This is a genomic window from Curtobacterium sp. MCBA15_009 (assembly GCF_001864895.1).
GTDB lineage: Bacteria > Actinomycetota > Actinomycetes > Actinomycetales > Microbacteriaceae > Curtobacterium.
This window is the reverse complement of the sequence record NZ_MJGO01000037.1, coordinates 283405-338801: the sequence shown is the minus strand read 5'-3', so window position 1 is coordinate 338801 and position 55397 is coordinate 283405. Positions and strand designations below refer to the sequence as shown.

General features: G+C 73.3%; 57 protein-coding genes and 1 pseudogene (1 of these 58 running past the window's edge). 31 read left to right on the top strand and 27 right to left on the bottom strand.

Features of this window, described 5'->3' with window-relative positions; translation table 11 throughout:
- Nucleotides 1-28 precede the first annotated feature (28 nt).
- Nucleotides 29-1366, top strand: coding sequence for a sensor histidine kinase (locus tag BIU97_RS09935; protein ID WP_071297543.1), 1338 nt, complete (start codon nucleotides 29-31; stop codon nucleotides 1364-1366).
- Nucleotides 1363-2010, top strand: a complete 648-nt coding sequence (locus BIU97_RS09930; RefSeq protein ID WP_071258921.1) for a response regulator transcription factor — start codon at nucleotides 1363-1365, stop codon at nucleotides 2008-2010. Before BIU97_RS09935 ends, BIU97_RS09930 begins: the two co-directional genes overlap by 4 nt.
- A 19-nt stretch (nucleotides 2011-2029) precedes the next feature.
- Here the strand turns inward: BIU97_RS09930 and BIU97_RS09925 are convergent, their stop codons facing one another.
- Nucleotides 2030-2623, bottom strand: coding sequence for a CGNR zinc finger domain-containing protein (locus tag BIU97_RS09925; protein ID WP_071258925.1), 594 nt, complete (start codon nucleotides 2621-2623; stop codon nucleotides 2030-2032).
- A gap of 64 nt (nucleotides 2624-2687) precedes the next feature.
- On the opposite strand from BIU97_RS09925, the gene BIU97_RS09920 reads away from it, so the two are divergent.
- Nucleotides 2688-3986, top strand: a complete 1299-nt coding sequence (locus tag BIU97_RS09920) for an MFS transporter (RefSeq protein ID WP_071258929.1) — start codon at nucleotides 2688-2690, stop codon at nucleotides 3984-3986.
- A 60-nt stretch (nucleotides 3987-4046) separates the two neighbouring features.
- On the opposite strand, the gene BIU97_RS09915 is transcribed toward BIU97_RS09920, so the two are convergent.
- The 3 genes from BIU97_RS09915 to BIU97_RS09905 form a co-directional block, all read right to left on the bottom strand.
- The gene (locus BIU97_RS09915) at nucleotides 4047-5030 is read right to left on the bottom strand and encodes a GNAT family N-acetyltransferase (RefSeq protein WP_071258932.1); all 984 of its coding nucleotides are present in this window, start codon (nucleotides 5028-5030) and stop codon (nucleotides 4047-4049) included.
- Between the two features lie 176 nt (nucleotides 5031-5206).
- Nucleotides 5207-5800: a TetR/AcrR family transcriptional regulator gene (locus tag BIU97_RS09910; RefSeq protein WP_071258942.1), complete on the bottom strand. Its 594-nt coding sequence runs from the start codon at nucleotides 5798-5800 to the stop codon at nucleotides 5207-5209.
- A gap of 4 nt (nucleotides 5801-5804) precedes the next feature.
- Complete coding sequence (locus BIU97_RS09905; RefSeq protein WP_071258945.1) at nucleotides 5805-6359, bottom strand: hypothetical protein; 555 nt, start codon at nucleotides 6357-6359, stop codon at nucleotides 5805-5807.
- 102 nt (nucleotides 6360-6461) lie between these two features.
- On the opposite strand from BIU97_RS09905, the gene BIU97_RS09900 reads away from it, so the two are divergent.
- Nucleotides 6462-7010 (top strand): MOSC domain-containing protein, encoded by a 549-nt coding sequence (locus BIU97_RS09900; RefSeq protein WP_071258953.1) that lies wholly within the window; start codon nucleotides 6462-6464, stop codon nucleotides 7008-7010.
- An 18-nt stretch (nucleotides 7011-7028) separates the two neighbouring features.
- On the opposite strand, the gene BIU97_RS09895 is transcribed toward BIU97_RS09900, so the two are convergent.
- Nucleotides 7029-7601 (bottom strand): TetR/AcrR family transcriptional regulator, encoded by a 573-nt coding sequence (locus tag BIU97_RS09895; protein WP_071258959.1) that lies wholly within the window; start codon nucleotides 7599-7601, stop codon nucleotides 7029-7031.
- 62 nt (nucleotides 7602-7663) lie between these two features.
- Here BIU97_RS09895 and BIU97_RS09890 point away from each other — a divergent pair, with 62 nt between their 5' ends.
- Nucleotides 7664-8395 (top strand): NADH(P)-binding protein, encoded by a 732-nt coding sequence (locus BIU97_RS09890; RefSeq protein ID WP_071258962.1) that lies wholly within the window; start codon nucleotides 7664-7666, stop codon nucleotides 8393-8395.
- A gap of 4 nt (nucleotides 8396-8399) precedes the next feature.
- Nucleotides 8400-8804 (top strand): annotated as a pseudogene (locus tag BIU97_RS09885) (RidA family protein); the annotation flags it as partial.
- A 39-nt stretch (nucleotides 8805-8843) separates the two neighbouring features.
- Here the strand turns inward: BIU97_RS09885 and BIU97_RS09880 are convergent.
- Together BIU97_RS09880 and tkt are read right to left on the bottom strand one after the other, a co-directional pair.
- Nucleotides 8844-9167: a hypothetical protein gene (locus BIU97_RS09880; protein ID WP_071258965.1), complete on the bottom strand. Its 324-nt coding sequence runs from the start codon at nucleotides 9165-9167 to the stop codon at nucleotides 8844-8846.
- A gap of 192 nt (nucleotides 9168-9359) precedes the next feature.
- Nucleotides 9360-11366, bottom strand: a complete 2007-nt coding sequence (tkt, locus tag BIU97_RS09875; RefSeq protein WP_071297542.1) for a transketolase — start codon at nucleotides 11364-11366, stop codon at nucleotides 9360-9362.
- Between the two features lie 202 nt (nucleotides 11367-11568).
- On the opposite strand from tkt, the gene BIU97_RS09870 reads away from it, so the two are divergent.
- The 9 genes from BIU97_RS09870 (at nucleotide 11569) to BIU97_RS09830 (ending at nucleotide 19185) form a co-directional block, all read left to right on the top strand.
- Nucleotides 11569-12300: a GntR family transcriptional regulator gene (locus BIU97_RS09870; protein WP_139195986.1), complete on the top strand. Its 732-nt coding sequence runs from the start codon at nucleotides 11569-11571 to the stop codon at nucleotides 12298-12300.
- A 15-nt stretch (nucleotides 12301-12315) separates the two neighbouring features.
- The gene (locus BIU97_RS09865; protein ID WP_071258971.1) at nucleotides 12316-12774 is read left to right on the top strand and encodes a PTS sugar transporter subunit IIA; all 459 of its coding nucleotides are present in this window, start codon (nucleotides 12316-12318) and stop codon (nucleotides 12772-12774) included.
- Entirely contained in the window at nucleotides 12771-13067 is a 297-nt protein-coding gene (locus BIU97_RS09860; protein WP_071258974.1) for a PTS sugar transporter subunit IIB, read from the top strand. Before BIU97_RS09865 ends, BIU97_RS09860 begins: the two co-directional genes overlap by 4 nt.
- Nucleotides 13068-13069: 2 nt before the next feature.
- On the top strand, nucleotides 13070-14482 hold the full coding sequence (locus tag BIU97_RS09855) for a PTS ascorbate transporter subunit IIC (protein ID WP_071258978.1): 1413 nt from the start codon (nucleotides 13070-13072) through the stop codon (nucleotides 14480-14482).
- Between the two features lie 288 nt (nucleotides 14483-14770).
- A complete protein-coding gene (locus BIU97_RS09850; RefSeq protein ID WP_071258984.1) occupies nucleotides 14771-15229 on the top strand; it encodes a hypothetical protein in 459 nt (152 codons plus the stop codon).
- 108 nt (nucleotides 15230-15337) lie between these two features.
- Nucleotides 15338-16036 (top strand): GAF and ANTAR domain-containing protein, encoded by a 699-nt coding sequence (locus tag BIU97_RS09845; RefSeq protein WP_071258988.1) that lies wholly within the window; start codon nucleotides 15338-15340, stop codon nucleotides 16034-16036.
- A gap of 12 nt (nucleotides 16037-16048) precedes the next feature.
- The gene (locus BIU97_RS09840; protein ID WP_071258992.1) at nucleotides 16049-16765 is read left to right on the top strand and encodes a GAF and ANTAR domain-containing protein; all 717 of its coding nucleotides are present in this window, start codon (nucleotides 16049-16051) and stop codon (nucleotides 16763-16765) included.
- Nucleotides 16766-16952: 187 nt separating this feature from the next.
- Entirely contained in the window at nucleotides 16953-18044 is a 1092-nt protein-coding gene (locus BIU97_RS09835) for a fatty acid desaturase family protein (protein ID WP_071297541.1), read from the top strand.
- Between the two features lie 151 nt (nucleotides 18045-18195).
- Complete coding sequence (locus BIU97_RS09830) at nucleotides 18196-19185, top strand: matrixin family metalloprotease (protein ID WP_071258999.1); 990 nt, start codon at nucleotides 18196-18198, stop codon at nucleotides 19183-19185.
- An 85-nt stretch (nucleotides 19186-19270) separates the two neighbouring features.
- Here the strand turns inward: BIU97_RS09830 and BIU97_RS09825 are convergent, their stop codons facing one another.
- The gene (locus tag BIU97_RS09825; protein WP_071297540.1) at nucleotides 19271-19921 is read right to left on the bottom strand and encodes an SDR family oxidoreductase; all 651 of its coding nucleotides are present in this window, start codon (nucleotides 19919-19921) and stop codon (nucleotides 19271-19273) included.
- A 111-nt stretch (nucleotides 19922-20032) separates the two neighbouring features.
- On the opposite strand from BIU97_RS09825, the gene BIU97_RS09820 reads away from it, so the two are divergent.
- Nucleotides 20033-20521, top strand: a complete 489-nt coding sequence (locus BIU97_RS09820) for a DUF4126 family protein (protein ID WP_071259012.1) — start codon at nucleotides 20033-20035, stop codon at nucleotides 20519-20521.
- 144 nt (nucleotides 20522-20665) lie between these two features.
- Here BIU97_RS09820 and BIU97_RS09815 read toward each other — a convergent pair whose 3' ends face one another.
- The gene (locus BIU97_RS09815) at nucleotides 20666-21217 is read right to left on the bottom strand and encodes a TetR/AcrR family transcriptional regulator (protein WP_254782957.1); all 552 of its coding nucleotides are present in this window, start codon (nucleotides 21215-21217) and stop codon (nucleotides 20666-20668) included.
- Nucleotides 21218-21310: 93 nt separating this feature from the next.
- Here BIU97_RS09815 and BIU97_RS09810 point away from each other — a divergent pair, with 93 nt between their 5' ends.
- Nucleotides 21311-22042, top strand: coding sequence for an SDR family oxidoreductase (locus tag BIU97_RS09810; protein WP_071297538.1), 732 nt, complete (start codon nucleotides 21311-21313; stop codon nucleotides 22040-22042).
- A gap of 127 nt (nucleotides 22043-22169) precedes the next feature.
- Entirely contained in the window at nucleotides 22170-23141 is a 972-nt protein-coding gene (locus tag BIU97_RS09805; RefSeq protein ID WP_071297720.1) for an NAD-dependent epimerase/dehydratase family protein, read from the top strand.
- Between the two features lie 92 nt (nucleotides 23142-23233).
- Here the strand turns inward: BIU97_RS09805 and BIU97_RS09800 are convergent, their stop codons facing one another.
- The gene (locus BIU97_RS09800; protein WP_071297719.1) at nucleotides 23234-24391 is read right to left on the bottom strand and encodes a PQQ-dependent sugar dehydrogenase; all 1158 of its coding nucleotides are present in this window, start codon (nucleotides 24389-24391) and stop codon (nucleotides 23234-23236) included.
- A 126-nt stretch (nucleotides 24392-24517) separates the two neighbouring features.
- Between BIU97_RS09800 and BIU97_RS09795 the strand changes: the two genes are divergently transcribed.
- Both BIU97_RS09795 and BIU97_RS09790 read left to right on the top strand, forming a co-directional pair.
- Complete coding sequence (locus tag BIU97_RS09795; protein ID WP_071297718.1) at nucleotides 24518-25189, top strand: SDR family NAD(P)-dependent oxidoreductase; 672 nt, start codon at nucleotides 24518-24520, stop codon at nucleotides 25187-25189.
- A 157-nt stretch (nucleotides 25190-25346) separates the two neighbouring features.
- Entirely contained in the window at nucleotides 25347-26447 is a 1101-nt protein-coding gene (locus BIU97_RS09790) for a hypothetical protein (RefSeq protein ID WP_071297537.1), read from the top strand.
- A 155-nt stretch (nucleotides 26448-26602) separates the two neighbouring features.
- On the opposite strand, the gene BIU97_RS09785 is transcribed toward BIU97_RS09790, so the two are convergent.
- The 8 genes from BIU97_RS09785 to BIU97_RS09750 all read right to left on the bottom strand — a co-directional run bounded on the left by BIU97_RS09785 (nucleotide 26603) and on the right by BIU97_RS09750 (nucleotide 34854).
- Nucleotides 26603-29437, bottom strand: a complete 2835-nt coding sequence (locus BIU97_RS09785) for an ABC transporter permease (RefSeq protein ID WP_071297536.1) — start codon at nucleotides 29435-29437, stop codon at nucleotides 26603-26605.
- Nucleotides 29434-30162, bottom strand: coding sequence for an ABC transporter ATP-binding protein (locus BIU97_RS09780; protein WP_071259064.1), 729 nt, complete (start codon nucleotides 30160-30162; stop codon nucleotides 29434-29436). Before BIU97_RS09780 ends, BIU97_RS09785 begins: the two co-directional genes overlap by 4 nt.
- Nucleotides 30159-30740: a PadR family transcriptional regulator gene (locus tag BIU97_RS09775; protein WP_071259072.1), complete on the bottom strand. Its 582-nt coding sequence runs from the start codon at nucleotides 30738-30740 to the stop codon at nucleotides 30159-30161. Before BIU97_RS09775 ends, BIU97_RS09780 begins: the two co-directional genes overlap by 4 nt.
- A 164-nt stretch (nucleotides 30741-30904) precedes the next feature.
- The gene (locus BIU97_RS09770; RefSeq protein WP_071259076.1) at nucleotides 30905-31786 is read right to left on the bottom strand and encodes an aldo/keto reductase; all 882 of its coding nucleotides are present in this window, start codon (nucleotides 31784-31786) and stop codon (nucleotides 30905-30907) included.
- The gene (locus BIU97_RS09765) at nucleotides 31776-32417 is read right to left on the bottom strand and encodes a YdeI/OmpD-associated family protein (RefSeq protein ID WP_083420877.1); all 642 of its coding nucleotides are present in this window, start codon (nucleotides 32415-32417) and stop codon (nucleotides 31776-31778) included. The genes BIU97_RS09770 and BIU97_RS09765 overlap by 11 nt, the downstream gene beginning before the upstream one ends.
- Before the next feature lie 21 nt (nucleotides 32418-32438).
- Complete coding sequence (locus BIU97_RS09760) at nucleotides 32439-33977, bottom strand: FAD-binding oxidoreductase (protein WP_071297535.1); 1539 nt, start codon at nucleotides 33975-33977, stop codon at nucleotides 32439-32441.
- Complete coding sequence (locus BIU97_RS17695; protein WP_071259085.1) at nucleotides 33974-34210, bottom strand: hypothetical protein; 237 nt, start codon at nucleotides 34208-34210, stop codon at nucleotides 33974-33976. The genes BIU97_RS09760 and BIU97_RS17695 overlap by 4 nt, the downstream gene beginning before the upstream one ends.
- Nucleotides 34211-34314: 104 nt before the next feature.
- A complete protein-coding gene (locus tag BIU97_RS09750) occupies nucleotides 34315-34854 on the bottom strand; it encodes an acyl-CoA thioesterase (RefSeq protein ID WP_071259088.1) in 540 nt (179 codons plus the stop codon).
- A 128-nt stretch (nucleotides 34855-34982) separates the two neighbouring features.
- On the opposite strand from BIU97_RS09750, the gene BIU97_RS09745 reads away from it, so the two are divergent.
- Nucleotides 34983-35969, top strand: coding sequence for an aldo/keto reductase (locus tag BIU97_RS09745; RefSeq protein WP_071297534.1), 987 nt, complete (start codon nucleotides 34983-34985; stop codon nucleotides 35967-35969).
- A gap of 162 nt (nucleotides 35970-36131) precedes the next feature.
- On the opposite strand, the gene BIU97_RS09740 is transcribed toward BIU97_RS09745, so the two are convergent.
- The 5 genes from BIU97_RS09740 to BIU97_RS09720 all read right to left on the bottom strand — a co-directional run bounded on the left by BIU97_RS09740 (nucleotide 36132) and on the right by BIU97_RS09720 (nucleotide 40997).
- Complete coding sequence (locus BIU97_RS09740; RefSeq protein WP_071297533.1) at nucleotides 36132-36614, bottom strand: FBP domain-containing protein; 483 nt, start codon at nucleotides 36612-36614, stop codon at nucleotides 36132-36134.
- A 180-nt stretch (nucleotides 36615-36794) separates the two neighbouring features.
- On the bottom strand, nucleotides 36795-37511 hold the full coding sequence (locus BIU97_RS09735; RefSeq protein WP_071297532.1) for an SAM-dependent methyltransferase: 717 nt from the start codon (nucleotides 37509-37511) through the stop codon (nucleotides 36795-36797).
- Between the two features lie 19 nt (nucleotides 37512-37530).
- Nucleotides 37531-38436, bottom strand: coding sequence for a helix-turn-helix transcriptional regulator (locus BIU97_RS09730; RefSeq protein WP_071297531.1), 906 nt, complete (start codon nucleotides 38434-38436; stop codon nucleotides 37531-37533).
- A gap of 83 nt (nucleotides 38437-38519) precedes the next feature.
- Nucleotides 38520-39794, bottom strand: a complete 1275-nt coding sequence (locus BIU97_RS09725) for a hemolysin family protein (RefSeq protein WP_071297530.1) — start codon at nucleotides 39792-39794, stop codon at nucleotides 38520-38522.
- Nucleotides 39795-39965: 171 nt separating this feature from the next.
- On the bottom strand, nucleotides 39966-40997 hold the full coding sequence (locus BIU97_RS09720; RefSeq protein ID WP_071297529.1) for a M23 family metallopeptidase: 1032 nt from the start codon (nucleotides 40995-40997) through the stop codon (nucleotides 39966-39968).
- Between the two features lie 183 nt (nucleotides 40998-41180).
- On the opposite strand from BIU97_RS09720, the gene BIU97_RS09715 reads away from it, so the two are divergent.
- The gene (locus BIU97_RS09715) at nucleotides 41181-41675 is read left to right on the top strand and encodes a hypothetical protein (RefSeq protein WP_071297528.1); all 495 of its coding nucleotides are present in this window, start codon (nucleotides 41181-41183) and stop codon (nucleotides 41673-41675) included.
- 42 nt (nucleotides 41676-41717) lie between these two features.
- Here the strand turns inward: BIU97_RS09715 and BIU97_RS09710 are convergent, their stop codons facing one another.
- A complete protein-coding gene (locus tag BIU97_RS09710) occupies nucleotides 41718-43409 on the bottom strand; it encodes a cation:proton antiporter (RefSeq protein ID WP_071297527.1) in 1692 nt (563 codons plus the stop codon).
- A 149-nt stretch (nucleotides 43410-43558) separates the two neighbouring features.
- Between BIU97_RS09710 and BIU97_RS09705 the strand changes: the two genes are divergently transcribed.
- Entirely contained in the window at nucleotides 43559-45769 is a 2211-nt protein-coding gene (locus tag BIU97_RS09705) for an NADP-dependent isocitrate dehydrogenase (protein ID WP_071297526.1), read from the top strand.
- 158 nt (nucleotides 45770-45927) lie between these two features.
- On the opposite strand, the gene BIU97_RS09700 is transcribed toward BIU97_RS09705, so the two are convergent.
- Nucleotides 45928-46380, bottom strand: a complete 453-nt coding sequence (locus BIU97_RS09700) for a DUF3817 domain-containing protein (RefSeq protein ID WP_071259128.1) — start codon at nucleotides 46378-46380, stop codon at nucleotides 45928-45930.
- 38 nt (nucleotides 46381-46418) lie between these two features.
- The gene (locus BIU97_RS09695; RefSeq protein ID WP_071297525.1) at nucleotides 46419-47843 is read right to left on the bottom strand and encodes a DUF4832 domain-containing protein; all 1425 of its coding nucleotides are present in this window, start codon (nucleotides 47841-47843) and stop codon (nucleotides 46419-46421) included.
- A gap of 152 nt (nucleotides 47844-47995) precedes the next feature.
- Here BIU97_RS09695 and BIU97_RS09690 point away from each other — a divergent pair, with 152 nt between their 5' ends.
- Both BIU97_RS09690 and BIU97_RS09685 read left to right on the top strand, forming a co-directional pair.
- Entirely contained in the window at nucleotides 47996-48772 is a 777-nt protein-coding gene (locus tag BIU97_RS09690) for a ThuA domain-containing protein (protein ID WP_175472431.1), read from the top strand.
- Nucleotides 48769-49926 (top strand): GAF domain-containing protein, encoded by a 1158-nt coding sequence (locus BIU97_RS09685; RefSeq protein WP_071297524.1) that lies wholly within the window; start codon nucleotides 48769-48771, stop codon nucleotides 49924-49926. The genes BIU97_RS09690 and BIU97_RS09685 overlap by 4 nt, the downstream gene beginning before the upstream one ends.
- Nucleotides 49927-49986: 60 nt before the next feature.
- Here the strand turns inward: BIU97_RS09685 and BIU97_RS09680 are convergent, their stop codons facing one another.
- Entirely contained in the window at nucleotides 49987-50430 is a 444-nt protein-coding gene (locus tag BIU97_RS09680) for a hypothetical protein (protein WP_071297523.1), read from the bottom strand.
- 225 nt (nucleotides 50431-50655) lie between these two features.
- On the opposite strand from BIU97_RS09680, the gene BIU97_RS09675 reads away from it, so the two are divergent.
- The 6 genes from BIU97_RS09675 to BIU97_RS09650 all read left to right on the top strand — a co-directional run.
- Nucleotides 50656-51267 (top strand): DUF6197 family protein, encoded by a 612-nt coding sequence (locus BIU97_RS09675; RefSeq protein ID WP_071297522.1) that lies wholly within the window; start codon nucleotides 50656-50658, stop codon nucleotides 51265-51267.
- Entirely contained in the window at nucleotides 51264-51956 is a 693-nt protein-coding gene (locus tag BIU97_RS09670; protein WP_083404750.1) for a DinB family protein, read from the top strand. The genes BIU97_RS09675 and BIU97_RS09670 overlap by 4 nt, the downstream gene beginning before the upstream one ends.
- A 208-nt stretch (nucleotides 51957-52164) precedes the next feature.
- Nucleotides 52165-52812, top strand: a complete 648-nt coding sequence (locus BIU97_RS09665; protein ID WP_071259146.1) for an ABC transporter permease — start codon at nucleotides 52165-52167, stop codon at nucleotides 52810-52812.
- Nucleotides 52799-54076 (top strand): ATP-binding cassette domain-containing protein, encoded by a 1278-nt coding sequence (locus BIU97_RS09660; RefSeq protein WP_071259150.1) that lies wholly within the window; start codon nucleotides 52799-52801, stop codon nucleotides 54074-54076. Before BIU97_RS09665 ends, BIU97_RS09660 begins: the two co-directional genes overlap by 14 nt.
- Entirely contained in the window at nucleotides 54073-54834 is a 762-nt protein-coding gene (locus BIU97_RS09655) for an ABC transporter permease (RefSeq protein ID WP_071297521.1), read from the top strand. The genes BIU97_RS09660 and BIU97_RS09655 overlap by 4 nt, the downstream gene beginning before the upstream one ends.
- Nucleotides 54831-55397 carry the 5' portion of a glycine betaine ABC transporter substrate-binding protein gene (locus BIU97_RS09650; protein WP_071297520.1) on the top strand. Its footprint extends 435 nt past the window's final position, so 567 of the gene's 1002 nt are visible here — the first part of the coding sequence; its start codon is at nucleotides 54831-54833; its stop codon lies beyond the right edge, outside the window. The genes BIU97_RS09655 and BIU97_RS09650 overlap by 4 nt, the downstream gene beginning before the upstream one ends.

The following is a 55397-nucleotide window of genomic DNA, read 5'->3' as shown; positions in this document are numbered from 1 at the left end:
AAGCCCCTGGACGTCACGAAGAGGTCGCATGTCCCACACGCCCGTTGCCCACCCGGCACCCACTCCTCCCCGGTTCCGCTTCGCCTCCGGGTTCTTCGCGGCCGCGACGTGGCGGCAGTTCGCCTTCCACGCGGCCCACCTGCCGATCGCGATCGGCGGGCTGGTGTGGTTCGCGCTCACCGTCGGTCTGGGGCTGCCGTCGGCGCTGACCTGGGTCGGCATCGTCGTGACCGCTTTCCTGGTCGGCGGCTCGGCCTGGTTCGCGGCCGTCACCCGGCGGATGTCCGCCGCCCTGCTCGGCCAGCGGGTCGCCGCGCCCACGCTGCGTCCGCGTCGGGGCGGACCGCTCGCCTGGGCGACGACCCGCCTGACGGACGGATCGACCTGGCGGGCGGTCGCCTACCTGGTCGTCGGCTTCGTCGTCACGACGACCACCTTCGCCGTGTCGGTCGCCGTGCTCGTGACGGCGCTCGGTGCCGTCACCCACGCCGTCTGGGGCGGGTTCCTGCCGGAGCAGATCGGTGCCGACGGTCGTCCGCACCGGGGCGCGCAGTTCCTCGGCGTCTTCGTCGACACCGTCCCGCTGCAGGTGGCCTTCGCCGGTCTCGGTGTCGTCGTGCTCCTCGCGGTCTGGCCCGCCGTGAACCACGGTCTCGGCTCGGTGCAGCGTCTGGTGATCCGGTCGATGCTCGGAGCGGGGTCGCGTCGACGTCGGCTCGCCGAGGTCACGGCGTCGCGCGACGCCGCCGTCGTGGACGCCGACACCACGCTGCGACGGATCGAGCGCGAGCTGCACGACGGCACGCAGGCGCGTCTGGTCGGCCTGGCCATGACCCTCGGCGACGCACGCGACCGCCTGGAGAGCGGCGCGGGCGACGACGTCGGCGTGCTGGTCGCGCAGGCGCACGCGTCGACGAAGGAGGCACTGGTCGAGTTGCGCGCGCTGGCTCGCGGCATCCACCCCCCGGTCCTCGACGCGGGCCTGGAGGCGGCGCTCGCCTCCGCCTGCTCGCGCACGCCGTTCCCGGTCACGCTCCGGGTCGACCTGCCGGTCCGTCCGGCGCCGGTGATCGAGGGGGTGGCGTACTTCGGGGTCCTGGAACTCCTGACGAACGTGTCGAAGCACGCGCAGGCCACCGGCGCCTCGGTCGACGTCGCGACGGACGGGCCGGACCTCGTCGTCACGGTCCGCGACGACGGCTCCGGCGGGGCGCACGTCTCGATGCCCCGTGCGGACGGCCACGGCACCGGGCTGGGCGGCCTGCTCGAGCGCCTCCGTGCCGTCGACGGCGGGCTCGTCCTCGACAGCCCGGCGGGCGGCCCCACCACGGTGACCATGACGATGCCGTCCGGTGGACCGTCGTGAGGATCGTCATCGCCGACGACAACACGATCGTCCGCGAGGGCCTGGCGGCGCTGCTGCAGGGCCGGGGCCACGACGTCGTCGCCGCCGTCGGGACCGGTGAGGCCGTGCTGCCCGCGATCGCGTCCGAGCAGGTCGACGTCGCGGTGATGGACATCCGCATGCCGCCGACGCACACCGACGAGGGCGTCCGGGCGGCCGTCCGGCTGAAGGCCGCCCGCCCGGAGGTCGGCGTGCTGCTGTTCTCGCAGTACGCCGAGGTCGGGTGGGCGCGTGCGCTGCTCGACGTGGCGACCGTCGGGGTGGGCTACCTGCTCAAGGACCGGGTGGCCGAGGTCACGACGTTCATCGACTCGCTGCAGCAGGTGGCCGCCGGACACGTCGTGCTCGACCCCGAGGTGGCGGCCGCGCTCGTGCAGGCACCCCGTCCGCTCCGGGACCGGCTCGACCAGCTGACCGCCCGCGAGACCGACGTCCTGCGGCTCATGGCGGAGGGGCGCTCGAACGCGGCGATCGCCGAGGCGCTCTTCCTGTCCGGTGGCACCGTCGAGAAGCACGTGACGGCGGTCTTCGCGAAGCTCGGGCTCGAGGCGACGCCGTCCGACCACCGACGGGTGCTCGCCGTCCTGCGCTTCCTGTCCGCCTAGTCGGCGGCGTCCCGCCCGGTCAGGCCCGCTTCCGGGCCTGGTGCCGCGCCACCCGGTTGCGGTTGCCGCACCCGGCCGCGGTGCACCAGACGCGGTTGTGCCGCGGCGACGTGTCCAGGTAGACCCAGCCGCAGGCGTCGTCGCCGCACTGCCGTGCCGCGCTGAGGTCGGAGGTCACCAGGTCCTGCGCGAGCATCGCGACCGCCGCGCGGGGACCCGTCAGGTCGGTCGGGACACGCCACGACCAGGACCGCTCGTCCGGACCCCGGACGAGCGAAGCGCGCCCGAGGGCGGCGACGTGTTCCCGCGCGATCAGCCCGACGGCGGACGGGGACGCCGCGAACACCGCGTCGTGGACCGCCTCGCGGAGGGCGAGGACGGCGGCGTGCTCCTCCGCGGCACCCGAGGGATCCCGTCGGGCCAGCGACCGCAGGGCGTCCGGCTCGTCGGCGAGGACACCGAACTGCGCGCACCAGGCGACGACGTCGTCGAACGACGCCAGCGTGTCGGTGGCACGCCGCTCGTCGAGGCGCCAGTGGACCGTGTCGACGAGGTCGAACGCGGGGTGCCCGCCGACCCGGGGGAACGGCGCCGCCGTGTCTGCCGTGACCATCCTCCAACACTAATGCGCGATCAGCTCTTGCGCCATTAGTCCTCCGCCTGCCACTGTCTAACGCGTGATCGACGACGAGAGCATTAGTGCACGCCGCCCCGGGCTCGGCCCCGACTTCGCGCGCTTCTGGGTCGCCCAGGGGGCGTCCTCGGTGGGGGCACAGGTCAGCGAGCTCGCGGTACCGCTGCTGGCGGTGATCGTGCTGCACGCGTCGGCTGCCGAGGTCGGGTTCCTCGGCGCCGCCCGGTGGGTGCCGTTCCTCGTGCTCGCGCTGCCGCTCGGCGTGCTGGTGGACCGGTGCCGACGGCGGCCGGTCCTCGTCACCGCCGACGTCGCACGCGCCGTCCTGACCGTCGCGGTCGTCGTCCTCGCGTTCTCCGGTCGGCTCACGCTGCCGACCCTCGTCCTCGCGGTCGGTCTGCTCGGGGCCGGCACGGTGGCGTTCGAGGTGGCCTACCAGTCCTTCCTGCCGACGGTCGTGCACCGTGCGCACCTGGAGCGGGCGAACGGACGCCTGCAGGCGACGGCCTCGGCGGCAGAGGTCGGCGGCCCGGGCCTGGCGGGTCTCCTCGTCCAGGTGTTGTCCGCGCCCTGGGCGCTGCTCGCCCACGCGGTGACGTACGTCGTGTCCGCGGTGTCGCTCGTCGGGATCGCGACGCCGGAGCGCCGGCCGGAACGCTCGGGGCGGAGCGCCCTGCGGGACCTCGGCGACGGGCTCCTGTTCGTCCGCCGGGACCCGTACCTGGTCGGGCTGCTCGGGTTCGCCGGGATCTACAACCTCTTCGCGCAGTGGGTGATGGTGCTCTTCACCGTCCACGCCGTCCGGACGCTCGGGCTGACGGCCGGCACCCTCGGGATCGTCCTGGGACTCGGCGCGGTGGGAGCCGTCCTCGGAGCGGCCGCCGCCCCGTCGAGCGTGCGCCGCTTCGGGGCCGGTCCGGTGATGGTCGCCTGCGCGGCGGCCGAGTGCCTCGCCCTGGCGGTCCTGCCACTCGTCGACGTGTCCTGGACGGCACCGGTCGTCCTCGGGGTGCTCGTCGCGGTGTTCGCGGTCAACGGCGCCGGCACGTCGCTGTCGAGCGTCGTCGCCCTGACCCTGCGGCAGCTCCGCACACCGGACGAGCTGCTCGGCCGCGTCAACGCGACGATGCGCTGGTTGTCGTACGGCGTCGTCGCGGTGGGTGCGGCGGTCGGCGGCGTCGTCGGCGAGGCCCTCGGCACGCGGACCGGCATCGCGATCGGCTGCGCCGGCACGCTCCTGACGGTCGTCTGGGTCGTCGCGTCGCCGCTCCGGCGGATCGGTGACCCGGCACTGCTCGCGGTCGGCCCGTCGGCGGGGGCGACGCCGCCGAGCGGGCGGTGAGCCGACGGGCACGCCCGCGAGCGGGTGCGGGTGGCGTCGCCGATCCGGTGCGGCGTGCCGCTACCCGGCGCCGCCCACGCGCACCGACGCCGCCGCGGTCCGGACCACCCGCGGCAGGGGCGACGAGACCACGTTCACGAACGGCCGCTCGGTCGCGCCGAGGGACGTCTTGAACCGGGCGATCCCGTCGTCGACGTGCCCGACGAGGTCGACGGCCGTGTGCCCCCGCCGCAGCGACCACACGAGCAGGTCGTGGAAGAGCGCGGTGCTCGGGTTCGCCGCGCGGTGTGCACGGAGGGTGCCGCCGGCCCACCCGGTCACGACCGGGTGGCTCGCCAGTGCCACGATCACGCCGGCCGGCTCCCCGGCGACGACCGCCGTGGTGACGAGGACGTCGTCGCGGCCGGCCGCCCAGCGTTCGACCCGTGCGCCGATCTCCTCCGGGTAGGGCGAGGGCACGCCACGGCTGCGGTACGACTCGCCAAGGACCTGCGGCAGCAACGCGGTGAGCTCGCCCGGGAGCGCGGGACGGACCTCGACGGCGTTGCGACCCGCGGCGCGGAGCGAGTACCGGGCGCCCTTCTTCATCGAGGCGACGATCTGCTCGGGCGACGCGCCGACGAGGTCGACGACGTACGTCCGGTCAGCCGTCTGCTCGACCCCGGCGCGGGCCAGGTCGACGCCCGCGGCCGCGACGACCGCCGGCCCGAGGTCGAACCGCGCCACCGGGACGGCGTGACCGACCTGCCAGCGCCGGAACGCCCGGAGGGTGCTCGTCAGGAGCGCGGGGGGCACGAGCGGTCCGACGAACGGGAAGGGCGGCTCCGCCGGTCGACGCGTCCACCCGGACCGCAGGAGCACCGGGAAGACCCCGACCGGCTCGTCCCCGTCGGAGACGACGAGGGGTTCGAACCGCCACCCGAAGACGTCGGCCTGCAGCTGCAGCCAGGACCAGTCGTGGAAACCGGTGGCGCCCGGGCTCAGGGCGACGAGCGCGTCCCACTCCTCGGCGTCGCGAGCGGTGCTGAACCGGATGGGTGCCACGACGAGTGCCTCCTGGGGTCGGGAGCGGTGCGGTCGCGAGCGTATCCACGGGGGCGGGACCGGCGGGGTCGGACGGCGCCGAATGGCGGGGGCGTCGACGTCGAATGGCGGGAGTACGCAAGCGGTCCGCCGCGTGCGGGTCCGCGCGCGGCGAGCGTCGCGCCCGACCGGGGCCGTCAGCCGCGCGGGCCGCGCAGACCGTCGAGGTGCAGTCCGACCAGCGCCAGGACGCGCTCGGCCGACCGCGCCGTCGGGTCCCAGGTGTGCTCGACCGCGAGGCCGTCGACCACCGCGTGCAGCCGGTCCGTCTCGTCCGCCCGGTCGCGTGCGGGGTCGAGGGCGCCGGCCTCCGCCAGGGCGTCGAGCGCACGTGCGCAGACCAGGCCGACCCCGGCGTTCAGTCGCCGCGCGCTGCGTGCCAGGTGCTCGTCGGTGCGCGACAGGACGCCGAGCTGCACCTGCGCGAGGATCTCGGTCGTGCGCTCGGCGTCGAGCGGCAGGACCTGGGCGAGCGTCTCCACCGCGAGCTCCCGCCCGGTCGACCGCAGCGCCGCGAGCCGCGCGGTGACGCGGGCCTCGATGATCGTCAGGCAGTGCTCGCGGAGTGCGTGCTGGGTGGGGAAGAGCCGGCGCAGCGACGCGGCGGCGAGTCCTGCCTCGTCGGCGACGTTCCGGACGGACAGCGATGCCAACCCGTCGCGCTCGAGGATGCGGAGACAGGCCGCGGTGACCACGGCGCCCCGTTCCTCGAGGTCGACACGGCGTGGCACCCGGTCAGCCTACGGCGGGGTCGGTCGACGACGCGGCCGGCTTGCGCGGCCAAATCGTGTAGCTGACCGCCCAGAGGACCTCGATGCCGAGGACCACGGCGAGCAGCCCGAGGGTGCCCTGGAACTCGGCGGTGCGCTCCGGGTCGCCGACCACCGCGACGAGTCCGCCGATGATGCCCCCGGCGATGAGGACGGCGAGGCCGGTGCGCAGGACGTCGCCCCAGCAGTGTGCGGTGTGCCGCCGACCCGACAGGCGGAGCGGAGCCGGACCGCCGGCGAAGCGGTGCTCGAAGCGGACGTCCGCCCACGCGATCATCCGGTGCCCGTAGGCGACCGACATCCCGATGTACACGGCGGCGAGCCCGTGGTGCCAGCTCGCCGTCGCACCGCGGAGCAGGTCGAGCGTGACCAGGGCGAGCAGGACGACGTCGACGGCGGGCGCGGCGACGAGCAGGGCGGCACCGAGGCGTGGTCGGCGCAGCAGGTAGCGCGCGACGAGACCCCCGACGATCGCGACCCAGAACGCGACCTCGCAGACGATGATGGCGACGAGTGTCACTGGTTCCCCCCGAGTGTTTGAGTACAGGTGTGCTCAAACACTACGACACCGAGCCGGCGACCACCACTGGCGCCGAGCCGGACACCGCGCCAGACTCGAACCGTGAGCACCGACCCCGTCGTCGTCGCCGTCAGCACCGACGGCGGCCACCACTTCAGCAAGCCCGTCGTCGACGCGATCACCCTGGTCGAGGGGTGGGGCGTCGAGGGTGACGCCCACGCCGGCACGACGGTGCAGCACCGGTCCCGTGTGGCCCGCGACCCGTCGCAGCCGAACCTGCGGCAGGTGCACCTGCTGCACGCCGAGCTCTTCGACGAGGTCGCCGACGCCGGGTTCGCAGTCGCGCCGGGCCAGATGGGCGAGAACGTCACGACCCGCGGGGTCGACCTGCTCGCGCTGCCGACCGACACCCTGCTGCACCTGGGTGACGAGGCCTGCGTCCGCGTCACCGGGCTCCGGAACCCCTGCCAGCAGATCAACGGCTTCGAGCCGGGTCTGCTGCGCGCGGTCCTCGGTCGCGCCGACGACGGGACCGTCGAGCGCAAGGGCGGTGTGATGGCCGTCGTCGTCACGGGCGGGACGATCCGGGCGGGCGACACCGTCCGCGTCGAGCTGCCGACCGGGGAGCGCGTGCCGCTCAGCCCCGTCTGACGACCCGTCGTCCCCTGCTCACTCGGTGGACCGCGGAACCCGCCGCGGCACCCCCGCCAGGTACGCGGTCAGCACGGCCGCCGGGTCGAGCGGGCCCGCCTCGGCCACGCGGTAGAGCAGGAGCGCGTCGACGACCCCGACGAGGTCGACGGCCGTGCCCTCCGGGTCCTCGGCCCCGACCGCCTCGAGCAGCACACGGGCGGTGTCGACGAGGCCGACGCGGACCGGTGCCGCTCCGGTCAGCGGTGCGCGCAGGTCCGGGTCGTCGCGGAGTTCGAGCAGCAGGGCGAAGCGTGCGGCCTGGGCGTCCCGACGCGTGGCCAACCCGTCGAGGAACCCGATCGCGACCCCGACCACCGCCGCGTCGTCGAGGTGTTCGGGCAGCCGGAGCCCCGACAGGTCGTCGGCGAGCTGCGCCGTGATGCGGTCGACCACGAGGGCGGTCAGCTCGCGCCGCGTCCGCGCGTAGTAGGTGGTCGACCCCGGCGGCAGACCTGCCTCGGCGTCGACGGCACGGTGGGTGAGCGCCCGGGCACCGCCCCGTGCGGTGAGCCGGACGCCCGCGTCCGCCAGGTCCTCGCGTCGTCCCATGCTCGCCTTCCCGCCGCTGTCAGCGTAGTGTCCTCTACAAACGTAGAGGAACGGTGGGGGACATGCGGGTGGCAGTGGTGGGTGGCGGGATCTCCGGGGACGCGATCGTGCGGGCGGTCCGGCAACGCGGGTGCTCCGTGGTGCAGCGGTCGCGGTCGACGGGGTTCGACGTGCTCCGCGACGACGCGAACGCGGCGTTGGCGGACGCCGACGTGGTGGTCGAGGCGACCGGACGGTTCACGACGAGTCGCCGACGGGCCACGGCGTTCTTCACCGGGTCGACCGGGGCGGTCGCCGCCGCCACGGCCCGGACCGGCGCCCGGCACGTCCTGCTCTCGATCCTGGGCTGCACGCGGCCGGAGGTGCAGGGCTACGGCTACTTCGCCGGCAAGACCGCTCAGGAGGCCGCCGCGCGGGCATCGGGCGCGCGGCTGACCGTCGTGCGGTCGACGCAGTGGTTCGAGTTCGCCCGGCAGAACCTCGAGCGCCTGCGGGTCGGCCCCGTCGCGCTGGTGCCGGGCATGACGATCGCGCCGGTCGCCCTCGACGCCGTCGCCGCGGTGGTCGCGGACGTCGTGGTCGGCGACCGCGGCGGACCGGTCGTCGAGGTGGCCGGCCCGGAGCGGACGACGCTCTGGTCGATGACGACCGCCCTGCCCGACCCGGGGGTGCGCCCGGTCCCGCTGTGGATCCCGGGTCGGACGGGCCGGGCCTTCCGGGACGGCGCCCTGCTGCCCGCGACCGGGACCGAGGTGGTCGGTCCCCGGTTCGACGACTGGCTGCTGGCAGGATGACGGCATGGCCAGTGCCGTCCGACTCATCCGTTCCGGGACCCTGAGCGACATCGCCGAGTACGCGTACGCCGCGACCGTGCCGGCCGACGCCCGCTTCGTGTTCCTCGCCGGGGCGTGCCCGCTCGAACCCGACGGGACGACGGCCGCGGTCGGCGACCACCGCGGTCAGGCGGCGAAGTGCGTCGAGACGCTGACCCAGGCGCTGCACGCCGCGGGGGCGACGCTCGAGGACGTCGTCAGCACGCGCGTGCTCGTGGCGTCGTCGCGGCAGGACGACCTGGTCGCGGCGTGGGAGGTCGTGCGTGACGCGTTCGGGGCCCACGACGTGCCGAGCACGTTGTTCGGCGTCACCGTGCTCGGGTACGACGACCAGCTCGTCGAGATCGAGGCGGTGGCGGCGGTGCGCGACGAGCCGGTGCCCGGACCCCCGTCCGGCGCGGTCGACCGGTCAACCGCCGAACCGGGCGACGTACGCGACGGCGGCGACGAGCGGTAGCGCGACGACGACGGCGGTCACCGCGGCTCGCGGTCCCCGCTGACGGGTCCACGGCGCGAGCCGGACGACGACACCGCCGAGCAGCGCCCCGACGCCGGTGACGACGAACGCGACCGTCGTCTCGACCGCGTACCGAGCGGGGTCCGTGGCGGCGCACCGCTCGGTCCCGCACCACGCGAAGAACGCCGTGACGAACGCGACCGCGCCGACGGCGAGTCCCGCCGGCGCGCTCCACGCCAGGTGCCACGCGGACACCCTCGTCGTCGTGCTGCGCATCGCGGCCTCCCGGATCGATCGTGCCCGGGGGGCCGACCCGTTGACAGCCCGAGAACGGGTGACGCGACGAGCACCCGGTGAGCAGAAGACGTCGGGTGTCGACCTCGCACCCGACGTCTTCTGCTCACTCGAGCGGCGACACGACTCGTGAGGCGCCACGACTCGAGCGGCGACACGACTCGAGGCGACGGGTCAGACGCGCGCGGCCACGGTGCGGAGCGCCTCGACGACGCGCTCCACGGTCATGCCGCGTGCCGCGAGTGCGTCTGCTGCCGGCGCGGAGACGCCGAACTCGTCGATGCCGACCACGACGCCGTCGGGGCCGGCGATGCCCTCCCAGCCGAAGGGCGACGCCGCCTCGACGACGACCCGGGCGCGCACGGAGCGGGGCAGGACGCGCTCGCGGTGGTCGGCGTCCCCGGCCTCGAACCACTCGCGGCAGGGCATCGACACGACCCGGACGGCCAGGTCCGGCACCTGCTCGGCGGCCTGCAGGGCGAGGGCGACCTCGCTGCCGGTCGCCACCACGACGACGTCGGGCGCACCGTCGGTGTCGCGCACGACGTACGCGCCGCGGGCGACGCCCTCCCGCACCGCGTCGACCGGGGTGTCGGCGACGGGCAGCGGCTGGCGGGCGAGGACGAGCCCGGCGGGTGCACGCCGTTCGAGGACCGCCGCCCACGCCGCGACGGTCTCGTTGCCGTCCGCCGGCCGGACCACGGCGAAGCCGGGCATCGCACGGAGGCTCGCCAGGTGCTCGATCGGCTGGTGCGTCGGACCGTCCGCGCCGAGCGCCACCGAGTCGTGCGACCACACGTACGTGACGGGGAGCTGCATGAGGGCGGCGAGGCGGATCGCGGGGCGCTGGTAGTCGCTGAACACCAGGAAGGTGCCGGCGAAGAAGCGTGACCCGCCGGCGAGGGTGATGCCGTTCATCGCGGCGGCCATGGCGTGCTCGCGCACGCCCCAGTGCACGTTCCGGCCGGTCGGCGACGACGGCAGGAACGAGCCGCCGTCGACGATGGCGGTGCGGTTCGGCTCGGCGAGGTCGGCGGAGCCGCCCCAGAGCTCGGGCATCCGCTCGGCGAGCGCCTGGATGACCCGGCCGGAGGCGTCGCGGGTCGCCAGCTGCGTGCCGGGTTCGAAGGTCGGGAGGCCCGTGGTCAGTCCGGCGGGCAGCTCGCCCCGTGCGGCACGTGCGTGCTCGGACGCCGCCTGCGGGTGCACGTCGGTCCAGGCCGCGAACGCGGTGTCCCACGCGGCGCGGAGTGATTCGCCCCGGTCGACCGCGCGGCGGGTGTGCGCGAGGACCTCGGCGGGCACGTCGAACGGTTCGCGGTCGATGCCGAGCGCCGCGCGGGTGGCGGCGGTCTCGGCGGCGCCGAGCGGGGCGCCGTGCGACGCGGCGGAGCCGGTGGCGTTCGGTGCCGGCCAGGCGATCTGCGAGGCGAGCACGACGAGGTGCGGCCGGTCGTCGCGCTCGCCGGAGAGCACGCGGTGCAGGGTCGCCAGGTCGACGTCGCCGTCGGGGGTGGTGGCGACGTGGTCGACGCGCCACCCCTGGGCGGCGAAGCGGGCGCCGGTGTCCTCGGACGAGGTCAGGGTGGTGCTGCCCTCGATCTGGATGTCGTTGTCGTCGTACACGACGGTGAGGTTGCCGAGTCCGTGCCGGCCGGCCAGGGCGCCGGCCTCGTAGGAGATGCCCTCCTGCAGGTCGCCGTCGGACGCGAGCACCCAGACGCGCTGGTCGAAGGGCGACGTGCCGGCGGGGGAGTCGGGGTCCAGGCGTGCCCGGTCCCGCTTGAGCGCCATCGCCATGCCGACCGCGGTGGCGAGGCCCTGGCCGAGGGGGCCGGTCGTGGTCTCGACCCCGGGGGTGTGCCCGAACTCGGGGTGCCCCGGCGTCCGTGAGCCCGCCGAGCGGAACGCGCGCAGGTCGTCGAGGGTCAGGCCGTAGCCGGTCAGGAACAGCTGCGTGTAGAGCAGGATGCTCGCGTGCCCGCAGGAGAGCACGAAGCGGTCGCGCCCCGGCCACTCCGGCGACGCGGGGTCGTGCCGGATGTGCTCCTGGAACAGCAGGTGGGCGACGGGGGCGAGTGCCGCGGCGGTGCCGGGGTGGCCCGACCCGGCCGCCTCGACGGCGTCGATCGCGAGCATCCGGGCGGTGTCGATGGCGTTCCGGCCGACGTCCGTGGTCATGCGTACTCCTTCATCGGGGCGTGGTGGGACGCTCTCGACGGTAGGTCATGGATCATGACGTCATGACGAATCAAGACCAATCGGCGTCGTTTTGCGATCCCGGTCCGAGCGGGGTACCGTCTCAGACGTCAAGTCGTCATGACGAATTGACGGTCCAGCCCTCGGCCCGCCCTGCGAGCCACACAACGACGTGGAGGAATCCGTGCGCACGATCAGCGGGACGAGCAAGTACGTGGCCGTCCGCGAGCACCTGCTCTCGCGCATCGTCAAGCTCGCGCCGGGCACCCGGCTCGCACCCGAACCGGTGCTCTGCGAGGAGTACGGCGTCAGCCGGATCACCCTGCGGCACGCGGTCGACGGGCTCATCGCGGACGGGCACCTCGTGCGCGAACAGGGCCGCGGCACCTTCGTCACCGAGCCGCAGTTCCGCACCCACTACCGGGAGCGCTTCGCCGACGAGGTGAAGGGCTTCTACGTGCAGCAGACGGAAGAGGGCTTCGCCGTCTCGAGCCAGGTGCTCCGGCACGACGTCGTCGTCGCCGGCGAGACGGTCGGCGCGCGCCTCGACGTGTCCTCCGCCGACCGCGTCGTCGAGCTCGTCCGGCTCCGGTTCGTCAACGGCACCCTGCACCACCGGGTCACCACCTACCTGCCGGTCGAGCGCTTCCCCCTGGCGGCGACGACCGACTTCACCGACGGGTCGCTGTACGGCTTCCTGCGCGAGGTCTACGGCGTGACCCTCGTCCGGAACGACCTGCTCGTCTCGGTCAGCGCCGCGGACGGCCCCACGTCCGACGCCCTCATGGTCGACCACGGCGAGAAGCTCCTGCGGGTCGCCTCGACGGTCTTCGACCAGGACGACCAGGCCGTCGCGTACGGCGTCTCGGACTTCACGCCGCAGAACTCCGAGATCTTCTTCGGACTGCACAGCTGACGGAACAGGAACACCATGCTCAGAGAACGTCTCACCCCCGACCGGATCCGCTTCGCCGCGGACGTCGACTCCTGGCAGCAGGCGGTCGACCTCGTGTCCGCGCCCCTCGTCGACGACGGGTCGATCACCCCCGACTACGTCGAGGCGATGAAGACCGCGGTCGCGGCACCCGGCGGCACGTACATCGACCTCGGGTCCGGCGTCGCCCTCGCCCACGCCCGCCCCGAGGCCGGCGTGGTCCGACCGGCGCTGTCCTACCTGCGCGTGCGGCCCGCCGTGCTGCTCGCCGACGACCCGGCGCACCCGATCGACCTGTTCCTGTGCCTCGCCGCGAGCGACTCGAGCGAGCACATCCAGACGATGCAGGAACTCGCCGTCCTGCTCACCGACGAGGACGCCCGCGCCGGGCTCCTCGACGCCACCACCCCCGCCGACGTCACGTCGGTCCTCTCACAGATCGGACAGAACGCATGAAGATCCTCGCCGTCTGCAGCACCGGCCTCGGCTCCAGCTTCATGACCCACATGAACATCGACAAGGCGCTCAAGGAGCTCGGGGTCAGCGGGGTCGACGTCGACCACACCGACCTCGGTTCGGCCTCGTCCACCTCGGCCGACGTCGTCTTCGTCGGCAAGGACATCGCCGAGGCCGCCCAGGACCTCGGTGACGTGGTCGTGCTCGACAGCCTCATCGACTTCTCCGAGATCAAGACGAAGACCGCCGCGGCCCTCACCCGCCACGGTGTCGACGTCCCCGCGGGGGCCTGACGATGAACGGGTTCGTGTCGATCCTGCTCGACCTCTTCCGGCAGCCGTCGATCATCGTCGCGCTCATCTCGCTGATCGGGCTCGCGATCCAGCGGAAGAGCGGCAGCGACGTCTTCAAGGGCACCGTCCGCACCCTGGTCGGCTTCCTCGTGCTCGCGGCCGGCGCCGGGGTGGTCAGCGCCTCGCTCTCGCCGTTCGGCGACATGTTCCAGCACGCGTTCAACGTGCAGGGCGTCGTGCCGAACAACGAGGCGATCGTCGGCCAGGTGCTGCTCGAGTACGGCTCCGCCGCCGCGCTCATCTTCTTCTTCGGCATGATCGTCAACGTCGTGCTCGCCGCGACGACGCAGTTCAAGTACATCTACCTGTCCGGCCACGTCGCCTTCTACATGGCGGCGATGGTCGCGGTGATCTTCGGCGTCGCCGGGTTCAGCACGTGGCAGGTCATCCTGTGGGGCTCGATCGCCCAGGGCATCGTCATGACGGTCTCCCCCGCCGTCGTGCAGCCCTTCATGCGCAAGGTCACGGGCACCGACGACGTCGCACTCGGGCACACCGGCGGCGCCGGCATCGCCCTGAGCGGTGTCGTCGCGACCCTGACCCGCAGCAAGAAGAAGCCGTCGAAGTCGACCGAGGACATCGCGTTCCCGTCCGGCCTCGGCTTCCTGCGCGACACCACCGTCATCGTGGCGCTGTCGATGGGCGTCATCTACGTCGTCGTCGCACTGTTCGCCGGTGCCGGGTACATCGAGTCCGAGCTGAGCGACGGCCAGAACTTCATCATCTTCGCGGTGATGCAGGCCGCCACGTTCTCCGCCGGTGTCTTCATCATCCTGGCCGGCGTCCGCGTCGTCCTGGCCGAGATCGTGCCGGCCTTCAAGGGCATCAGCGAGCGGCTCGTCAAGAACGCCAAGCCGGCGCTCGACGTGCCGATCGTGTTCACGTTCGCCCCGAACGCCGTGCTCATCGGCTTCCTGTCGAGCTTCGCCGGCGGCATCGTCGGCATGGTGGTCATGGCCGTGAGCGGCACGGCGATCATCATCCCGGGCGTCGTCGCGCACTTCATGACCGGCGCGGCCTCCGGTGTCATCGGCAACGGCGCGGGCGGTCGACGCGGCGCGGTGCTCGGCGCGTTCACGAACGGGCTCGCCATCACGTTCCTGCCGCTGCTGCTCCTGCCGGTGCTCGGCGACGTGGGGCTGGCGAACTCGACCTTCTCGGACGCCGACTTCGGCGTCGTGGGCCTGGTCTTCGGGCACCTCGCCGGTGCGGGTGGACAGGTCGCCGTGATCGTCGGACTGCTCGCCGCGATCGTGCTGGTGTACGGCGCGTCGATCGTGATGCGCGGCCGGGCGAAGCGCCGGACCGAGGCCGAGGCCGCCGAGCGCGACCAGGAGGTCGCAGCGGCGCGCTGAAGACGAGCGGACACGCGCGCCCCGCGCGGTCCGTGAGCAGGGATGGTCGGGTCGCGTTCGCGCACCCGACCATCGCTGTTCCGGCTGCGTCCGGTGGTGGACGCGACCCGCTGTCGGACGGGAGGCGCGGTGCGGGGCCGCCACGGGCCTCCCGTCCGACCCGACACGGCCCACGGGCCGTGGCTGGGTGCGCGTACATCGTCGGGTCCCACACTGGCGTCACGGTGTCAGCAGGACGGAGCCGGGGTCTTCCCGGCGTCCCCCTGCGGAGCCGCCAAGGGAGTCATCATGACGAACCGATCCGAGGCGGCCTCGACGCCGCTCGCCCTCACCAGCGTCGTGGCCTCGGGCCTGCCGACGGAACTCGGCTCGCCCTCGGCGGCGGCCACCTACGACGTACCCGCCGTCTTCAACCGGCGACCCGACACCGCCGAGACCACCGCGCTGCGCGGCGAGCTCGGGCACGCCCGCCTCGTCGCGGCCGGGTACCCGGAGGTCACGCTCGACGTGCAGGACCGTCGACTCGTCATCGGCAACACGAGCCTCGGGCAGCTGGAACGCGGACTCGCGACGGTGGTGGCGACCATCGTCGACACCGTGAGCCGGACGGTGCTCGCCGACCAGGAAGAGGTGCGCGACGCCGCGCGCCTGGCGTTCGACGACCGGACGGCGCGCGCCCGCGAGGTCACGCGCGCGGCCGAGCGGATCCACTTCGTGCCCGAGCCGGCGCGACCGCGTGCGATGTGACCACCGCAGCGGCCGCGGTCGCCGACTGCGCTAGCGTGACAACACGCGGTGGACGATCGGTCACCGTCCGAGGGTGCAGCGGTCGTGGACCAGGAACGAGGGCGTCGGATGGGTGACTTCACCATCGCCGCGTCCGCGCTGCAGACCGCGCCGGACGGCAGCGACATGTGCCCGCCGTTCCTGACGACGTTGCCGGTGAGCGCGGTCGGGATCTCCACGCTCGGCGACCCGATCGGCTCGCTCACCGTGTGCGCGAGCAGCCGCCTCGCCGAGCGCGTCGACGAGATCCAGCTCGACCTCGGCGAGGGGCCCTGCTGGCAGGCGCTCGTCAGTCGCAGCCCGGTGCTCGAGCCCGACCTGGCCGCCTCGGACAACGCGGGCTGGCCGCTGGCGCTCGAGGAGCTCCTGCGCGCCGGCGTCGGCGCGGTGTTCTCCTTCCCGATGCACGTCGGGACGATCCCCGTCGGTGCCGTCGACCTGTCGGTCGAGCACGGTCGGGAGCTCACCGCCGGCCAGGTCCGCGGCGCGGTCCAGCTCACCGAGGTCGCCGCGCGCCGCGTGCTCCGCCAGGCCCTGCTCGCCGCCGCGGCCGACGGACGCGCCGACATGCACACCGGCCGGTATTCCCGACGCGAGGTGCACCAGGCCACCGGCATGGTCGCCGCACAGCTCGGCGTGGACGTCTCCGACGCCCTGCTCGTCCTGCAGGCGCACGCCTTCGCCACCGAACGAACCGTCCGCGACGTCTCGAACGACGTCATCGCCCGCCGCATCGACCTCACCCGGCCGTACGGTTCCGAGAACTGAGGAGCACGCACCATGGCACCGACCCGCGAGCACCGTCTCGTCGACACGTTCGTCGCGCTCACCGACACCCTCGTCGACGACTACGACGTCGTCGACCTGCTGCAGACCCTGGTCGACAACGTCGTGGACCTGTTCGACGCGTCGGCGGCGGGCATCCTGCTCGTCAACCAGCACCAGGAGCTCGAGGTGCTGGCGTCGACCAACGAGCGGTCGGGCTTCGTCGGCCTGCTGCAGCTCGACTCCGGCGAGGGCCCCTGCGTGGAGTGCTTCTCGACCGGTCGCCTCGTCTCCGTCGAGGACCAGGCCGAGATGCGCCGCCGGTGGCCGACGTTCGCGGCGGCCTCCGCCGAGTCCGGGTACGCGTCCGTCCACGCGATCCCGATGCGGCTGCGCGACACGACGCTCGGATCGCTCAACCTGTTCCGCGAGGCCGAGGGGCGGCTCAACGCCGACGACGCCCTCGCCGCGCAGGCCCTGACGGACGTCGCGACGATCAGCATCCTGCAGCAGCGGACGGTGGAGCACGCGAAGGTCGCGCAGGACCAGCTGCAGCGCGCGCTCGACAGCCGGGTCGTCATCGAGCAGGCGAAGGGGTTCGTGGCGTACACGCACCAGGTCGACATGGAGACGGCGTTCAGGATGCTCCGGCAGTACGCCCGGTCGCACCAGGAGCGCCTCGCCGACGTGGCACGGGCCGTGGTGGAGCGCCGGCTGGTCATCCCGGCCTGAGCGTCGCCGCGGTCGCCGTGGTCGCTGCCGTCGCCGCGGTCGCCGCGGTCGCCGCGGTCGCCGTGGTCGCCGCGCAACGCACTCGTCGTCGGTCCCGGTGTGCGCACCGGCCGGCGGGCGTATCGTCGGGGACACCACGTAGCCCCTGACCCCGGTTGCAGCAGACCGCTGGAGCCAGGAGGCAACCATGGGCGACGACCAGGCCGTCCCGACCGGGTACACCCGGACCGGACGACGATCCGACCGCACCGACACCACCTCGAGCTACACCGCGCTGCTGGCCCGGGTCCGGACCGCCGGACTGCTCGGCCGCCGCACCCGCTGGTACTGGGGACTGATCGCGGTGCTCACCGTGCTGCTCGTCGGCACCGGCGGCGCGTTCGCGGTGCTCGGCGGCTCCTGGTGGCAGCTGCTCGTCGCCGGGGTGCTCGGGGTGCTGTTCACGCAGTTCGCCTTCCTGTCCCACGAGGCCGCCCACCGCCAGGTCTTCGCCTCGCAGCACTGGAACGACCGCTCCGCGCGCTACGTCGGCACCTTCCTGACCGGCGTCAGCTACGCGTGGTGGACGAACAAGCACACCCGCCACCACGCCAACCCGAACACGGTCGGCAAGGACCCCGACATCTCGTTCGACGCGATCTCGTTCCGTCCCGAGGACGCCGCCCGTCGCACCGGGTTCCTGCGCGTGCTCGTCCGGGTGCAGGGGTGGGCCTTCTTCCCGATGCTGCTCGTCGAGGGGGTGAACCTGCACTGGCAGTCGATCCGCACGTACACCCGGCGCGGGCCCGTGAAGCACCGCTGGGCCGAGGGCTCGGTGTTCGCCGCACGGTTCGTGCTCTACCTCGGCGTGGTGTTCTGGTTCCTGCCGGTCGGGATCGCCTTCGCGTTCCTCGGCGTGCAGCTCGCCGTCTTCGGCTTCTGCATGGGGATCGCCTTCGCGCCGAACCACAAGGGGATGCCGGTCATCGAGCCCGGCCGGCGGGTGGACTTCTTCTCGCGGCAGGTCCTGACCTCGCGCGACATCGGCGGCGGCGCCTGGGTGGAGTACTTCATGGGCGGCCTGAACCACCAGGTCGAGCACCACCTGTTCCCGAACATGGCGCGGCCCAACCTGCGCGCGGCGCGGGACATCGTCCGGCGGTACTGCGCCGAGCAGGGCGTGCCGTACACCGAGACGACGCTCGTGCGCTCGTACGTCATCGTGGTGCGGTTCCTCAACGAGGTCGGACTCGCGGCGCGGGACCCCTTCGCCTGCCCGATGGCGGAGCGGTTGCGGTAGCCGCCGGCTGCCCGCAGTCGACCGTCCGCTCTCGGTTTCCGGATCGGACGGCCGTCGTCCCCACGAACCGCTGGACCCGGGCGGGGTGCATCCGCGAGCATGGACCCGACCAGGGACGGCGGGCACAGGGGTCCGCCGCGGGAAGGCAACCATGCGACCTGTCCGGAACGGCTTCACCGCGGGGGCGGTCATCGCCCTCGCCGCGGGACTCACCATCGGCGCGGCACCGGCTCAGGCGGCGACGCCGACCGCCGCGGAGCACTGCGCCGGCGGCACGCTGACGCTGCGGGCGCTGCAGAGCGGCTGCACCCTCACGTCCGGGTCGGTCACCCTGCCGGACGGCCGCACGTTCGCCGTGCCGGCTCCCGGCGAGAGCGTCGCTGCGACCAGCTCCTCGGTCCCCGGCGCGGCCGAGCTGCCCGAGGTGGTCGTCGCGAACACCGGGGCGTCCGGCGTCGCGGTGCGGGTCGACGACGTCTGGCAGGGCTCCTCGGCAGCGGCGTCGGCGGCGTCCCGCTCCGCCGCGGCACGGACCGCCGCGGCCCCCGCCGCCTCGACCCGGGCCGCCGCCGACCCGAAGTGCACGAACACGTCGTCCGCGACGACGGGGTACCGGTGGTCGGGCTCGGTGCAGTGGTACTACAACGAGTCCGGGCAGAAGTCGACCTACGCGAAGGACGCCCTGCGCAAGGCGGCGAACGCCTGGACCGGCACGATCACCGCGTGCGGGACCACCGCCACCTCCACGGCGCGCAACGCCTACGTCCGCCTGGCCACCCAGGCGCCTGCCCTGACCGACCGCGGCGGTTGCGGCAGGAGCAGCGGGTACAGCGTGATGGGTTGGGGGAAGCTGCCCGCCGGCACCCTCGGCGTGACGTGCGTCTGGTACGACGGCAACGGCGTCGCCAAGGAGTCCGACCAGCGGTACGCGACCGGGTACAAGTGGAGCTCGACCGCGACGTGCGCCGGCGGACGGTTCGACACCCAGGCCGTCGCGACACACGAGTGGGGGCACGTCTACGGCCTCGCGCACGTGAAGACCGGCACCGGCCAGGTCATGCAGCCGTCCGGTGGGTACTGCGACCTCGACGCCCGCACGCTCGGCCTCGGCGACCTGCAGGGCATCGCGGCCCTCTACTGAGCCCGGTGAGCGTGCTCGCCGAGTCGGCCACCACCGCTGCGGTGGTGGTGGCCGCCGCGCGGCTGGTGGCCGCCGCTGCGGTCGGTCAGACGCCGCTCTCGCGCACGAAGTCCGCGATCGGCGTCGAGCCCTGGTTGAAGCGGTAGGTGCGACCGACGGCCTCGGGGCGCTCGACGGCGTCGGCGACCACGTGGGCGACGTCGCCGCGGGCGACCTGCGACGACGAGCCGTCCCAGTCGACCGACCCGGTGGCGTCGTCGTCGGTCAGGGTGCTCGGCGCCACGACGGTCCAGGACAGCCCCGAGTCGCGGAGCACGGCGTCGGCGACCATCTTGGACTGGGCGTAGGCGAAGAAGTCGTCGTCCTGCGGCACCCCGTGGTCGAGCACCGAGCCGGCCCAGGAGACCATGACGTACCGCTCGACACCGGCCTGCGCGGCGCCCTGCATCGAGAGCACGGCCGCGTCGCGGTCGATCGCCCACGTGCGGTCGGCGGAACCGCCGCCGGCACCGGCGGACCACACGACGGCGTCGTGCCCGCGCACGAGGTCGGCGAAGTCGGTGAGGGACTGCTGCTGGACGTCGGCGACGCGGGGCTCGCCGCCGTGCGCGCGGACCTCGTCGGACTGCTCGGCCTTCCGGATGACGGAGGTGACCGAGTGGCCGCGCTCGGACAGGATGCGGGTGGCGAGGAGTGCGACCTTGCCGTGGCCGCCGAAGACGATGACGTTGCTCATGGACCGGACGGTACTCGCCGCGGCTCAGCGCCCGGGGGACGCCGTCGACGAGTCTCGGAGCGCACCCGGTCGCGGTGGGTAGCGTCGGCGGCGACACGTCAAGGAGACACGATGAGCAAGCAGCACGAGCAGCACACCCTGGTCCGGACCCTGGTCCTCGGCATCCTCAGCGGTGGGCGCAGCGCCACGCCGCTCGCCGTGATGGCCCTCAACCACGACCGGTCCTCGCTGAAGGGGGCGTGGCAGGACTGGAAGGTGTTCAGCACGCCGATCGGCCGCGGGCTGCTCGTCGCCTCGGCCGTGGGCGAGCTCGTCGGCGACAAGCTGCCGAAGACCCCGAACCGCATCTCCCCCGCCGGACTCGTCGGCCGGATCGGTTCCGGCGCGCTCGTCGGCGCGGCCCTCGGCACCACCGGTCAGCGCGACCTGCGCATCGAGGGCGCGATCCTCGGCGGCATCGGTGCCGTCGTCGGCTCGTTCGTCGGGTGGGGCCTCCGCAAGGCCGTCGGCGCCACCACCGGTCTGCCGGACCCGGTCGTGGCGCTCGCCGAGGACGCCGCCACCGTGGCCGGCTCGGTGAAGGTGATCACCACAGCCTGAGTCCCGGGGCGCGCGCTCGTCGCGCTCCGTGAGCAGGAACGGTCGGGTCGCACCCGCGCACTCGACCGTTCCTGCTCACGATCGTCCCTCCGCGCCGGCCCGCGCCCGCCCCGTGCCGCGCCCGGCCCGCGCCGCGCACGCCGGTCAGGCCGCTGCGACCACCCCGGCGGTCGCGAGCCGGACCCGCTTCCGCGCACGCGCCTCGTCGTCCCCGAACCGGTCGAGCCCCCACGACACCGCCGTCAGGAGCTCGAACACGGCCGAGGCGTCGACCTCGTCGTCGGTGCCGTTCGCCGTTCCGCGCGCCCGCTCGAGGAACTCCGCCGTCCGGGCCGTGAGTCGCGAGCAGATCGTCCGGACGGGCGAGTCCTCGTCGTCGACGGCGTCGGCGATGCAGGTCGGCAGGTCCTGCCAGACCCGGAGCCCCCACGCCAACCGGAACATCCACTCCTGCAGGGCCGGTACCGGTTCCCGGTCCTCGAGCTCCGCGGAGTCGTCGATCACCCGGTGCACGGTGTCGGTCATGACCGCCGCGAGCAGGTCGTCCCTCGTCGGGAAGTTCCGGTACAACGTCGCGTTGCCGACCCCGGCCCGGGTGGCGATGCCGTCGATGGGCGCCAGGATGCCCTCGGACTCGAACAACTCGCGCGCCGCGGCGAGGATCGCGTCGCGGTTGCGGCGGGCGTCGGCGCGCACGGGACCTCCTGGACTTGACGGATGTGGGGAGTATCCCCACATACTGTTCCGGGGAGCATCCCCGTTTCCATCGAGCCTACCGCAGGAGTCACCATGACCGAAGAGTTCACCGACCGCACCGTGCTCGTCACCGGCGCCAACGGAGGGCTCGGCACCGAGTTCGTCCGCCAGGCCCTCGAGCGCGGTGCGCGACGCGTGTACGCCGCCGCCCGCTCGCCGCGCACCTGGGACGACGAGCGCGTCGTCCCGATCGCACTCGACGTGACCGACCCGTCGTCGATCGCCGCGGCCGTCGCGACCGCGTCCGACGTCGACCTGCTCGTCAACAACGCCGGCATCGCACCCGAGGCCGACGCCTCCCTCGTCTCCGTCGCCGACGACACGCTCGAGCACGTGTTCGCGACGAACACCTTCGGCGTCATCCGGGTCTCGGCGGCGTTCGCACCGGTCCTCGCGGCGAACGGCGGCGGTGCCGTGCTCAACGTGCTCTCGCTGGCCGCCTGGATCCCGCTGCCCACGGTCTACGCGGCATCGAAGGCCGCCGCGCTGGCTGCGACGAACGGCCTGCGGACCGAACTCGCCGGCCAGGGCACCGCGGTCACCGGGCTCATCGTCGGCATGATCGAGACCGCCATGGGCGCTCGGTTCGACGTGCCGAAGTCGACCCCGGAGCACGTGGTGACCCAGGCGTACGACGGCGTGGCCGCCGGCGCGTGGGAGGTGCTCGCGGACGACGACTCACGCTTCGTGAAGGGCCTGCTCAGCGCTCCCGCCGAGGACCTCGCCGCAGCGACCCGGGCCGCGATGGAAGCCGTCGTCGACTGAGGTCGCCCGTCCGACCGCTCGCCGGTCGCGCGCGCTTCGCGCTTCGTGTGCAGGAACGGTCGGGTCGCACCGCCGCACCCGACCGTTCCTGCTCACGATCCGCACGCCTCGGCCTACGGTGGGCCGCATGCACATCGTCGTCATCGGAGCCACCGGCCACATCGGCTCGTTCCTCGTCCCCCGTCTCGTCCGCGCCGGCCACCGGGTCGTCGCCGTGAGTCGCGGCACGAGCACCCCCTACGCCGACGCCCCGGAGTGGCAGCAGGTCGAGCGGGTCACGGCCGACCGCGAGCAGGAGGACCGCGACGGCACGTTCGGCGCCCGGATCGCCGCGCTCGGCGCCGACGCGGTCGTCGACCTGGTCTGCTTCACGGAGTCGTCCGCCGCCGCGCTCGTCGCAGCCCTGCGCGGCACCGACACGCACCTGGTGCACTGCGGCTCGATCTGGCGTGCCGGCGTCTCGCACGTGCTCCCGATCACCGAGGAGAACGCGACCCCGCCCTTCGGCGACTACGGCGTCCAGAAGGACGCCATCGCCCGGATGCTCAAGGAAGAAACCGCGTCAGGGGGTCTGGTCACGACGTCGCTCCATCCCGGCCACATCAGCGGTCCGGGCTGGACGCCGATCGGCCCGCTCGGCAACCTCGACACCTCGGTGCTCACGAAGCTGTCCGCCGGCGAACCGCTCGAGGTGCCCGGTCTCGGCGCCGAGACGATGGCCCACGTGCACGCCGACGACGTGGCGCAGGCCTTCCAGCTCGCGGTCGAGCACCGCGACGCGGCGGCGGGCGAGGACTTCTCCGTCACCGCCCCGACGGCGCTCACCGTGCGCGGGTACGCCCACCTGGCAGCGTCCTGGTTCGGTCAGGAGGCCCGGCTCGACCCCGTCTCGTGGGACCGGTTCCGCGAGACCACGGCTCCCGAGCACGCCGACGCGAGCTTGCAGCACCTGTCCCGCAGCCAGGTCTTCAGCGTCGAGAAGGCGACTCGTCTGCTCGGCTACGCACCGGCGTTCACCGCCGAGGAGACCGTGCTGGACGCCGTGCGCTGGCTCGTCGACCACGGTGGGCTCGAGGTCGCGAACCCCCTGGTGGGCTGAACTCGGCGCCCGACGCCGGTGGCGAACTCCTCGCACCTGATGTCAGTTACGGCGCGACGTCCGGCGGGAGCGAGGGGCTGCGGGAACCCCTCTCACGTGCGCGTGAACGGGACGGAGACGATCCGGTCGTCCCCGCTCGCCGGGGTCCCGCGGCCGTCGGTGTTGTTCGTCACGAACCAGAGCGTGTCCGACGGCCCCTCGAGCACGGTCCGGATGCGGCCGAAGTCGCCCGCGAAGTACTCGGTCGCGGTGCCGGGGTCGTCGGCGGGGACAGCGCGGAGGACACGGCCCTGCAGGTTCGCGATGAAGACGGTGTCGTCGACGACCGCGAGGCCGCTCGGCGATGCCTCGTCGGTGGACCACTGCTGCACGGGGTCGACGAAGCCCTGGTCCTCGCCGCCGGTGCCCTCGACCTCGGGCCAGCCGTAGTTCGACCCGGGCTCGATGACGTTGAGCTCGTCGTGGGTGTCCTCACCGAACTCCGACGCGAACATCGTGCCGTCCGACGACCACCCCATGCCCTGCACGTTGCGGTGCCCGAGGCTCCACACCGGCGACCCGTCGATCGGGTTGTCGGCGGGGACGTCGCCGTCCGGGGTGAGCCGCAGGATCTTGCCCGCGAGCGAGTCCTCGTCCTGCGCGTCCGTGCTCGCACCGGCGTCCCCGACGCTCGCGTAGAGCATGTCGTCCGGGCCGAACGCGATCCGGCCGCCGTCGTGGAAGGTGTTCTTCGGCAGACCGTCGATGATCGTCGTCGCCGCGCCGAGGCCCCACGACCCGGCGCTGCCGGTCAGCTCGTACCGCTGGATCCGGTTGCCGTCGTCGGCGGTCGAGTAGACGAACAGGTCGTCGTCGTGCAGCGCGAGTCCGAGCAGTCCGCCCTCGCCGCCGTGGCTGACACCGTCGACGGTGCTGACCTGGCGGGTGGTGCCGTCGGACCGCAGCTCGAGCACCCGGGCCGAGTCGCGCTCGCTGACCAGCGCGTCGCCGTCGTCACCGGTCAGGACCACCGACCAGGGGGCCTCCAGGCCGGTGACCACGTCGGTGGTCTCACCGTCGAGCGCCACCTGACCGGCCGACAGGTCGGCGGGCGCGGTCGCGCGCGCTGACGGTGAACCACCCCGGTCGGATCCGTCCTGCTCGGTCCCGCCACCGCTCGTGCAGGCGGTGAGGGCCAGTGCGGCGGCGGCGGCGAGGCCGGCCGCCGACCAGCGTCGGCGGCTGCGGGGCGTTCCGGCGGGTTTGTCCACGATGATCCTCCCGGGGTCGTGCGTCGATCCCACACGCCGTGTTCGGGAAACGCCTGGGGGAGCACGGTCCCCGGCTTGGTTCAGTGGGTGTCGGTCGGCACCACGTCGTCCCGGAAGGACCAGCACATGACCACCATCGCCATCGTCGGCGCCGGCAAGGGCCTCGGCATCGCCGTCGCCGAGCGCTTCGCCCGTGAGGGCTTCGCCGTCGCCCTGATCTCCCGCAACCAGGACCGCCTGGACGGCCTCGCCGCGGAACTGCGCGAGCGCGGCCACACCGCCGCCGGGTTCGCCGCGAACGTCCGCGACGGGGACTCGCTGCGCACCGCACTCGAGCGCGCGACCGAGCAGCTCGGCCCGATCGAGGTGCTGCAGTACAGCCCGCTCCCCGCCAAGGAGTACATGCGCCCCGTGCTCGAGACCACGGCGGAGGACCTGGTCGGTCCGATCGAGTTCTCGGTCTACGGCTCGGTCAACGCCGTCCGCCAGGTGCTGCCCGGCATGCGCGCGATCGGCCACGGCACGATCCTGTTCGTCAACGGCGGCAGCGCGGTCCGCCCGGGTGCCCGCGTCACCGGCACGTCCGTCGCCTTCGCCGGCGAGAGCGCCTACGCCCAGCTGCTCCACGACGCCGTCCGCGACGAGGACGTGCACGTCGGCCAGCTCATCATCCCGTTCGGCATCGACGACGGGCAGCCCGAGCACTCCGGCGAGTCCATCGCCGACCGCCTCTGGGCGATCCACACCGAGCGCGGCGACTTCCGCACCTACGCGGAGCCGATGCCCGAGCTCGGTTGAGCGCGATGCGCACCACGTGACGGACGGGAGGCCCGTGGCCACGCCGCCACGGGCCTCCCGTCCGTCGCCGGTCGCCACCAGGGCCGCGATGGGCCGGGGGACACAGTCGCGACGGCGGAGGGCGGGCCGTACCGCCGCGCGCCCCTAGCGTCGAGGCGTGGATCCGGAGGCCTTCGACGGGGCGGCGGGCATCGCCCTGCTGCTCGTCATGCCGCTGTCCGTGCTGTTCGTCGCCGCGGCCCTGCGGCGGGCGGGCGCACCGCGGTGGACCTGGGCGCTGTACCTGCTCGGTACCGTCGGGGCGCTGGTGCTGCTGCACGTCGCCGGGCACACCCGGTACGACGGCCCGTCCGACGGGCACTTCCCGTGGGACGTCGGGCAGTTCGCGGCGCTCGGCCTCGGCCGGATCGGCGTCGCCGTCAACGCGGTCGCCGCGACGCTGTGGATCGCGCCGGGGCGCCGTCCGTACACGGAGCCGTTGCCCCGTCGCGAGAACCGACTGGTCGTCGCCGCGTACTGCTCGGCGGCGCTCGCGACGGCCGTACCGGCGACGTGGTGGAGCGTCGGGCTCGGCATCGTGCCGGTCGGCGTCGAGGTGCCGGTCGTGCTCGCCGGGGTCGGGTTCCTCGCCGCGGCGGTGCTGCTCCGGTGGCGGCGCCAGCGCGCATCGGGCGACCCCGAGCGTCTGCCCGAGACGGTGTGGCCGGTGGACGCGGTCGTCGCGATCGGCCTCGCCGGGGTGCTCGCGGTCGGGCCGTCGTTCTCCGGTAGCGGCCTGCCCGACCCGTCGTCCGAGCGCGACCCGGCGGTGGCGACCGACCGACCCGCACCGACCACGGACCCGGAGTGGCCGGGGCCGACCCCCGTGACCCGGACGTCGCTCGGCCCCGCTGCGGTCGAGGCGGGGACGCGTGCCCTGCTCGAGGACACGGTCCGCTGGGCCGGCCCGCTCGACGACCTGTCGTCGCTGACGCCGGCTTCCGCCGAACCGCCGGCGGTCGCGCTCGTACCGGAGCGGTGCGACGACGGCGGACGGCGCTGGACCGGCTCGCTCGTGCTGCCCTCGGTCCGGCCGCAGGACCTGACGCCCCGCGTGCTCTCGGGGTGGAAGGCGTCCGGCTACGCCCCGGTCGACCGGGCGATGGGGACCGACCTCGTCCTGCCGCTGCGGCAGGACGCCGCGGTCGAGCGGATGCGCCTCGGTGGGGGCCAGGACGGTGTGCACGTCACCGTCGAGTCCTTCTGCGTGCCCGACTGAGCGCGGCGCTCGCCGCTTCGTGAGCAGGAACGGTCGGGTCCCCCGCAGCGACCCGACCGTTCCTGCTCACGATGTGACGGACGGGAGGCCCGTGGCGGCGACGCCACGGGCCTCCCGTCCGTCAGTACACCCGTCCGTTCAGTACACCCGTCCGTTCAGTGCGCCCGTCGCACCGCGACCCGGCGCCGGCTCCGGGTGGTCAGCCACGCGCCGGCCGACACGACCAGCGGCAGGCCGATCGCCAGCAGCCCGAGCACCGGCCAGTCCGGCACGAACGGCAGGTGGTTCGCGCCGACGGCCTGCTCACCGAACCGGATCGTGAGCGCCCGGATCGGCAGCAGCCCGAGCAGCGTCCCGATCACGGCCCCGACCGTGGTGAGGATCGCCGCCTGCCAGGTCGACACCTGCCGGCGCAGACGGGGTGCCGCGCCGACGGCGTCGAGCACCTCGTCGTCGCGGCGGCCGTCCGACCGCGCCAACCCGAGGGCGACCGCGGTCGCGCCGATCGTGACGGCGGCAGCCAGCGCGAGCACGATCGCCCGGATGAGCGCCCCGTTGTCCACCGGGCCGGTCTCGTAGAAGAACTGCGGTCCGTACCACCGTTCGCGGTCGGCCCCGCCGTACGACTGCCACGCGGAGCTCAGTTCGTCGTACTGCTTCGGCGTGAGGCCGCCCGGCAGTGTCGTGACGAGCAGGCCGTCCACCGCCGGCACGTGGTAACGCTCCGCGGTCGCCCGGGTCATGAACACCGCGACCTTGATCCGCGGCGACTGCACGTCGGTGACGGCCGGGATCGTGACGCTGGAATCCGGACGGGTGCGTTCGGTGATCGTGGGGCTCTCGTACGTGCGGTCGTGGAACGTGTCGATGCGGACTGCGCCGTCGCGGGCGTACTCGGACCAGAGCGACACCGCCTCGCCGCCCTCCAGGGCGTCCCGCACCGCGGCCGACGGCCGGTGCCCGGTGAGCACGGCGTAGTCGTCGACGGTGCCGGTCAGGATGTGCGGGTCCGACGAGGCGCTCGTGTCGAGGAACCACGAGCACGAGGTCGTGTCGTTCACGGTGCAGCCGTACGGCGTCCACCGGTGTGGGATCGTCATGGTCGTCGGCGTCTCGCCCGTGCCGCCCTTCACCACGCCGAGCACGCGGATCCGGTCGTGGCGCAGCACGCCCGCGGTGACCTTCGCGGCCCGTGCGGTGAGTTCCGCGTCGTGGTCGCCGAAGGACGCACCGTCGGCGTCCGAGACCTGGACCTCGGTCGTGGCGACCCCGACGGCGGTGGCGTAGTCGTAGCCGCGGACGTACCGGGCCTGGCTCGAGGCGTTCCAGGTGATGACGAGGGAGGCGACGAAGACGACGCTCATCACGCTGGCGAGCACCGGGACGGTGCGCACCGGGTTCCGCAGGGCGTCGCGGGCGGCCATGCGCGCGGCCAGTCCGAGACGCGACGACAGCCGCGCCACCAGGGCGAGCAGCCACGGGGAGCAGATCGCGACACCGAGCTGCATGAGGCAGGGTCCGATCGCGACCCCGGCACCGACGACCCACGCCAGGTGGTCCTCCTGCACCTCGCGGTCGTTCAGCACGAGGACGCCGATGCCGCAGGCCAGCGTCATCACGGCCCCGCCGACGATGAGTGCGGGACCCCAGATCCGGCGTCGGCGCCGTGCCGGACGGCTGACCGCGACCGGGCGGAGCGAACCGCGCAGGGCGGCGAGCACGTTGATGCGGGTCGCCGTGCGCGCCGCGACCAGGGCGGAGACGAGGCCCGCCAGCACGCCGGCACCGCCGATCGTCAGCAGCAGGGGCAGCGGCACGTGCAGGCCCGGGAAGGACAGCACGTTGCCGTCGTCGATGATCCGGTAGGTGAACATCCCGATCCCGGTGCCGAGCAGCACGCCGAGCACGGCGCCGGTCGCCCCGAGCACCAGCCCGGACCCGGCGACGATCGTGCGGACGAACCGCTTCTCGCCGCCGACGCTCGTGATGATCGCGTACGAGCGGGTGTCCGCCCGGGTGCCGACCAGGAACGCGGCACCGGCGAGCAGGGCCACCTCGAACATCGCGAAGACGCCGAGCAGCGCGAGGCCGCCGAGGTACCAGCCGAGGTTCGACCCGGAGGAACCGCCGGTGACGCGCTCGTCCGGCGGGTCGAGCACGACGGGGCGGGACTGCACGGTGATGCCGTGCGCGTTGAGCTGCCGGATCTCCGACCAGGTCGGTGCCGTCGTCGGCAGGTAGACCGTGACGTCGGGCGGGCTGCCGGGAGTCGTCGCCGCGGTGTCCGTCATGGTGGTGCCCCACGGCACGAACACGCCCTGCGTGTCGGGCGCCGACCCGAGGTCGCGCATCGTGCCCGTGATCGTGAAGCGCTTCGTCACCGGGTCGGTCAGGTCGACGGTGTCGCCGACGTGCGCCCCGAGGCGGTCGAGCGTCGCCGGGGTCACCATGAGTTCGTCGCGTGCCGTCGGCCGGTCGCCGGCGAGCACCCGCCAGTGCCCGTCGAGCGAGCGGTCCCACGTGCTGCCCTCGACCGCCGTGATGCCGACCGGTCCCTTCGGCCCCTGCAGCACGACGGGCGCGCTGCCCACCGGGATCGCGAGCGCCCCGTCCGGGACGAACGACAGCGGGTCCGCGAAGGGGGCGTCGCCGTCCGCCTTCGTCACCGGGCTGTTCCGCGCCGACTCGGTGGACTGCCACTGCACCGGGTCCTGCCGCATGCCGGGCAGGTCGGGACCGGACACGCGCATCTGCGCGGCTGCCCCACCGAGGTCGTAGGCGAGCGACTCGGCCTGGGTCGGCTGGGTCGACTGCACCACGACGGCCACGGCCGCGAACCCCGCGGTCGGGATCCCGATGAGCGCCACGATGAGCGCGGCCCGCCCGGCCTTCGCGAAGGCGAGTCGGCGGCCGAGTCGGAGCGCGGGACGGAGCGCGAAGGGCGTCCGGACGCGCTGGGCGGTACCGGTGGAGCGCCGTCGCCCGCTCACGACGCGGCCCGGTCGGCGAGTGCCTGTTCGACCCCGGTGTACACGGCCTCGTCGACGACGCGACCGTCGCGCAGGAACACGATCCGGTCCGCCCAGGCGGCGTGCCGTGCGTCGTGGGTGACGAGCAGCGCACCGGCACCCGCGTCGACGTGGCGGCGGAGCATGCGGAGGACGACCTCGCCGGTCTGCGAGTCGAGCGCCCCGGTCGGTTCGTCCGCGAGCACCAGGCGGCGCTCGCCGACGACCCCGCGGGCGATGGCGACGCGCTGCTGCTGGCCGCCGGACAGGTCGTCCGGGTAGGCGGTCAGCCGGTGGCCGAGCTCGACGTTGTCGAGGGCGAGCTCGGCGGCGCGGCGGGCCTGCGAGGCCTTCCACCCGTCGAGTTCGAGCGGCAGCGCGACGTTCTCGACCGCCGTCAGCGAGGGGATGAGGTTGAAGTCCTGGAAGACGAAGCCGAGCAGCCGACGGCGCAGCGCCGCGAGCTCCTTCGCCGGGCGCTCGGACACGAACTCGCCGTCGATGACCACCTCGCCGCTCGTCGGCGGCAGCAGGGTGCCGGCGACCGCCAGCATCGTCGACTTGCCGGAGCCCGACGTGCCCATCACCGCGACCATCTCGCCGCGCTGGACCGACAGGTCGATCCCGGCGAGGGCGGTGACGGCCTTGGCGCCGGACCCGTAGTGCACGCTGACGGCGTCGAGCCGCAGCAGCGGTGCGGCGCTCACCGGACACCCCGGGCGGCGTCGGCGGCGGGCGCGGTCGCGGACTCGGGAGCGGCGGGGTGGTCGTCCGGTCGGTACCGGGCCACGCTCGACTCGACGTGGTCGAGCCAGCGCACCTCGGCCTCGGCCTGGAACACCATCGACTCGAGCACGAGCGACCACGCCAGGTCGGTCGCCGGGTCGGCCGTGCGCTTGAGCCGCGTCAGGTCCTGCAGGTTGCGGATCGCGGCCCCGCGCTGCACCTGCACGAGCTTGGCGACGTCGACGCCGGGCACGGTCACCGCGAGGGCGAACTTGATCGCCAGCTCGTCGCGGCCGCGCTTGGCAGGCACCGGCTCGCTGAACCAGCGCGCCACTTCCTCGTGCCCCGCGGGGGTCGCCGTGTAGACGACGTGCCCGTCGTCGTCGGCGTCGCCGCGGGCCACGAGGCCGTCGCGCTCGAGCCGGTCGAGGGTCGTGTAGACCTGGCCGATGTTCAGCGGCCAGCTCCCGCCGGTGCGGTGCTCGAACTCCCCCCGGAGCTGGTACCCGTACCCGGGTCCGCCCACCAGCAGCGCGAGTACGCCCATCCGTACGCTCATGACACTTCCTCGTTCCGTTCTGCGAATGGGCATACTCGGTATGCCCATACCGAGTATGCAGGTGCCGGCGGAACGACGCAAGCGCAGCTCGCGACGTGCCCACACAACGGACGGGAGGCGCGGTGCCCGCTGGCACCGCGCCTCCCGTCCGCTTGCTGGTCGCGTCAGGAACCGAGCTTCGACAGCTCCTCGAACTCGTCGTCGGTGAGCTCGATGGTCGCGCCCTGCAGGTTGTCCTCCAGGTGGGCGACACTCGACGTGCCCGGGATCGGGAGCACGACGGGCGAGCGCTTGAGCAGCCAGGCGAGCGCGAGCTGCGCCGGCGTGGCGTCCTTGCGCTCGGCGATCTCGGTGAGCGGCGAGTCCTCGCCGGTCAGGCCACCGGTCGCGAGCGGGAACCACGGGATGAACGCGATGCCCTGCTCGGTCGACCAGTCGAGGAGCTCCTCGGCGTCGCGCTTCTGCAGGTTGTACAGGTTCTGGACGGAGACGATCGTGGCGATCTCCTGCGCGGCCTGCACCTCGTCGACGGAGACCTCGGACAGGCCGATGTGGCGGATCTTGCCCTCGTCCTGCAGCTTCTTCAGTTCGCCGACCTGGTCCTCGAGCGGGACCTTCGGGTCGATGCGGTGCAGCTGGAACAGGTCGATGCGCTCGAGGCCGAGGCGGCGGAGGCTCATCTCGGCCTCCTGCCGCAGGTACTCCGGGCGGCCGACCGGCGGCCACTCGTTCGGACCGGTGCGGGTCAGACCGGCCTTGGTCGCGATGACGACGTCGTCGCCGTACGGGTGCAGGGCCTCCTTGAGCAGGTCCTCGGCGACGTAGGGGCCGTAGCTGTCGGCGGTGTCGAAGAAGTCGACGCCGAGCTCGACGGCGCGCTTGAGCACGCGGACGGCCTCGTCGTGGTCCTTCGGCGGGCCCCAGACGCCGGGGCCGGTGAGCTGCATGGTGCCGTAGCCGAGGCGGTGGACCTCGAGGTCGCCACCGATGCGGAAGGTGCCGGAGGCAGCGGCCGGGCGGTTCGTGGTGTCGGTGTCAGTGGTCATGTCCCCGGTCTACGCCTGGTGCGTCGCCGGTCCCTGGACGGGTGTCCCCCGGCGCTGACCGCGGGAACGGTGTCTCGCCGCGCTCCAGTCCACCGACGAGCTTCGTCAGCCGGTTCGTCCGCGCTGCGGCGCTCGGCGCCGTCGCGATCCGGTGCAGCACCGCGTACCGGTTCGCCGCGTCGAGGCCGGCGAACAGCGCGGCAGCGGCGGGCGCGGCGTCGAGTGCCGCCCGCAGGTCCTCGGGCACGGTCGCGCTCGCGGCACCGGCGTAGGCGCGGTCCCACCGGCCGTCGCCCTGCGCCCGGTCGACCTCGGCCTGGCCACGCGCGCGCATCCGGCCCTCGGCGGTGAGCGCGGCGACGAGCCCGACGTTCCGCTGCGACCACAGCGAGGCGCGCCGGCGCGGGGTGAACCGCTGCCGGAAGGTGGCGGCGTCGCGTCCGCGCTTCTGCCCGTCGATCCAGCCCGAGCACAGCGCCTCGTCGAGTGCCTGGTCGTAGGTCAGGGTCGTCGGCTCCGTCGTGCCCTTCTTCGCCAGGACGAGCCACACGCCGTCGGTGTCGTCCTCGTGGGCGTCGAGCCAGGCCCGCCACGCGGCGGCGTCCGGCAGCACGAGGTCGACGACGTCCATGCGGTCATCGTAGGGGCGACCTCAGACCCAGTTCGGCTGCGACAGCACGCCGGCGGGGTCGGCCTGCTCGGCGATCCGGTGCAGCCGCGAGGTGTTGTCGCCGAAGTACGCCGACGGGTCCGTGATCGCCGCGTCGCAGTAGTTCGCGTAGGCGGCGTCGCCCCACGCCGGCCGCATGGCCCGGCGGAACCCGCGCACGTAGGCGTCGAACGGAGCGGGGTCCGTGCCGTCCGCGAACACCGCGGTGTACTGCACCGTCATGAGCGCCGACCGCCAGGGGAAGGCCGAATCGGTCCGACCGACGTCCGCCACGACGCCGCCGAGGGCGTCGAGGGCGACCCCGCCCTCCAGGTTGCCGTCGACGTCGCCCGCCGCTGCCGCCTGCGCGACGAGCACGTCGATCTGTGCGTCGGTGAGCCTCGTCGATCCGATCGACGAGGTCGCCGCCTCGGACACCCGTCGGGGCTTCCCCGCCAACGCGGACATGGCGGCGCCGTAGGTCAGTTCCTGTCCGGTGTGCGCCAGCGGCTTCGCACCCGTGGCGGCGATGAAACCGTCGACGGTGGTGTCGGCGCCGGTCTTCGAACCGGTCCACACGCCGGTCACGGTGACCGTCGGGGCGGTGTGCCGACTGCCGTTGAGCAGCTTGAGCGTCGACCACAGCTCCGGGTCGGCGGTGGGCGCCCAGTCCTGCCAGGCGCGCACCACGGCAGCGGCGGCCGACCACGCGAACGTGATGGTGAAGAGCAGGACGGGAGGCGCGGCCTGCGTCCGGTACGTCAGTGCGGTCACGACGCCGACGGTTCCACCGCCCCCACCGCGGCAGGCCCAGAACAGGTCGGGTTCGCGGGACGTCGAGACCTCGTGCACGGAGCCGTCCGGGGTGACGAGCGTCACGCCGGCGAGCTGGTCGCAGGTCAGTCCGAACGAGCGGACGAGCACGCCGACCCCACCGCCGAGGGTGAGCCCGCCGATGCCGACGGTCGGGCAGGACCCGGCGCCGATGGCCCGACCGGCCTTCGCGAGCGCGGCGTAGACGTCCCCGAGCTGCGCGCCCGGGCCGATCGTGACGGTGTCGTCGTCGTGCAGTTCGATGTCGTCGAGGTCCTGCGTGCTGATCACGAGCGACCGCGGGACGTCGGTGCCCGGGGCGCCACCGGCCGACCACCCCGTGTACGAGTGCCCGCCCGCTCGCAGTGCGACGGGCGTGTGGGTCGTGCGCGCGAACGCGAGGGCGGCCTGCACGTCTGGGATCCCCGCGACCCGGAGGATCCCCTGCGGGTCGGCGTCGTCGTAGCGCGGGTTCTCGAGCACGCGTGCGCCGTCCCACCCGTTCGACCCGGACCGGAGCAGCGTCCCGGAGACCGCGGCGGCGAGGGCGTCCCACGAGTCGGGGCCGCCCGGCGTCGGCGTGCTCGTCGGCTCGGCGGAGCCGCTGGCAGTCGGGTGCGGCGCGCCCGAGGGAGCGGGGCCCGGCCGGGTGCACGCTGCCAGGACCCCGGCGAGCCCGAGTCCGACGCCCCCGGCGAGCAGGGCGCGCCGGGTCGACGTGCGGCTCACGAGCCGGCGAGCCCCCCGCTGGCACCGCTGATGCCGGGGTGTGCGGACTTCGCGAGGCCCTCGGTCATCGAGTGCGCTGCCTCGGCGTCGGCGAGGGAGCGGGCGCCGAGGGTCGGGTCGACGGGTTCGAGGTGGGCGAGGCGCTTCGCGCGACGGCGGTTCTGCACCTCGAGCACGGTGAGCAGCGCGGCGATGGCCACGACCACTCCGACGACGATCCACACGACGACCATGACGTTCCCCTTCCGTCCCGGGGCGTCCACCCCGTGTTCGCAGCGTAGCGCCGGCGGTGCGACGCCATCCGACGGAGCCGGGATCTGTCGCCGTTCCGTGACCGTCAGGCGGTGCTGCTGATCCGGACGGCGCCCGCCCACCCGTGCACCCACTCGGGCAGTTCGCGGTCAGCTGGTGCTCCGCCCACGGCGTCGAGCAGGTCCGTCATCGGGACGGTCCCGCCGGAGCGTCGCAGGAACCGCGCCTGCACGACGGCACGGGCGACGACGGCTCCGCGACGGACGAACGTCTGCTCCAGGTACACGGCCCGGTCGTCGACGCCGAGCACCCGGGTCACGAGCTCGAACCGTTGCCCGAGCGTCAGGGACCGCTTGTACGTGATGGTCTGCGCCGAGACGACCGGGTACCAGGCGCGCTCCGCGATCGCGCTCCAGAACCCCGACCGCAGCATCAGGTCGAGCCGCCCGAGGTCGAGCATCGACAGGTACTTCCCGTTGTTGACGTGCCGCAGCGGGTCGAGGTCGGTCAGGGTCACGCGGAACGGTGTGCGTGCCGCGTCCCAGAGCGACGGCCGCCGCCCATCCGTCGTCGGGCGGAGCCGGACACGCAGGCGCAACAGGAACAGCCGGAAGTACAGGTTCACGCGCCGATCACACCAGAAGGCCGCGCTGCCCCGCGTGGACCTTGGAGGATCCACACGAACGGTGTCCGTGTCTGACCGGCACCGGCAGTGCCTTCCTCCGAGCGGCGCACCCGGAGTAGACCTGCAGCATGCAGACACGCAAGCTCGCAGACCTCGAGGTCGGACCCGTCGGCCTCGGCACCATGGGCATGAGCGCCTTCTACACGGGCGCTGGCACCGACGACGACGAGTCGATCCGCACCGTCCACCGCGCGATCGACCTGGGCGTCACCCTGTTCGACACGGCCGAGGCGTACGGCCCCTACACGAACGAGGACCTGCTCCGCCGGGCCCTCGCCGACCGCCGCGACGACGTCGTGATCGCGACGAAGTTCGGCCTCATCACGCACACCGCCGGCGAGGAGACCCCCGCCACCGGTCGCGGCATCAGCTCCGCCCCCGAGTCCGTGCGCGAGGCGCTCGAGGGCTCGCTCCGCCGCCTCGGCACCGACCACATCGACCTCTACTACCAGCACCGGGTCGACCCGGCCGTCCCGATCGAGGACGTCGTCGGCCAGCTCGCCGGCTTCGTGCAGGAGGGCAAGATCCGGCACATCGGGCTGTCCGAGGCCGGAGCCGAGACCATCCGCAAGGCCCACGCCGTCCACCCGATCACGGCCCTGCAGAGCGAGTACTCGCTGTGGACGCGCGACCCCGAGGGCGACGTGCTCGACACCCTGCGCGAGCTCGGGATCGGTCTCGTGCCGTACTCGCCGCTCGGCCGCGGCTTCCTGACCGGTGCGATCACGAAGCCGTCCGACCTGGACTCCGACGACTTCCGCCTGGCGAACCCCCGCTTCCAGCAGGAGGCGTTCGAGCAGAACATGAGCATCGTCGACGCGGTCAAGGAGATCGCGACCGAGGCCGGGGCCACCCCGGCGCAGGTGTCCCTCGCCTGGCTGCTGGCCCAGGGCGACGACATCGTCCCGATCCCCGGCACGAAGCGGGTCTCGCGTCTCGAGGAGAACGTCGGCGCGGCCGACCTGACCCTCACCTCCGACCAGCTGTCGCGCCTGTCGTCGCTGCCCGTGCCGACCGGCGACCGCTACCCGGACATGTCGAGCATCGGCCGCTGACCCCGGCGGCTGCAGTTCCGCGCGTGGGAGGCCGTTCCGCGCGTCGGAGGGCCTTCCGCGCGTGGGAGGCGGGATCTTCCGGCCTCCCACGCGCGGATCCGCTTCCCATCCCACGCGCGATGGGACGGAACATCGCGCGTGAAGGAACGAGCCGTGCGCGGGTCAAACCTCGGCGGCGAAGGACGCGGCGCGCAGCTGCAGGTCCTCGATGCGCCGGAGCCGCGCCGCCTCGACGTCGAAGCCCTCGTACGCCGGCGGCGGCAGCTTCCGGACGTTGCGCGAGCACTGGAAGTCCTGGCAGACCAGGGTGCCGACGGTGTTGCCGTTCCGACCGGCAGGCCCCGAGCGCTTCGCGCTGTAGAACACGACGTCGTTCGGCAGCTGCACGTCCTGGCACCACGAGCACTGGGCGCGTGCGCGGGACGAGGCCTCGGCCTGCCGGAACAGGATGCCGACGAGCGTGCCGTCGAGCGTCGGCACGACGGCGTACGCGCGCCGTCCGATCTTCGGGTCGCGCCACCCGAGGTAGTCGAGTGCGTCCCAGTCGGTGGTCGCGAACTCGGCGGGCAGCGTGATGTCGGACGTCTCCTTGCGGGAGGCGTTGACGAAGGACGTGCGGAGGGTCTTCTCCGTGATGGGGAGCATGGTCGTGGCTTTCGTGCGGACCCGGGGCGTGCGGACGCACACCGCACCGGGCGGAGGAGGTCAGGGGACGACGAGGTCGGCCGCGCCCGAGGGCACGGCCGGGGGCCTCACGCCCTGATGCCGGCGATACGGGCGCCGACCACCTCCTGGAAGCTCACGCGTCCAGCCTACGACGACGTGTCAAGCGGTCGGGGTCGCGGTGACGAGCAGGAGCGACCCCCGGTGCGTCGGGCTGATCCGGAGCGCGCCGTGGCGCCGGTCCCACTCACCGGACTCCAGTGCGGAGCGGAGCGCCGCGACCGACCGTCGCGCGGTGAACGCGTCGACCTGCGCCCACGCCGGGTCCGCGTGCCGGACGCCCGCGTCGAGCAGCCGCTCGGGTCGGGCGGAGTACGCCTCGGCGAACCCGTCGACGCACGTGAACGGGATCGGCAGCGGCACGACCGTCACCGTGTCGCCCGGGAGCGCATCGCCGACCTCGGCCGGCGTCGGGTGGCGCCGGGCCGCGGCCGCGACGACCTCGGGTGCGTACTCCGCGAGCCAGTGCTCCTGCGCGCGCTCGCGGTCGACGCAGAACAGCACGATCGGCCCGCGGGTCACCCGGCGCAGCTCGGCGAGCACGGCCCCCGGGTCGACCGGTCCCGGCAGGGGCGCCGTGGCGAGCGCGGCGTCGAACGCGCCGTCGGCGGACGGCAGGTGTGCGGCGGCGTCGACGACCGTGACGATCCCACGGTCGGTCGGCGCGTACGAGGGCGCAGCGTCGCCCTGCGACCACCGCAGCTCGAGCAGTGAGCCGATGTCGCCGAGGGCCTTCGACACGGCTCGGGCGAACACCGGTTCGGTGCGACGGTACCGGCGTCGATCGTCGGTGGCGGACCGGTCCGGTGGGGTCGTCACGAGGCGCTCGCGGTGGGGGTCAGTCGACCGACTCGGTCTCCGACGCCCGCAGGGCCGCGGAGCGCTCCGCCCGCTCGGTCGCCGCCCACGAGCCGAGGAGCGACAGCGAGCGCTCGGACTCGCTGCCCGGCTCCGCCGAGTACGTGAACAGCACGAGTCCGGGGTCGGCGACGAGGTCGAGGGCCTCGTAGGTCAGACGGAGCTCGCCGACGATCGGGTGCACGATGCGCTTGCCGCCGCCGCGGTGCACCCGCACGTCGTGCTCCGCCCACCAGGTGCGGAACTCGTCGCTGCGGGTGGAGAGCTCGCCGACGAGCGTGATGAGCCCCGGCTCGCAGGGGTTCGACACCGCGGCGGCGCGCAGGACCGCGACGGCGTCCCGCGCGGTCTGCGCCCAGTCCGGGAAGAACTCGCGGGCGGACGGGTCGAGGAAGGTGAAGCGGGCGGTGTTCACCGGGCGTCCGGGGCCGGCGAACATCGGCGCGTAGAGGGCGTGGCCGAGCTCGTTCGTGGCGACGACGTCACCGCGCTCGTTGCGCACCCACGCCGGCGCGCCCGTGATCGCGTCGAGCAGGCGCTGCACCCCCGGCCGCACCCGGGTCGGCACGGTGCGGTGCATGTCCTTCACGCCAGCGTTCGCCAGGCGGGTGAGGTCCCAGAGGTGCACCCGTTCGTCCTCGTCGAGCTGCAGTGCGCTCGCGAGCCCCTCGAGCACGCTCTCCGAGACGCCCTTCAGCGAGCCCCGTTCGAGCCGCGTGTAGTAGTCGACGCTCACGCCCGCGAGCATCGCGACCTCGTGCCGCCGCAGCCCGGGGACGCGTCGGACGCCACCGCCGAAGGACGGCATGCCGACCTGCTCCGGCGTGAGCCGGGCCCGTCGCGAGGACAGGAAGTCGCGGATCTCGTTGCGCACGTCGATACCCATGCGTCGAGCGTACGTGTCGCGTCGGTGCCGCGGGCGCGGCGGACGGGAGGCCCGTGGCGGGGCCGGCACGGGCCTCCCGTCCGTCAGGCGGGGACGTCGGCCGCGATGCGCACGCGCGCGACGCGGTGACCGTCCATGGCGGTCACCTCGAGCCGGTGGCCACCCACGAGGACGACGTCGCCGACCGCGGGCACGCGGTCCAGGTGCACCTGGACGAGCCCGCCGACGGTCTCGTAGTCGCCGTCCGGCAGCACCGGGCCGCCGTCGGCGGCGAGGTCCTCGAGGACGGTCGCACCGTCGACACCGTCGCGCTCGGCGGTGGACCCGTCGTGCTCGACGGCGTCCCACTCGTCGCGGATGCGGCCGACGAGGTCCTCGAGCAGGGCCTCGAGGGTGACCATGCCGGCGCTGCCGCCGTACTCGTCGACGACGAGGGCGATCTGGTGCCCGTCGGTGCGCATGTCCGCGATGGCGCCGGACAGCGACTTCGTCTCGGGCAGGGCGAGCACCGGACGGACGAGCGTCGACACCGGGGCGTCGGGGTCGACCGGGCGCAGCAGGTCGCGGAGGTGCACGAAGCCGTCGACCTCGTCGCGTCCGCCCGAGGTCACGAGGTACCGGGTGTGCCCCGCCGCGATCGCCCGGTCCGTGGCCTCGGCGACGGACAGCCCCGCGTCGATGGTCGACACGTCGTACCAGGGGCGCATCGACTCGCGCAGGATCCGGTCGCCGGCGTCGAGCGCGCTGCGGGCGATCCGGCGGCCCTGCGCGTCGATGGCGTCGTGGTCGTCGACGAGGCCGCGGAGCTCCTCGGTGCTCATCGACTCGCTGCGGGCGTGCGGGTCGCCGCCGAGCAGGCGCACGACGGCGTCGGTCGACGTCGAGAGCATCCAGATGACCGGCCGCATGAGCACAGCGAAGCGTTCGAGCGTCGGGGCGACGGCCATCGCGAAGCCCTCGGCGCGCTGCAGGGCGAGGCGCTTCGGCACGAGTTCGCCGAACACCAGCGACAGGTACGCGATGACGAGGGTCATGAGCACCAGGGCCACCGCCTCGGCCGCTCCCCGGTCGAGTCCGGTGCCGAGCAGCAGCGGGGCGACGTCCGGCGCGATCGACGAGGCGCCGTAGGCGGCGGAGAAGAACCCGGCCACCGTCACGCCGATCTGCACGGCGGACAGGAACCGGTTCGGGTCACGGCCGAGGGCGGCGACCCGGGCGCCGCGGGACCCCCGGCGTTCGAGCTGCTGCAGTTGCGACTCGCGCAGCGAGACGAGGGCGATCTCGGCCGCGGCGAAGACCCCGCCGACGAGCACGAAGAGGATGACGAGCCCGAAGGCGATCCAGGTGTCGGCGCCCATCAGCGGGCAGTCCGGGCGGATCGGGATCGGGCGGGCGGTCTGTGACAGTCGTCCATGCTGTGATCCTGCACAGGTGGACTGGGACGGCACCGCGTCGGTGCTCGGCGAACGCTGTGGATCCGGTGTGGCCGTGCTGCGGGCCGGTGTCGCCGAGCGGCCTCCGGGAGGGCGTCAGATGGTGAGCGAACGACCGATGCGGGCCTCGAGCCACGCTTCGGGGTCGATCGGGGTGATGCCGTCCATGAGGACCTCGAGGTGCAGGTGTGCACCGGTCGAGACGCCGGACGAGCCGACCAGCCCGATGAACTCGCCTGCCTCGACCTGGTCGCCGACCTGCAGCGGCGACGATCCCGGGATCATGTGCCCGTAGAGCGTCGAGACCTGGCGGCCGTCGATCACGTGGTCGATGACGACGGCGTTGCCGTACGAGAAGTACGTGCCCGAGACCCGGACGGTGCCGGCGGCGACCGCGCCGATCGGCGTGCCCATGCCCGGCGTGAAGTCGAGGCCCTGGTGCAGCGACGAGCACGCGCCGCACGGGGCCGCGCGGTACCCGAAGCCGGAGCTCATCTGCACCGGACCGGGGAACGGCGACCGGACGGCGCCGCCGTACGACACTGCGTCGTCGGACGAGCCCGGGCCGCTCGCCGTGCGGGTCGAGCCGCCGCCGACGGTGAACCCGTCGCGGGACAACCCGGACGCGGTGACGGCCTGCGTCACGGCGTAGTCCTGCGTGCGGACCATCGGCGCGATGGTCGAGGTCGCCATCGAGGTGCCGGCGCTGGCGTGCGCGGGCATCGCGGACGCGGCGAACAGGGCGATGGCCGCGGCGGCGCTCGTGAGCGTGATGCGGCCGGCCCGACCCGACCGCGAGCGACGCGGGGCGGGTGCGGGGGCTGGCGCGGTGACGGAGGGACGGCGGACGACGCGCGTGATGCGGCGGTCAACGTGCTCGGTCGTCGAGCGGGCGGTCGTCGCACGACGCCCGGTCGGCACGGCGGCCGGCTGCGCGGCGACCGGCTGCGGCGCGGCGACCGGCGGCTGCGTGGCGCGCTGTCCGGAGCGCTTCTCCGGGCGGGGCGTGCGGGCTGCTCGACGCTCGGGCTTCCGCGCCGCGGCGCGCTCCGCCTCGAGTGCAGCACGACGGGACAGGTGCACCACCGGGGTCGCCGGGTGCTGGTCGGGTTCGTGTGCAGTCGTCATGGCCGCCCACCATTCTGCACGACTCTGTCGCTTTGTACAGAGACTTTCGTGATCTTCTCGTTACCGAACCGAATCGCACCGCTGACCCGCCGTCCTGGGAAGGGCCTGGCCGTCGGGCGGTCGGCGGCCCCTCGCGCGGGACGATCGGTAGCGTCGGGACGGAGCGTCGGAAGGACCCCCACCATGGCCCGATCGCCGCACGAGCGGCCCGCACCGGTCGACCTGGCGTCGGCCGACGTCGTGCTCGCCGGTACCCAGGAACTCCTGCCCGTCCTGCGCGCCGCCGCGGTGCGCGCGGGCATCGACGCCGCACGGATGCGGGTGGTCGGCGTCGACGACCCGCCGGACCCCGACGAGACCTGGGACGCGACGCTCGCCGTGATCGCCATCCGACGGCCGGGCGACGACCCGGCGTTCCACCGCGCGCAGGCGGCGGCCGAGTCGATCGACCCGCTCCTCGCTCCCGGCGCGGTGCGCGTCGTGGTGACGGTGTCCGGGCTCACCCGGCTCGCGCCGAAGCTCGAGCGCACCCTGACGTCCGAGGTGCTGCACCAGATCGGCGTCGCGTCGGCGTGGTCCGGGTTCGGTCGACCGTTCCGCGGGCTACGGATGCGGCTCGGTCTCGCGGGCCTGCGCGCGTCCGGGGTGCGGGTCTTCCGGATCTCGATCGGCACCTGACCCGGCGTCCCGCCGGCGGACTCCGCTCCGGTCCGTCGGTCGTCAGTGCTCCGGTCCGCCGCGCAGCTCCAGGGCGATCTGCTCGGCGTCCAGGTTCTGCAGCATCGACTCGAGCACCTCGGCGTCGAACGTGCCGTCGTCACGGGCGTCGAGCACCGCGGCGCGCTGCGCCTCGAGCACCGCGAGGCGCCGGGCCTTCTCGCGGCCCATCCACGCACGGAGCTCGACGGGATCGGCCGCGCGCAGCTCCTGCTCGGTCGCCGGGGGCCGTTCGCGCTCGGCGGGCACCTGCGTCGCCGCGTCCCGCATGAGCTCGAGCAGCCGGTGGCGTTCCTCGGCGTCCTTCGCGTCGGTGTCCGTCGCCGGCGCGGCGATCCGGCGGAGCAGCGGACCGATCGTGCCGCCCTGCACCACGAGCGACAGCAGGGCGACCGCGAAGGCCACCAAGACCAGCAGGGATCGCTGCGGGGTGCCCTCCGGCAGCGTCTGCGCCGCGGCGACGGTCACCGCGCCGCGCATGCCCGCCCACACCACGGCCGTGCCCTCCCGCCACCCGAGCGGCGCCTGCGTGTAGTACGCGATGTCGGCCAGGGTCCGGCGGATCCGGGTCGAGAACCGGTCGAGCTCGCGTTCCGACGGTACGCGACCGCCCGGGCGGTGCTCGCGGATCACCTCGCTCATCGCGTCGCGGTCGCCGGCGTGCATCTCGGCGAAGCGGTCCCGCATCCGCTCACCGCGGGCGGCGCCCTTCGACAGGGCGAACAGGAGCGGGGCGACGTACGCGGCCCGGACGAGCACGGTGAGCACGAGGGCGCCGACCGCGACGAGCAGCGCCGGACCGATGCCGGTGTGCTCCCGTTGCACGTCCCCCAGGATCCGCGCGAGCTCGAGCCCCATCGTGAGGAACACCGCGCCCTCGAGCACGAGCTCGACGGTCCGCCAGTTCTGCGCGTCCGACAGTCGGTGGCCCGGCGGGAGCCGGCGCGGTCCGACGATCCCGGTGAACAGGCCGGCGACGACGGCGGCGACGAGCCCGGAGCCGCCGAAGTGCTCGGTCGGCACGGCCGCGACGAACGGCACCGCGAAGGACAACGCCGTGTTCACCGCGGCGCTCGGCACCCGGGCGCGGACGGACACGTTCAGCCAGCCCACGAACCAGCCGATGACGACGGCGACGGCGACGGCCTTCGCGAAGTCGCCGAGCGCGCCCCAGAACGAGAACGTGGTTCCCGCGGCGACGATCGCCGTGCGCAGGAGCACGAGCGCCGTGGCGTCGTTGAGCAGCGACTCCCCGTCGAGGATCGAGATCGCCCGCCGTGAGATCGAGGTCTGCTTGACGATCGAGGTCGCGACGGCGTCGGTCGGGCTGACGATCGCGCCGAGGGCGATGCCCCACCAGAACCCGAGGTCCGGCACCACCCAGGCGAAGAAGAGCCCGAGCACGAGGCTGCTCGCGACCACGAGCACCACCGACAGACCGCTGATCGCGCCGAACTCGCGGCGGAAGTTCATCGACGGCATGGACACGGCCGACGAGTACAGCAGCGGTGGGAGCAACCCGGCCAGGATCCACTCCGGCTCGATCGTCGCGTCCGGCACCCACGGCAGCAGGCTCGCGACGATCCCGACGGCGACGAGCACGAGCGGGGCGGCCACGCCGATCCGGGGCCCGAGCACGGCGGCGCCCGCGATGGCGATGAGGGCGATGACGCCCACGGCGAGGAGTTCGGTCACCGTTCCAGGGTGGCACCCCACCGGCCGTCGGGGGCGGTGGGAACGTGTCGGGGCGGCGCAGAGCACCCCCATGTATCTTGATGTCGAGACATCCTGCGCCACGAGTACCGTGGACGTACCGACGGTCGAACAAGGGAGTACCCGCCAGCATGGCCAAGATCATCTACACCCTCACGGACGAGGCGCCGTTCCTCGCCACCCACTCCTTCCTCCCGGTCATCAAGGCCTTCGCCGGCACCGCCGGGGTCGAGGTCGAGACGCGCGACATCTCGCTCGCCGGCCGGATCATCGCCCAGTTCCCCGAGCGGCTCACCGACGAGCAGCGCGTGGACGACGCCCTCGCCGAGCTCGGCGAGCTCGCGAGGACCCCCGAGGCGAACATCATCAAGCTGCCGAACATCTCGGCGTCCATCCCGCAGCTCAAGGCGGCGATCAAGGAGCTGCAGTCCCAGGGCTACGACCTGCCGGACTACCCGGACGAACCCGGCACCGACGCCGAGCGCGACGTCCGCACCCGCTACGACAGCGTGAAGGGCAGCGCCGTCAACCCGGTCCTGCGCGAGGGCAACTCCGACCGCCGGGCGCCGCTGTCCGTGAAGAACTACGCCCGCAAGCACCCGCACCGCATGGGTGCGTGGTCGCACGACTCGAAGACGAACGTCGCCACGATGGGCGCCGACGACTTCCGCTCGAACGAGAAGACCTGGGTCGCCCCCGCCGACGACGCCCTGACGATCACCTTCGTCGCCGAGGACGGCTCCGAGCAGGTGCTCAAGCAGTCGATCCCGGTGCTCGCGGGTGAGGTCGTCGACGGCACCGTGCTGCACGTCGGCGCGCTCGAGCAGTTCCTCCGCCGCCAGATCCAGCGCGCGCAGGACGAGGGCATCCTGTTCTCGGTGCACCTCAAGGCCACGATGATGAAGGTCTCCGACCCGATCATCTTCGGCCACGTGATCCGCGCCTTCTTCCCCGACGTGTTCGACCGCCACGGCGCCGACCTCGCGGCCGCCGGGCTCACCCCGAACGACGGCCTCGGCTCGATCCTGGCCGGCCTCGACGCGCTGCCGAACGGCGCCGAGATCGCGAAGGCCTTCTCCGACGGCATCGCCGCGGGCCCCGAGCTCGCCATGGTCGACTCGGACAAGGGCATCACGAACCTGCACGTCCCGAGCGACGTCATCGTGGACGCCTCGATGCCCGCGATGATCCGCACCTCGGGTCACATGTGGGGTCCGGACGGCGACGAGCACGACACCCTCGCCGTCATCCCCGACTCGAGCTACGCCGGCATCTACCAGGCGGTCCTCGACGACTGCCGCGCGAACGGCGCCTTCGACCCGGCGACGATGGGCTCCGTGCCGAACGTCGGCCTCATGGCGCAGAAGGCCGAGGAGTACGGCTCGCACGACAAGACCTTCGAGGTGCCCGGCGACGGCACCGTGCGCGTGACGAACCAGGCGGGCGACGTCGTCATCGAGCACCGGGTCGAGCAGGGCGACATCTGGCGCGCCTGCCAGACCAAGGACGTCGCGATCCGCGACTGGGTGAAGCTCGCGGTCACCCGTGCCCGCGCCACGGGGGTCCCCGCGGTGTTCTGGCTCGACCGCTCCCGCTCGCACGACGCCGCGCTCATCGAGCTCGTGCACCGGTACCTCGGCGAGCACGACACCGAGGGCCTGCAGATCGAGGTGCTCTCCCCCGAGGACGCCATGCGCTTCTCGCTCGAGCGCATCCGCCGCGGCGAGGACACCATCTCGGTCACCGGCAACGTCCTGCGCGACTACCTGACCGACCTGTTCCCGATCATGGAGCTCGGCACCTCGGCGAAGATGCTCTCCGTGGTCCCGCTGCTCGGCGGCGGAGGCCTGTTCGAGACCGGTGCCGGCGGGTCGGCCCCGAAGCACGTGCAGCAGCTCGTGCAGCAGGACTACCTGCGCTGGGACAGCCTCGGCGAGTTCCTCGCACTCGCGGTGAGCCTCGAGCACCTCGCCGGTGTGACCGGCAACGAGCGGGCGAAGATCCTCGGCGAGACCCTCGACCGAGCCACCGGGACCTTCCTCGAGCAGGACAAGTCCCCGGGTCGCAAGCTCGGCTCGATCGACAACCGCGGCAGCCACTTCTACCTGGCGAAGTACTGGGCCGAGGAGCTCGCGGCGCAGACCCAGGACACCGACCTGGCGGCGTCCTTCGCTGCGATCGCGGCGGAGCTCGGCGAGCAGGAGCACACCATCGTCGAGGAGCTCGTGTCGGTGCAGGGCCACCCGGCCGACATCGGTGGTTACTACCGTCCTGACGACGCCAAGACGAGCGCGGTCATGCGCCCGTCCGCCACGTTGAACGCGACCCTCGCGGCCCTGTAGCCGCGCCGACGACGGACGGGAGGCCCGGTGCCAGCTGGCACCGGGCCTCCTTTCTGTCCGTGGTCGCGACCACCACATCGAGTGAGCAGAAGACGTCGGGTCCCGTCCGCGGACCCGTCGTCTTCTGCTCACTCGGCGGCGCTGCGCCGCCGCGCGCGTCAGCCGCGCGGGACCGGCGGCCCGACGGCGAGCAGCACCGCGAAGACCAGGGCGACCGCGACGACGCCGACGCCGGCGGCGAGCCACGGGTGCCGCACCACGACGAACAGCAGGCGGTCCCAGGCCCCCGACCGCGCGTCGGGCGAGCGGCGCCAGGGCCCCTCGAGCATGCCGCGCCGGGCGACCGCGACCTCGAACGGGACGGTCGCGTACGGCACGACGGCGCTCGCCCAGCCGAGCACGAGGGTGCCGACCGACCAGCGCTGGTTCACCGCGACCACCGTCGTCACGACGAGGTAGGCCAGGAAGACGAACCCGTGCACGCTCCCGCCGATGCGGACGGGCAGGTCACCGAGTCCGAGCGCGTACTTCATGAGCATGCCCACGAGCAGCATGGTCCAGGTCACGAGTTCCGCGACGGCGAGGGCGCGGAACAGGGATCGAGGCGTCATGCCCGTCATCGTTCCGCACCCCGCCTGGGGAACCGGCGTCAGCGCCGGACGGTGACCGTCTGCCCGAGCCGGTTCACACCGGTGCGGGCGTCCCACGTGCCGACGTTCGCGGTGCGGATGGCGAACGCCGGGTCGTCGGCGATCGTCCGTTCGGGTGCCGGCAGGGCCAGCGCGACGTGCCAGGTGCCCCGCGGGACCCCGCGCAGCGACGCGGAGACGGTCACGGACCGCCCGGGCTGCCAGTCGCGGGCGTCGGCGCGGGTCGGCACGGTCACGGCGCGGCGGCCGTCCGTCAGGACGAGGTCGACCGGACGGGTGTTGTACGGCGCCGCCCAGCCGTCGTTCCGCAGGGTGACGGACACCGCGGCGGAGCGCCCGGACGTGACGGTGCTCGAGGTCATCGTGAACCGGTAGCCGAGCTTCTTCGCGGCGTCCCGCACGCCCTCGGCGCCCCAGGTGGCGAGGACGTCCCGGTTGTAGTCGAGGTTGAGGTAGCTGTAGTGGTACCGGGCCATCTCGGCCGAGGCCGACGGGTACTCCGAGCGCGGGGCGTTCACGGCGCAGGTCTCCCCGCCGACGGGGACGTACCGCGACTCGGCGGCCAGGTAGTCCTGGTCGAGCGACAGCGGGTCGCTCAGGAACGTGCCGAAGTCGTCGGGGGACGCCAGGAAGCAGTCGTTGTGGTGCCCGATCCGTGCCGCTGCCGACCCGTCGTGCGCCTGCGCGGGGGTGAGCGCCCCGGCGGTGCCGGACGGCGTGCGCAGGGCGTCCTGCTTCATCTGCATCGTGCGGACCTGGATCGAACGCGAGGACGGCAGCGCCCGGAGTTCGGCGCGGACCACCTGGCGACGCGCGGTCTTGTCCGCCTCGGTCAGGACGCCCGGGTTCGCCGGGTCGCTGGCGAAGTGGTCGGTGTAGTAGCCCTCGCCCCAGAGACCGATGAAGCCCTGCTGCAGGGTCGGGATGACGTCGGTGTTCCGGCGGAGCGTCGGGGTGAGCTGCTCGATGTGGGCGAGCACGGTCGGCAGGTCGGCGTCGCCGTACGGCGCCGTGTACGGGTAGTCGCCGCCCTGCACGTAGGCGAAGCGGGTGATGACCCCGATGCCGGCGTCGCGGGCGGTGTCGTAGTCGTGCTGCACGAGCCGGAGCCAGGCGCGGCTGAGGTGCCACTGGTCGACGAAGGCCTCCATGTAGAAGACGCGGACGATCTGCGTCACGCCCTCGTCGCGGTACCCGGCCAGGGTGGTCGCGTCGAGCGGCGTGTACCCGGTGCCGTCGGCGCGGTAGTGGGTCTCGGTGGTGTGGTCGAACCCGCGGGAGGGGTTCGCGATGACCGCGTCGCTCGCCGTGTACCGCACGGTCGAGGTGGACGGGTGACCACCGGGCGAGGCCGCCGCGGTGGTCGGGACGGCGAGAGCGATCACGGTCGCGGCGGCGACGGTGAGGATCGTGCGGTGCAGCATCGAGCGGACCCCTGTCCTCGGCGCGGGCGGTCGTCCGGCGCCCCTGGCACCGCCGCTCTGCGCGTTCGTGATCACAAGGTAGGCGAAACGATCAGGAAACGCCAGGGTCGATCACCGGACCGTGGACGACGGTGTCCAGTAGCGTGGCGGGCATGTCGACGCCGACCGAGCCCCGTGACCTGCACATCGTCGTCTGGAACGAGAACGTGCACGAGACCCGCGGTGACGCGACGGTCGTCGAGCACTACCCGCACGGCATCCACACCGTCGTCGCCGACGGCCTGCGCGAGCACCTGCCGGACGCCGACGTCTCGACCGCGACCCTGCAGGAACCCGACCACGGCATCACCGCCGAGCGCCTCGCCGCCACCGACGTGCTGTTCTGGTGGGGGCACGCCGCCCACGACGAGGTGAGCGACGCCGTGGTCGACCTGGTCGTCGACGCCGTGCACGCGGGCATGGGCCTCGTCGTGCTGCACTCCGGCCACTACTCCAAGCCGTTCAAGCGCCTGATGGGCACGACCTGCTCGCTGAAGTGGCGCAACGACGGCGAGCGCGAGCTCGTCTGGACGATCGCGCCCGAGCACCCGATCGCCGCGGGCGTCCCGCACCCGATCGTCATCGACCGCCAGGAGATGTACGGCGAGTACTTCGACGTCCCCCGTCCCGACGAGGAGGTCTTCCTGTCGACCTTCGCCGGCGGCGAGGTCTTCCGTTCGGGCGTCGCGTACCGACGCGGCCTCGGCCGGGTGTTCTACTTCTCGCCCGGCGACCAGGAGTACCCGGTGTACCACCACCCGGACATCCGTCGGGTGCTGTCGAACGCCGCACGGTGGGCCGCCCCCGTGTCCGGGCGACGCGAACTCACCGCCGACCCCCACCCGCGGGACTGGTTCCTGACGGACGGTGCGGGTAGACAGGGGGCATGACCGACCTGGAGTCCGCAGCGCGCCGAGCCGCCGTCGTCGAGGCGCTCGGCGTCCTCGGCAGCGGCCCGGAGGAACGCTTCGACCGGATCACGCGGATGACGCAGGAGGCCTTCGGCGTGCCGCTGAGCTTCCTCAACCTGGTGCACGACGGACTCGTCACCGCGCAGTCCACCCAGGGCTGGAACCAGGGGCAGAGCGTCCCGGCCGAGTGGGTGTTCTGCGCGACGACGGTGCTCACGCCCGAACCGCTCGTCGTGCCGGACACCGTCCTCGACGAGCGGTTCCGCCACATGCCCGCCGTCACGGACGAGGGCATCCGCTTCTACGCGGGCGCGCCCCTGTCCATGCTCGACGGCACCCGGGTCGGCACCCTCTGCATCATGGACGCGGCCCCGCGGACGTTCTCCGACGAGGACCTCGCCCTGCTCGGCGACCTCGCCCGGTGGGCGGAACGCGAGCTCGGCCAGGCGATCGACCGCGGCCGGGTGCGCCGGGTGCTCGACGGGCTCGTGCCGGAGCCGGTCGTCGTGCCCGGCCACGACCTGGCCACGCTGGTGGCGCAGCGCGAGGACGGCGGCGGCGACGTCGCCGACTGGCGCCTCGTCGCCGAGGACGTCCTGCACGTCACGGTCGGCCGCGTGTCCGCTCCGGGGCGCGCCGCCGGGCTGCTCGCGGCCGCGGTGCGCGGCGCCGTGGTCGCCCGCACGGACACCGCCCTGCCCGACGCGGTCGCCGGACTGGAGGCGCAGGTCACCTCCGACCTGTCGACCGGCGGCGCCGTCGGCTCGCTCTTCCACCTGCGGCTCGACACGACGTCGGGTCACGCCGACTTCGCCGACGCCGGGCACGGACTCGCGGTGCTCGTCCGGGCCGACGGCAGCAGCCGGGCGCTGCACTCGCTCGACCTGCCGATGGGCCTGCAGCCCGACGCCGTCCCGCGCTCGTCCGGGGCGCTCGACCTCGGTCCCGGCGACCGGCTCGCGATCTGCACGCCGGGCGTCCTCGCACTCGACGGCATCGGCCACCTGGACGCCCTCGCCGACCTCGTCCGGTCCGCGCCGGACGGTGCCGCGGTCGTCGACCACGTCCGGACCCTGCTGCCCGCCGGTGAACCGGCGCACGACGTCACGCTCGTGGTCCTCACCCGGCGCTGATGCCGATGCCGGCGCCGGCGCCGATGCCGTCGGGGCGGTACTGCTCCCGTCGCGGTGCGGTCAGCGGCGCGGCGGGAGCTCCCGCCCGCGCGGGGCACCCGTCAGCGAGACCACGAGCAGCGTCGCGAGCGCGGCCAGCCCGGACAACCAGACGCCGAGCCCGGCGAGCTGCCAGTAGGCGCTGCCGACGCGCTGCGGCTGGGTGATCGCCTCGGGCCACCACGGGTCGACGAGCGGGAACGACCCCGGGAACGGGTCGAGCCCGAACACGACGAGACCGCCGAGCAGCATCACGACACCGACCGCGGCCGTCGCGCCGCGGCCCCGCCGGAGCAGGGCGACGACGAGTGCGGCCGCCATCCCGGCGATCCCGACGACGGCGAGCAGGAACGCGAGCACGACGACCGTCTGCGGGGCGAGCGCGACCCAGTCGAGCACCGCGATCGGCAGCAGCAGCCACCGCCCGGTCCGGGCCCAGCGTGCGGGGTTCCGCCATCCGTCCATGCGGGAACCGTAGGGCACCAGGCCGAACGCGTCCCGAGCGCCCAGCGACGCGGGTCCCCCCAGGGTCACACCCGCGTCACCGCTCCCTCGAGGATACGCAGGGACCGCGGCCCCGCACCGGCCCCAGTTCGCGGGAGACGGGCAAGGACGAAGTGCTGGACGGCTGGCTCCCCGCGGGGCTATCGTCTCCTCACCATCCGTGCACAGCCGATCGGAGGGGCCATCATGACCCTCGAGTTCCGCGTCCAGCACGACGTCGCCACCGACGCCTCTCCCGCCCCCACCCGACCCGCCCGCACCGGTCTCCGCGGTGTCCTCGACCGCTGGGGCGACCGCCGTGCCGCGGCACGCGCCCGCCGGGTCGACGACCGCATCCGCGAACTCGGCGAGCTCGGCCACCTGCTCTCCGAGGCACGTGGCGTCGTCGAGCGCGGCTGGATCCAGCACGCCTGGTTCACCTACGTCGACGAGCGCGGCCGGACCCGCACCGCGACCAGCGCCGCCGCGCTCGACGTGCAGGGCCGTCCGCTCGTGGGCGCCTGCCTGGTCGGGGCCGTCGTGTCGGCCGCCGGCGGGCCGCACGCCGTGCACTCCCCGCGGGTGCAGCACGCGCTCGACCTCGTCTGGCACGCGCTCGCGGCGGACGAGGGCACCCCGGTGCTGTGGTGCCCGGCACCCGACGTCCGGATGGGCCGCGTGCGGGACCTGACGAGCTGGAACGACGCGTCCACGCGGACCTCGACCGACGTGGCGGGGCTCCTGCTCACCGCGGAACGCGTGGCCGTGCAGGAGTCGACGCGCCTGCGCGACGGACAGGTGGCACGATCGAGGGCATGAGCAGCGCCGACGCCGTCCCCGAGGTCCACCCCGCCACGGCCGGCGGTCCGGCGTCGAGCGGCAACGCGGTGCTGTCCGACGAGGGCTCGACGCCGCACCCCGACGCCGCGGCCGTCAAGCAGACGCTGCACCGCTACCTGCAGAAGCACCGCGCCGCCCTGCTCGCGAAGCTCGACGGCCTGGCCGAGCGGCAGGCGCGGTGGCCGGTGACGCCGACCGGCACGAACGTGCTCGGCCTGGTGAAGCACGTCGCGGGGGTGCAGGCCGGGTACTTCGGTGCGGTCTTCGGGCGGCCGCTGCCGGACGCCCCTGCGTGGCTCGACGCCGAGGACGGGTCCGACATGTACGCCGCAGCCGACGAGACCCTCGACGACGTCGTCGCCTTCCACCACCGCAGCGCCGCGCACGCCGACGCGACCATCGACGCGCTCGACCTCGACGCCCGCGGCACGGTCCCGTGGTGGCCCGAGGAGCACCGCGAGGTCACGCTGCACCGGATCCTCGTGCACATGGCGTACGAGACCGCCCGGCACGCGGGGCACGCGGACATCGTGCGCGAGATGCTCGACGGCCTGGCCGGTGACGGCGACGGCAACCTGGCCGAGAAGACCACCGAGGAGTGGGCCGCCTGGCGCGAGCACCTCGCCGACATCGCCGAGCGCGCCGGCCTCCGCGGGTTGCACGCGTAGCCGACGCCGCCTCACGATCGTTACCGTTCTCCCAGGGTGGCGCCGACCCACCCCTCCTGACCGGGGCTTCCTGTCTGGGTGATCGTGCAGGATCCGCGCGGATCCGCCGATCCCGGTTGTACAAGCGCCTGCTCTGCTGCGTAGCCTCGGCCGGGTTCGTGCCCCGATCCGTGGGCAGTTCGGCCGACCGGAAGGGGAGCACCCACCCGTGTTCCAGTACGTCGTGGAGCGATGGAGCCAGATCTGGTTCGCATCGTGGCAGCACTTCTCACTGGTGGCCCAGTGCACGGTGCTCGCCACGGTCATCGCCGTGGTGCTCGCCACACTCGTCTACCGCAGCCCCCGGCTGACCGGGATCGCGAACGGGGTGTCGGCCATCGGACTGACCCTGCCGTCGTTCGCCGTCATCGGTCTGCTCATCGTGCCGCTCGGCTTCGGCGTCCTGCCGTCGGTCGTCACCGTGGTGTTCTTCGCCGCCCTGCCGATCCTGCGCAACGCGGTCGTCGGGCTCGCCGAGATCCCGCCGACGGTCGTCGAGTCGGCGCGGGGGATCGGCATGAGCCGGTTCCGCACGCTCGTGCAGGTCGAACTGCCGATGGCGTGGCCGATCATCCTCAGCGGCGTCCGTGTGTCCGCGCAGATGGTGATGGGCATCGCCGCGATCGCCGCCTACGCGCTCGGCCCCGGGCTCGGCGGCTTCATCTTCTCCGGACTCTCGCGCCTCGGCGGTGCGAACGCCCTGTACTCCGTGGTCGTCGGGGTGGTCGGCGTCGTCCTGATCGCCTTCGTCCTCGACCTGCTCCTCATCGGCCTCGGCCGCCTGACCATCTCGAGAGGTATCCGTGTCCAGCACTGACCACGCCACCACCACCGCACCCGACGGCGACGTCACCGGCCGGAGCATCCTGCTCGACGAGGTCACGAAGCGCTACCCGGGCCAGCAGAAGCCCGCGGTCGACGGCATCACGCTCGAGATCCCGGCCGGCAAGATCGTCATGCTCGTCGGCCCCTCCGGCTGCGGCAAGACGACGACCCTCAAGATGATCAACCGGCTCATCGAGCCGACCGAGGGGCGCATCGTCGTCGGCGACGACGACGTCACCGGCATCGACGGCGACGAACTCCGTCGCCGCATGGGCTACGTCATCCAGGCCGGCGGCCTCTTCCCGCACATGACGGTCGCGGCGAACATCGCGATCGTGCCGAAGATGCTCGGCTGGTCGAAGGAGAAGATCGCCGCGCGCGTCGACGAGCTCCTCGACCTCGTCTCGCTCGACCCGGACACGTACCGCGACCGCTACCCGCGCGAGCTCTCCGGCGGCCAGCAGCAGCGCGTCGGCGTGGCCCGGGCGCTCGCCGCCGACCCGCCCGTCCTGCTCATGGACGAGCCCTTCGGCGCGGTCGACCCGATCACCCGCCAGCGACTGCAGGACGAGCTGCTCCGCATCCAGGAGGAGCTGCACAAGACGATCGTCATCGTCAGCCACGACTTCGACGAGGCCGTGAAGCTCGGCGACTGGATCGTCATCTTCACCGAGGGCGCGCACATCGTGCAGTACGACACCCCGGAGCGGATCCTGGCCGAGCCGGCGAACGAGTTCGTCGAGAACTTCATCGGTTCCGGCGCCGGGCTCAAGCAGCTGACGCTGAACCGCGTGCGCGACGTCGAGGTCGTCCCCGCCGTGACCTGCTCGCCCGGGGAGGAGGCGAAGGCGGTCCTGCAGCGCATGCAGGAGGCCGGTGGCCACGGGCACGCCGTCGTGCTCGACCGCCGTCAGCGTCCGATCGGGTGGCCGTCGCGCCGCCAGCTCGAGCGCCTCGAACGCATCCCCGAGGGCATCGACCCCGACCTGCCGATCGTCGGCGAGGCCTCGACGCTCAACGACGCCCTCGACACCATGCTCGTCTCGAGCGCCGGCGCCGCCCTGGTCACCGGCCGGGGCGAGGCGTTCCGCGGCGTGATCACCGTCGAGGTCGTCATGGACGCCATCACGCGCTCCCGCGCCGAGGCTGCCGAGCACCAGCAGTACGCGCCGGTCGGCACGAACACGAACCCGATCCAGACCCTGCCGTCGACGCCGCCCGTGCCGACGGTGGCCGCCTCCGGGGAAGACCTGTGAGCGCAGTCGCCGCCGGCCCCGCGACCGGGTCGAGCACGTCCTGGAAGGGTCTGCTCGGCCAGCCGATCGCGATCCTCGTCGTGCTCGCCGCCTTCGTTGTCTGGCTCAACACGGCCGACCTCACGGCGACCGAGCGCGGCACGCTCAACCCGGCGAGCATCCTCGACCTGACCGGCCAGCACCTCGTGCTGACGCTGCAGGCGACCGTCCTGGTCCTCGTCATCGGGATCCCGCTCGGGATCGTGCTGACCCGCGGTCCGCTCCGCCGGATCAGCCCGGCGGTCATCGCGGTCGCGAACTTCGGCCAGGCCGCGCCGGCCGTCGGCCTCATCGTGCTGCTCGCCGCCTGGCTCGGCCTGAACTCGTGGTCCGTCGTCGTGGCGCTCGTCGTGTACGCGATCCTGCCGGTGCTGCGGAACACCATGATCGGCGTGCAGAGCGTCGACGCGCGGCTCGTCGAGGCCGGGCGGGGCATGGGCATGAGCGCGTTCAGCGTGCTCGTGAAGGTCGAGCTGCCGCTCGCCGTGCCCGTCATGCTCTCCGGCATCCGCACCGCGCTCGTCCTGCTCGTCGGGACCGCGAGCCTGGCGACGTTCGTCGGAGCGGGCGGCCTCGGCCTCCTCATCACCACCGGCGTGACGCTGTTCCTGCCGAAGGTGCTCGTCTCCGGTGCGCTGCTCGTGGCGCTCCTCGCACTGTCCATCGACTGGCTCGGCCGCGTGGTCGAGACCGTCGCACGACCGAAGGGCCTCCGATGAACCGCCGTACCCGTCGCGGTGCCGCCGTCCTGCTCGCCGGGACCACCGCGCTCGTCCTCACCGGCTGCGGACTCCAGCCCGCGACGTCGTTCGTGCCCGCGGCGGACCCTGGGTCCATCGAGCGCATCGACGACCTGCCCGAGGGCGCCCACCTCACGGTCACGTCGAAGAACTTCACCGAGCAGCTCGTGCTCGGCAAGATCGCCGTGCTCGCCGCGAAGGCCGCCGGGTTCGACGTCACCGACGAGACGAACGTGCCGGGCAGCGTCGCGGTCCGCGAGCTGATGACGTCGCACGCCGCCGACTTCACGTACGAGTACACCGGCACCGCCTGGCTGACCTTCATGGGCCACGCCGAGGGGATCCCGGACAAGACCGAGCAGTGGACGGCGGTCAAGGACGAGGACGCCGGCAACGGGCTGACCTGGCTCGAGCCCGCACCGATGAACAACACGTACGCGTTCGCGGTGCGCGACGAGGCCGTCGAGGAGCTCGGGAACATCGAGACGCTCTCCGACATCACCGAGCTGCCGGTCGACCAGCGGACGTTCTGCGTCGAGTCG

Excerpts from the sequence above, each read along its gene's own strand:
- BIU97_RS09935 (WP_071297543.1), top strand. The coding sequence starts at position 29 with ATGTCCCACACGCCCGTTGCCCACCCGGCACCCACTCCTCCCCGGTTC.
- BIU97_RS09925 (WP_071258925.1), bottom strand. The coding sequence starts at position 2,623 with ATGGTCACGGCAGACACGGCGGCGCCGTTCCCCCGGGTCGGCGGGCAC.
- BIU97_RS09895 (WP_071258959.1), bottom strand. The coding sequence starts at position 7,601 with ATGGGACGACGCGAGGACCTGGCGGACGCGGGCGTCCGGCTCACCGCA.
- BIU97_RS09890 (WP_071258962.1), top strand. The coding sequence starts at position 7,664 with ATGCGGGTGGCAGTGGTGGGTGGCGGGATCTCCGGGGACGCGATCGTG.
- BIU97_RS09880 (WP_071258965.1), bottom strand. The coding sequence starts at position 9,167 with ATGCGCAGCACGACGACGAGGGTGTCCGCGTGGCACCTGGCGTGGAGC.
- tkt (WP_071297542.1), bottom strand. The coding sequence starts at position 11,366 with ATGACCACGGACGTCGGCCGGAACGCCATCGACACCGCCCGGATGCTC.
- BIU97_RS09865 (WP_071258971.1), top strand. The coding sequence starts at position 12,316 with ATGCTCAGAGAACGTCTCACCCCCGACCGGATCCGCTTCGCCGCGGAC.
- BIU97_RS09860 (WP_071258974.1), top strand. The coding sequence starts at position 12,771 with ATGAAGATCCTCGCCGTCTGCAGCACCGGCCTCGGCTCCAGCTTCATG.
- BIU97_RS09855 (WP_071258978.1), top strand. The coding sequence starts at position 13,070 with ATGAACGGGTTCGTGTCGATCCTGCTCGACCTCTTCCGGCAGCCGTCG.
- BIU97_RS09850 (WP_071258984.1), top strand. The coding sequence starts at position 14,771 with ATGACGAACCGATCCGAGGCGGCCTCGACGCCGCTCGCCCTCACCAGC.
- BIU97_RS09845 (WP_071258988.1), top strand. The coding sequence starts at position 15,338 with ATGGGTGACTTCACCATCGCCGCGTCCGCGCTGCAGACCGCGCCGGAC.
- BIU97_RS09840 (WP_071258992.1), top strand. The coding sequence starts at position 16,049 with ATGGCACCGACCCGCGAGCACCGTCTCGTCGACACGTTCGTCGCGCTC.
- BIU97_RS09835 (WP_071297541.1), top strand. The coding sequence starts at position 16,953 with ATGGGCGACGACCAGGCCGTCCCGACCGGGTACACCCGGACCGGACGA.
- BIU97_RS09830 (WP_071258999.1), top strand. The coding sequence starts at position 18,196 with ATGCGACCTGTCCGGAACGGCTTCACCGCGGGGGCGGTCATCGCCCTC.
- BIU97_RS09825 (WP_071297540.1), bottom strand. The coding sequence starts at position 19,921 with ATGAGCAACGTCATCGTCTTCGGCGGCCACGGCAAGGTCGCACTCCTC.
- BIU97_RS09820 (WP_071259012.1), top strand. The coding sequence starts at position 20,033 with ATGAGCAAGCAGCACGAGCAGCACACCCTGGTCCGGACCCTGGTCCTC.
- BIU97_RS09810 (WP_071297538.1), top strand. The coding sequence starts at position 21,311 with ATGACCGAAGAGTTCACCGACCGCACCGTGCTCGTCACCGGCGCCAAC.
- BIU97_RS09805 (WP_071297720.1), top strand. The coding sequence starts at position 22,170 with ATGCACATCGTCGTCATCGGAGCCACCGGCCACATCGGCTCGTTCCTC.
- BIU97_RS09795 (WP_071297718.1), top strand. The coding sequence starts at position 24,518 with ATGACCACCATCGCCATCGTCGGCGCCGGCAAGGGCCTCGGCATCGCC.
- BIU97_RS09775 (WP_071259072.1), bottom strand. The coding sequence starts at position 30,740 with ATGAGCGTACGGATGGGCGTACTCGCGCTGCTGGTGGGCGGACCCGGG.
- BIU97_RS09770 (WP_071259076.1), bottom strand. The coding sequence starts at position 31,786 with ATGACCACTGACACCGACACCACGAACCGCCCGGCCGCTGCCTCCGGC.
- BIU97_RS09765 (WP_083420877.1), bottom strand. The coding sequence starts at position 32,417 with ATGGACGTCGTCGACCTCGTGCTGCCGGACGCCGCCGCGTGGCGGGCC.
- BIU97_RS17695 (WP_071259085.1), bottom strand. The coding sequence starts at position 34,210 with ATGGTCGTCGTGTGGATCGTCGTCGGAGTGGTCGTGGCCATCGCCGCG.
- BIU97_RS09745 (WP_071297534.1), top strand. The coding sequence starts at position 34,983 with ATGCAGACACGCAAGCTCGCAGACCTCGAGGTCGGACCCGTCGGCCTC.
- BIU97_RS09740 (WP_071297533.1), bottom strand. The coding sequence starts at position 36,614 with ATGCTCCCCATCACGGAGAAGACCCTCCGCACGTCCTTCGTCAACGCC.
- BIU97_RS09730 (WP_071297531.1), bottom strand. The coding sequence starts at position 38,436 with ATGGGTATCGACGTGCGCAACGAGATCCGCGACTTCCTGTCCTCGCGA.
- BIU97_RS09725 (WP_071297530.1), bottom strand. The coding sequence starts at position 39,794 with ATGGGCGCCGACACCTGGATCGCCTTCGGGCTCGTCATCCTCTTCGTG.
- BIU97_RS09720 (WP_071297529.1), bottom strand. The coding sequence starts at position 40,997 with ATGACGACTGCACACGAACCCGACCAGCACCCGGCGACCCCGGTGGTG.
- BIU97_RS09715 (WP_071297528.1), top strand. The coding sequence starts at position 41,181 with ATGGCCCGATCGCCGCACGAGCGGCCCGCACCGGTCGACCTGGCGTCG.
- BIU97_RS09705 (WP_071297526.1), top strand. The coding sequence starts at position 43,559 with ATGGCCAAGATCATCTACACCCTCACGGACGAGGCGCCGTTCCTCGCC.
- BIU97_RS09700 (WP_071259128.1), bottom strand. The coding sequence starts at position 46,380 with ATGACGCCTCGATCCCTGTTCCGCGCCCTCGCCGTCGCGGAACTCGTG.
- BIU97_RS09695 (WP_071297525.1), bottom strand. The coding sequence starts at position 47,843 with ATGCTGCACCGCACGATCCTCACCGTCGCCGCCGCGACCGTGATCGCT.
- BIU97_RS09690 (WP_175472431.1), top strand. The coding sequence starts at position 47,996 with ATGTCGACGCCGACCGAGCCCCGTGACCTGCACATCGTCGTCTGGAAC.
- BIU97_RS09685 (WP_071297524.1), top strand. The coding sequence starts at position 48,769 with ATGACCGACCTGGAGTCCGCAGCGCGCCGAGCCGCCGTCGTCGAGGCG.
- BIU97_RS09680 (WP_071297523.1), bottom strand. The coding sequence starts at position 50,430 with ATGGACGGATGGCGGAACCCCGCACGCTGGGCCCGGACCGGGCGGTGG.
- BIU97_RS09675 (WP_071297522.1), top strand. The coding sequence starts at position 50,656 with ATGACCCTCGAGTTCCGCGTCCAGCACGACGTCGCCACCGACGCCTCT.
- BIU97_RS09670 (WP_083404750.1), top strand. The coding sequence starts at position 51,264 with ATGAGCAGCGCCGACGCCGTCCCCGAGGTCCACCCCGCCACGGCCGGC.